This is a genomic window from Sphingobium lactosutens DS20 (genome assembly GCF_000445105.1).
GTDB lineage: Bacteria > Pseudomonadota > Alphaproteobacteria > Sphingomonadales > Sphingomonadaceae > Sphingobium > Sphingobium lactosutens.
The window spans coordinates 1-57,671 of sequence record NZ_ATDP01000081.1; the positions used below are offsets into that span (position 1 = coordinate 1).

50 protein-coding genes, 2 tRNA genes and 1 pseudogene (1 of these 53 running past the window's edge) are annotated in these 57,671 nt (G+C 61.0%); 28 read left to right on the forward strand and 25 right to left on the reverse strand.

Annotated elements, in window-relative coordinates; all coding sequences use genetic code 11:
• Positions 1-120: 120 nt before the first annotated feature.
• The 4 genes from istA (at position 121) to RLDS_RS37855 (ending at position 3,901) form a co-directional block, all read left to right on the forward strand.
• On the forward strand, positions 121-1,614 hold the full coding sequence (gene istA, locus RLDS_RS37840) for an IS21 family transposase (protein ID WP_011950768.1): 1,494 nt from the start codon (positions 121-123) through the stop codon (positions 1,612-1,614).
• The gene (istB, locus tag RLDS_RS37845) at positions 1,611-2,378 is read left to right on the forward strand and encodes an IS21-like element ISSsp5 family helper ATPase IstB (RefSeq protein WP_007686288.1); all 768 of its coding nucleotides are present in this window, start codon (positions 1,611-1,613) and stop codon (positions 2,376-2,378) included. Before istA ends, istB begins: the two co-directional genes overlap by 4 nt.
• Before the next feature lie 248 nt (positions 2,379-2,626).
• Positions 2,627-3,172, forward strand: a complete 546-nt coding sequence (gene styC, locus RLDS_RS37850) for a styrene-oxide isomerase StyC (RefSeq protein ID WP_021225621.1) — start codon at positions 2,627-2,629, stop codon at positions 3,170-3,172.
• Positions 3,173-3,238: 66 nt separating this feature from the next.
• Positions 3,239-3,901 (forward strand): OmpW/AlkL family protein, encoded by a 663-nt coding sequence (locus RLDS_RS37855; RefSeq protein ID WP_021225622.1) that lies wholly within the window; start codon positions 3,239-3,241, stop codon positions 3,899-3,901.
• Between the two features lie 776 nt (positions 3,902-4,677).
• Here the strand turns inward: RLDS_RS37855 and RLDS_RS37860 are convergent.
• The 4 genes from RLDS_RS37860 to RLDS_RS37875 all read right to left on the reverse strand — a co-directional run bounded on the left by RLDS_RS37860 (position 4,678) and on the right by RLDS_RS37875 (position 9,652).
• Positions 4,678-6,174 (reverse strand): efflux transporter outer membrane subunit, encoded by a 1,497-nt coding sequence (locus RLDS_RS37860; RefSeq protein WP_021225623.1) that lies wholly within the window; start codon positions 6,172-6,174, stop codon positions 4,678-4,680.
• A gap of 8 nt (positions 6,175-6,182) precedes the next feature.
• On the reverse strand, positions 6,183-7,742 hold the full coding sequence (locus RLDS_RS37865; protein WP_021225624.1) for a DHA2 family efflux MFS transporter permease subunit: 1,560 nt from the start codon (positions 7,740-7,742) through the stop codon (positions 6,183-6,185).
• A complete protein-coding gene (locus tag RLDS_RS37870; RefSeq protein WP_021225625.1) occupies positions 7,739-8,950 on the reverse strand; it encodes an HlyD family secretion protein in 1,212 nt (403 codons plus the stop codon). Before RLDS_RS37870 ends, RLDS_RS37865 begins: the two co-directional genes overlap by 4 nt.
• 267 nt (positions 8,951-9,217) lie before the next feature.
• Complete coding sequence (locus RLDS_RS37875; RefSeq protein WP_161626720.1) at positions 9,218-9,652, reverse strand: nuclear transport factor 2 family protein; 435 nt, start codon at positions 9,650-9,652, stop codon at positions 9,218-9,220.
• Between the two features lie 209 nt (positions 9,653-9,861).
• Here RLDS_RS37875 and RLDS_RS37880 point away from each other — a divergent pair, with 209 nt between their 5' ends.
• From RLDS_RS37880 to pyrF, 3 genes are all read left to right on the forward strand, one after another.
• On the forward strand, positions 9,862-10,308 hold the full coding sequence (locus RLDS_RS37880) for a MarR family winged helix-turn-helix transcriptional regulator (protein ID WP_021225627.1): 447 nt from the start codon (positions 9,862-9,864) through the stop codon (positions 10,306-10,308).
• A 77-nt stretch (positions 10,309-10,385) separates the two neighbouring features.
• A complete protein-coding gene (locus tag RLDS_RS37885) occupies positions 10,386-10,607 on the forward strand; it encodes a hypothetical protein (RefSeq protein WP_021225628.1) in 222 nt (73 codons plus the stop codon).
• Positions 10,588-11,586, forward strand: a complete 999-nt coding sequence (gene pyrF / locus RLDS_RS37890) for an orotidine-5'-phosphate decarboxylase (RefSeq protein WP_201767466.1) — start codon at positions 10,588-10,590, stop codon at positions 11,584-11,586. Before RLDS_RS37885 ends, pyrF begins: the two co-directional genes overlap by 20 nt.
• A 392-nt stretch (positions 11,587-11,978) precedes the next feature.
• Here the strand turns inward: pyrF and RLDS_RS37895 are convergent, their stop codons facing one another.
• Positions 11,979-12,767: a glucose 1-dehydrogenase gene (locus RLDS_RS37895; protein WP_021225630.1), complete on the reverse strand. Its 789-nt coding sequence runs from the start codon at positions 12,765-12,767 to the stop codon at positions 11,979-11,981.
• A gap of 210 nt (positions 12,768-12,977) precedes the next feature.
• On the opposite strand from RLDS_RS37895, the gene RLDS_RS55910 reads away from it, so the two are divergent.
• Together RLDS_RS55910 and RLDS_RS37900 are read left to right on the forward strand one after the other, a co-directional pair.
• Positions 12,978-13,232 (forward strand): hypothetical protein, encoded by a 255-nt coding sequence (locus tag RLDS_RS55910; protein ID WP_152528028.1) that lies wholly within the window; start codon positions 12,978-12,980, stop codon positions 13,230-13,232.
• On the forward strand, positions 13,229-13,768 hold the full coding sequence (locus RLDS_RS37900) for a hypothetical protein (RefSeq protein WP_021225631.1): 540 nt from the start codon (positions 13,229-13,231) through the stop codon (positions 13,766-13,768). The genes RLDS_RS55910 and RLDS_RS37900 overlap by 4 nt, the downstream gene beginning before the upstream one ends.
• 84 nt (positions 13,769-13,852) lie before the next feature.
• Here the strand turns inward: RLDS_RS37900 and RLDS_RS37905 are convergent, their stop codons facing one another.
• Complete coding sequence (locus RLDS_RS37905; protein WP_021225632.1) at positions 13,853-14,734, reverse strand: LysR substrate-binding domain-containing protein; 882 nt, start codon at positions 14,732-14,734, stop codon at positions 13,853-13,855.
• A gap of 181 nt (positions 14,735-14,915) precedes the next feature.
• On the opposite strand from RLDS_RS37905, the gene RLDS_RS37910 reads away from it, so the two are divergent.
• The 3 genes from RLDS_RS37910 to RLDS_RS37920 all read left to right on the forward strand — a co-directional run bounded on the left by RLDS_RS37910 (position 14,916) and on the right by RLDS_RS37920 (position 17,903).
• Positions 14,916-15,854, forward strand: coding sequence for a 3-hydroxyacyl-CoA dehydrogenase NAD-binding domain-containing protein (locus tag RLDS_RS37910; protein WP_021225633.1), 939 nt, complete (start codon positions 14,916-14,918; stop codon positions 15,852-15,854).
• A 33-nt stretch (positions 15,855-15,887) separates the two neighbouring features.
• Positions 15,888-17,384: a CoA transferase gene (locus RLDS_RS37915; RefSeq protein WP_021225634.1), complete on the forward strand. Its 1,497-nt coding sequence runs from the start codon at positions 15,888-15,890 to the stop codon at positions 17,382-17,384.
• Between the two features lie 69 nt (positions 17,385-17,453).
• Positions 17,454-17,903, forward strand: coding sequence for a lipocalin-like domain-containing protein (locus RLDS_RS37920; RefSeq protein WP_021225635.1), 450 nt, complete (start codon positions 17,454-17,456; stop codon positions 17,901-17,903).
• Between the two features lie 388 nt (positions 17,904-18,291).
• Here RLDS_RS37920 and RLDS_RS37925 read toward each other — a convergent pair whose 3' ends face one another.
• The 4 genes from RLDS_RS37925 to RLDS_RS37940 all read right to left on the reverse strand — a co-directional run bounded on the left by RLDS_RS37925 (position 18,292) and on the right by RLDS_RS37940 (position 24,062).
• Positions 18,292-19,653: an NAD(P)/FAD-dependent oxidoreductase gene (locus tag RLDS_RS37925; protein ID WP_021225636.1), complete on the reverse strand. Its 1,362-nt coding sequence runs from the start codon at positions 19,651-19,653 to the stop codon at positions 18,292-18,294.
• A gap of 244 nt (positions 19,654-19,897) precedes the next feature.
• Entirely contained in the window at positions 19,898-21,334 is a 1,437-nt protein-coding gene (locus tag RLDS_RS37930) for a coniferyl aldehyde dehydrogenase (RefSeq protein ID WP_021225637.1), read from the reverse strand.
• Between the two features lie 37 nt (positions 21,335-21,371).
• A complete protein-coding gene (locus tag RLDS_RS37935; protein WP_021225638.1) occupies positions 21,372-22,445 on the reverse strand; it encodes an alcohol dehydrogenase in 1,074 nt (357 codons plus the stop codon).
• 555 nt (positions 22,446-23,000) lie between these two features.
• Positions 23,001-24,062 (reverse strand): AraC family transcriptional regulator, encoded by a 1,062-nt coding sequence (locus tag RLDS_RS37940; RefSeq protein WP_021225639.1) that lies wholly within the window; start codon positions 24,060-24,062, stop codon positions 23,001-23,003.
• 231 nt (positions 24,063-24,293) lie between these two features.
• Here RLDS_RS37940 and RLDS_RS54495 point away from each other — a divergent pair, with 231 nt between their 5' ends.
• Entirely contained in the window at positions 24,294-24,881 is a 588-nt protein-coding gene (locus RLDS_RS54495; RefSeq protein WP_021225640.1) for a TetR/AcrR family transcriptional regulator, read from the forward strand.
• A 432-nt stretch (positions 24,882-25,313) separates the two neighbouring features.
• Here the strand turns inward: RLDS_RS54495 and RLDS_RS37945 are convergent, their stop codons facing one another.
• Positions 25,314-25,721: an acyl-CoA thioesterase gene (locus tag RLDS_RS37945; RefSeq protein ID WP_031297907.1), complete on the reverse strand. Its 408-nt coding sequence runs from the start codon at positions 25,719-25,721 to the stop codon at positions 25,314-25,316.
• Positions 25,722-26,305: 584 nt separating this feature from the next.
• On the opposite strand from RLDS_RS37945, the gene RLDS_RS0127995 reads away from it, so the two are divergent.
• Complete coding sequence (locus RLDS_RS0127995; protein ID WP_031297908.1) at positions 26,306-26,884, forward strand: RNA polymerase sigma factor; 579 nt, start codon at positions 26,306-26,308, stop codon at positions 26,882-26,884.
• 258 nt (positions 26,885-27,142) lie between these two features.
• Positions 27,143-27,604 carry a helix-turn-helix domain-containing protein gene (locus tag RLDS_RS0128000; protein ID WP_236616837.1) on the forward strand — a complete coding sequence of 154 codons (462 nt, stop codon included), beginning with the start codon at positions 27,143-27,145 and terminating at the stop codon, positions 27,602-27,604.
• Between the two features lie 238 nt (positions 27,605-27,842).
• Here RLDS_RS0128000 and RLDS_RS37950 read toward each other — a convergent pair whose 3' ends face one another.
• Genes RLDS_RS37950 through RLDS_RS37965 form a run of 4 tightly spaced genes read right to left on the reverse strand, consistent with a single transcriptional unit; the run spans position 27,843 to position 29,777 of the window.
• Positions 27,843-28,118, reverse strand: coding sequence for an HU family DNA-binding protein (locus RLDS_RS37950; protein WP_021225644.1), 276 nt, complete (start codon positions 28,116-28,118; stop codon positions 27,843-27,845).
• Positions 28,119-28,165: 47 nt separating this feature from the next.
• A complete protein-coding gene (locus tag RLDS_RS37955; protein ID WP_021225645.1) occupies positions 28,166-29,080 on the reverse strand; it encodes a HEPN domain-containing protein in 915 nt (304 codons plus the stop codon).
• Positions 29,077-29,538, reverse strand: a complete 462-nt coding sequence (locus tag RLDS_RS37960; RefSeq protein WP_021225646.1) for a PIN domain-containing protein — start codon at positions 29,536-29,538, stop codon at positions 29,077-29,079. The genes RLDS_RS37955 and RLDS_RS37960 overlap by 4 nt, the downstream gene beginning before the upstream one ends.
• Entirely contained in the window at positions 29,535-29,777 is a 243-nt protein-coding gene (locus RLDS_RS37965; RefSeq protein WP_021225647.1) for a type II toxin-antitoxin system Phd/YefM family antitoxin, read from the reverse strand. The genes RLDS_RS37960 and RLDS_RS37965 overlap by 4 nt, the downstream gene beginning before the upstream one ends.
• A 153-nt stretch (positions 29,778-29,930) precedes the next feature.
• On the opposite strand from RLDS_RS37965, the gene RLDS_RS37970 reads away from it, so the two are divergent.
• On the forward strand, positions 29,931-30,404 hold the full coding sequence (locus tag RLDS_RS37970) for a hypothetical protein (RefSeq protein WP_201767467.1): 474 nt from the start codon (positions 29,931-29,933) through the stop codon (positions 30,402-30,404).
• On the opposite strand, the gene RLDS_RS37975 is transcribed toward RLDS_RS37970, so the two are convergent.
• From RLDS_RS37975 to RLDS_RS56260, 3 genes and pseudogenes are all read right to left on the reverse strand, one after another.
• A complete protein-coding gene (locus RLDS_RS37975; RefSeq protein ID WP_021225649.1) occupies positions 30,401-34,168 on the reverse strand; it encodes a conjugal transfer protein TraG N-terminal domain-containing protein in 3,768 nt (1,255 codons plus the stop codon). The genes RLDS_RS37970 and RLDS_RS37975 overlap by 4 nt on opposite strands.
• Positions 34,169-34,179: 11 nt before the next feature.
• Positions 34,180-35,214 (reverse strand): annotated as a pseudogene (locus RLDS_RS37980) (conjugal transfer protein TraH); the annotation flags it as partial.
• A gap of 124 nt (positions 35,215-35,338) precedes the next feature.
• The gene (locus tag RLDS_RS56260; protein WP_161626721.1) at positions 35,339-35,659 is read right to left on the reverse strand and encodes a hypothetical protein; all 321 of its coding nucleotides are present in this window, start codon (positions 35,657-35,659) and stop codon (positions 35,339-35,341) included.
• 28 nt (positions 35,660-35,687) lie between these two features.
• Between RLDS_RS56260 and RLDS_RS55235 the strand changes: the two genes are divergently transcribed.
• Positions 35,688-36,236, forward strand: a complete 549-nt coding sequence (locus tag RLDS_RS55235) for a restriction endonuclease (RefSeq protein WP_084514747.1) — start codon at positions 35,688-35,690, stop codon at positions 36,234-36,236.
• Positions 36,233-36,769 (forward strand): lytic transglycosylase domain-containing protein, encoded by a 537-nt coding sequence (locus RLDS_RS0128005; protein ID WP_031297915.1) that lies wholly within the window; start codon positions 36,233-36,235, stop codon positions 36,767-36,769. The genes RLDS_RS55235 and RLDS_RS0128005 overlap by 4 nt, the downstream gene beginning before the upstream one ends.
• Here the strand turns inward: RLDS_RS0128005 and RLDS_RS54500 are convergent.
• Positions 36,766-37,068, reverse strand: a complete 303-nt coding sequence (locus RLDS_RS54500; RefSeq protein ID WP_021225654.1) for a helix-turn-helix domain-containing protein — start codon at positions 37,066-37,068, stop codon at positions 36,766-36,768. The two genes, RLDS_RS0128005 and RLDS_RS54500, sit on opposite strands and share 4 nt — an antisense overlap.
• Positions 37,061-38,332: a tyrosine-type recombinase/integrase gene (locus RLDS_RS37995; RefSeq protein WP_084514749.1), complete on the reverse strand. Its 1,272-nt coding sequence runs from the start codon at positions 38,330-38,332 to the stop codon at positions 37,061-37,063. The genes RLDS_RS54500 and RLDS_RS37995 overlap by 8 nt, the downstream gene beginning before the upstream one ends.
• Positions 38,333-38,799: 467 nt before the next feature.
• Between RLDS_RS37995 and RLDS_RS38000 the strand changes: the two genes are divergently transcribed.
• The 5 genes from RLDS_RS38000 (at position 38,800) to RLDS_RS57190 (ending at position 47,162) form a co-directional block, all read left to right on the forward strand.
• Entirely contained in the window at positions 38,800-40,209 is a 1,410-nt protein-coding gene (locus tag RLDS_RS38000) for a TolC family protein (RefSeq protein ID WP_021225656.1), read from the forward strand.
• Entirely contained in the window at positions 40,206-41,933 is a 1,728-nt protein-coding gene (locus RLDS_RS38005; protein ID WP_021225657.1) for an ATP-binding cassette domain-containing protein, read from the forward strand. The genes RLDS_RS38000 and RLDS_RS38005 overlap by 4 nt, the downstream gene beginning before the upstream one ends.
• Positions 41,930-43,231 carry an HlyD family type I secretion periplasmic adaptor subunit gene (locus RLDS_RS38010; RefSeq protein WP_021225658.1) on the forward strand — a complete coding sequence of 434 codons (1,302 nt, stop codon included), beginning with the start codon at positions 41,930-41,932 and terminating at the stop codon, positions 43,229-43,231. The genes RLDS_RS38005 and RLDS_RS38010 overlap by 4 nt, the downstream gene beginning before the upstream one ends.
• A 96-nt stretch (positions 43,232-43,327) precedes the next feature.
• Positions 43,328-43,609 carry a hypothetical protein gene (locus RLDS_RS38015; protein WP_152528029.1) on the forward strand — a complete coding sequence of 94 codons (282 nt, stop codon included), beginning with the start codon at positions 43,328-43,330 and terminating at the stop codon, positions 43,607-43,609.
• A gap of 997 nt (positions 43,610-44,606) precedes the next feature.
• Complete coding sequence (locus RLDS_RS57190; protein WP_330217096.1) at positions 44,607-47,162, forward strand: M10 family metallopeptidase C-terminal domain-containing protein; 2,556 nt, start codon at positions 44,607-44,609, stop codon at positions 47,160-47,162.
• Positions 47,163-47,213: 51 nt separating this feature from the next.
• Here RLDS_RS57190 and pth read toward each other — a convergent pair whose 3' ends face one another.
• The 4 genes from pth to RLDS_RS38040 all read right to left on the reverse strand — a co-directional run bounded on the left by pth (position 47,214) and on the right by RLDS_RS38040 (position 50,448).
• Positions 47,214-47,780, reverse strand: coding sequence for an aminoacyl-tRNA hydrolase (gene pth, locus RLDS_RS38025; RefSeq protein ID WP_031297922.1), 567 nt, complete (start codon positions 47,778-47,780; stop codon positions 47,214-47,216).
• Positions 47,781-47,861: 81 nt separating this feature from the next.
• Entirely contained in the window at positions 47,862-48,488 is a 627-nt protein-coding gene (locus RLDS_RS38030; protein WP_021225662.1) for a 50S ribosomal protein L25/general stress protein Ctc, read from the reverse strand.
• 174 nt (positions 48,489-48,662) lie between these two features.
• A complete protein-coding gene (locus tag RLDS_RS38035) occupies positions 48,663-49,550 on the reverse strand; it encodes a TraB/GumN family protein (RefSeq protein WP_021225663.1) in 888 nt (295 codons plus the stop codon).
• Positions 49,551-49,554: 4 nt separating this feature from the next.
• Positions 49,555-50,448 (reverse strand): TraB/GumN family protein, encoded by an 894-nt coding sequence (locus tag RLDS_RS38040; RefSeq protein ID WP_031297923.1) that lies wholly within the window; start codon positions 50,446-50,448, stop codon positions 49,555-49,557.
• Between the two features lie 128 nt (positions 50,449-50,576).
• Between RLDS_RS38040 and RLDS_RS38045 the strand changes: the two genes are divergently transcribed.
• The 3 genes from RLDS_RS38045 to ppdK all read left to right on the forward strand — a co-directional run bounded on the left by RLDS_RS38045 (position 50,577) and on the right by ppdK (position 56,788).
• A complete protein-coding gene (locus RLDS_RS38045; protein ID WP_021225665.1) occupies positions 50,577-51,449 on the forward strand; it encodes a glycine--tRNA ligase subunit alpha in 873 nt (290 codons plus the stop codon).
• Between the two features lie 154 nt (positions 51,450-51,603).
• Entirely contained in the window at positions 51,604-53,952 is a 2,349-nt protein-coding gene (gene glyS, locus RLDS_RS38050) for a glycine--tRNA ligase subunit beta (protein ID WP_021225666.1), read from the forward strand.
• Positions 53,953-54,091: 139 nt separating this feature from the next.
• Positions 54,092-56,788, forward strand: a complete 2,697-nt coding sequence (ppdK, locus tag RLDS_RS38055; RefSeq protein ID WP_031297924.1) for a pyruvate, phosphate dikinase — start codon at positions 54,092-54,094, stop codon at positions 56,786-56,788.
• Between the two features lie 56 nt (positions 56,789-56,844).
• Here the strand turns inward: ppdK and RLDS_RS38060 are convergent, their stop codons facing one another.
• Positions 56,845-57,357: a hypothetical protein gene (locus RLDS_RS38060; RefSeq protein ID WP_021225668.1), complete on the reverse strand. Its 513-nt coding sequence runs from the start codon at positions 57,355-57,357 to the stop codon at positions 56,845-56,847.
• A gap of 140 nt (positions 57,358-57,497) precedes the next feature.
• On the opposite strand from RLDS_RS38060, the gene RLDS_RS38065 reads away from it, so the two are divergent.
• Positions 57,498-57,574: transfer RNA gene (locus RLDS_RS38065), tRNA-Arg, on the forward strand.
• A gap of 44 nt (positions 57,575-57,618) precedes the next feature.
• Positions 57,619-57,671 (forward strand) — tRNA-Arg (locus RLDS_RS38070); it runs 24 nt beyond the window's last position.

Sequence of the window (57,671 nt, forward strand, 5' to 3'; positions counted from 1 at the left end):
TGAGAACGGCGGAGCAATATTCGACCACGGTAGCGGCGGGATAGTCCTGCTGCGGGCGGCGTAAAAGTCGTCCACCTTGAAGCCTTTCTGCCGAGTCAGGGAGGTGTGGGGATCTACAGCGTGGAACTTTATCTTCAGGTCCGTCTGGCTTGCGCGGATGGCATGAGCCAACGGGCGGCGGCGAAGCGTTTCAATGTGTCGCGCGAAACGGTACGCAAGATGCTGTCGTTTTCATCGCCGCCGGGTTACCGGCGCCAGTCCGTACCGCAGCGCCCGAAGCTGGACGGGTTTGTGGCGATCATTGATGGATGGCTTGAGGGTGACCGCAGTGTCCCGCGCAAGCAACGCCATACGGCGAAGCGGGTATTCGACCGTTTGCGCACCGAGCATGGTTTCACCGGCGGCTATACGATCATCAAGGATTACATCCGGGAGCGCGAACAGCGCAGCCGGGAGATGTTCGTGCCGCTGGCGCACCCTGCGGGAGATGCGCAGGCCGATTTCGGGGAAGCGCTGGTGGAGATCGGCGGGGTGGAGCAGAAGGCCTACTTCTTCGCGCTCGATCTGCCGCACAGTGATGCCTGCTATGTGCGGGCCTATCCGGCGGCGGTGGCGGAGGCCTGGGTGGACGGACACGTGCATGCCTTCGCGTTTTTCGGCGCGGTACCGCGCTCGATCGTCTATGACAACGATCGCTGCCTTGTGACGAAGATCCTGCCCGACGGCACGCGGCAGCGTGCCACGCTGTTCAGCGCTTTCCTGTCACATTACGTGATCCGCGACCGCTATGCTCGCCCGGGCAAGGGGAACGAGAAAGGCAATGTGGAGGGGCTGGTAGGCTATTGCCGGCGCAACTTCATGGTGCCGATCCCGAAGTTCCCGACCTGGGAGGCGTTCAACCTGTGGCTGGAGGAGCAATGCCGCAAGCGCCAGCAGGACAAGGTGCGCGGGCAGAGCGAGACGATCGGTGAGCGGCTGCAGCGCGATCTCGCGGCCATGCAGCCTCTGCCCGCTACACCCTTCGAGGCCTGCGATCAGAAAGGCGGGAGGGTCTCCTCGCAATCCCTGGTGCGCTACAGGACCAACGATTATTCGGTTCCGGTGGCCTGGGGCCATCAGGAGGTCTGGATCAGGGCCTATGTCGATGAGGTGGTGATCGGCTGCCGCAGCGAAGTCATCGCCCGTCATCCTCGTTGCTATGCCCGCGAGGAGGTTGTCTTCGACCCGCTCCATTATCTCCCGCTGATCGAGCAGAAGATCAACGCATTCGACCAGGCTGCGCCTTTGCAGGGCTGGGACCTGCCCGAAGCGTTCACGACACTGCAGCGGTTGATGGAAGGGCGCATGCACAAACATGGCAGGCGCGAATATGTGCAGGTACTGCGCCTGCTGGAAACGTTCACCCTCGCCGATCTCCAGGCGGCGGTCGAACAGGCCATCGATCTTGGCGCCATCGGCTTCGATGCCGTCAAGCACCTCGTCCTGTGCCGGATCGAACGCGTACCGCCCAGGCTGGACCTGGACGTCTATCCCTTCCTGCCACGCACCACGGTCGAGAAGACCTTTGCCAGAGCCTATCTGAGCCTGCTCTCCGACCGGCAGGAGGCCGCATGAGCGATCAGGCCCCGGAGATCCTTCTCGCTCACCATCTCAAGGCGCTCAAGCTGCCTACGTGCCTGCGTGAGCATCACAAGCTCGCGCGGCAATGTGCCGCTGAAGGCGTCGATCATATCCGCTTCCTCGCCCGCCTCGTCGAGATGGAAATGATCGACAGGGAGCGTCGCATGGTCGAGCGGCGCATCAAGGCCGCGCGCTTCCCCGCCGTCAAAAGCCTCGACAGCTTCGACTTCGCCGCCATCCCCAGGCTCAACAAGATGCAGGTGCTCGAGATGGCGCGCTGCGAGTGGATCGAGCGGCGTGAGAACGCCATCGCTCTGGGGCCATCAGGCACCGGAAAGACGCACGTAGCGTTGGGGCTCGGACTGGCAGCATGCCAGAAAGGACTGTCGGTGGGCTTCACCACCGCGGCAGCGCTGGTCAGCGAAATGATGGAGGCCCGCGACGAGCGCCGTCTTCTGCGCTTCCAGAAGCAGATGGCCGGATACAAGCTGCTCATCATCGACGAACTGGGCTTTGTGCCGCTCTCCAAGACCGGCGCCGAACTGTTGTTCGAGCTGATCTCCCAGCGTTACGAACGCGGCTCCACCTTCATCACCAGCAACCTGCCCTTCGACGAATGGACCGAAACCTTCGGATCTGAGCGTCTCACAGGCGCGCTCCTCGATCGCCTGACCCATCACGTCAGCATCCTCGAGATGAACGGCGAAAGCTATCGCCTCGCGCACAGCCGGGCCCGCAAGGCCAAAACCAGACCCTGAAAATTACACCAATGCCGGGGGGAGTGGCCCTCGGGCTACGCCCTCACGCCACTCCCCCCGGCATGTAACACGATGGCCTGGTTTTACGCCGCCGAATGGCCGACTTTTGCTCCGCCGTTGACAGTATCATCGAAAGTGCCTATTTCGACGAGAATCCACCGCTCATTTTTCACGGCGGCAAGTTCCACGTTCTGCCGATGGCGAACGCGGCCTGATCCAATCGCATAACGATAAATAGGAGAGATGTTATGGCAACTCTGGCGGCACAGCCCCCGGTTGGTGGGGTGGACGCTGCGCCCGACTTAGAGCGCGAGCGCGCGGCGCTTCGCAAGATGATGATCGGCAATGGCGTATTGATGATCTTCGCCGCGCTGGTCGGCGGCCTCGGCCTCTGGATGTATCTCATCGGCGGCTTCATTCCGATCTTCCCCGGCTTTCATTGGGATTTCCAGCTTCCCGGCACCGCTGAAGGGTGGGCGCGCGCGCATACTGGACCGGTGCTGAACGGTCTCATGGTGATCACCGTCGCCTTCTGCCTTCCCCTGCTTTCCTTCACGCCTAAATGGGCGCGGATCTGGGGCCTCATCGTCGTGCTCGACGGCTGGTCGAACACCGGCTTCTACTTCTTTGGCAACTTCGCACCCAATCGCGGGCTCAACTTTACGGCGAACCGCTTTGGCGAGGCGAACATCTTCAGTTTCCTGGCGCTGGCGCCGGCCTATCTGTTCGGTGTTCTCGTCATGATCGCACTGTTCGCGATCGGGATACAGGCGTTGCGGGACGCGCGCCGCTGAACTGACCCACGAACCCGACGTCAATCAACAAGAGCGCCCGTAATCCGTGCGCCATAGGGAGGATGTATGAAGAAGGAACTGATCATTTTCGGAGGTATCGCCGCAAGCTTCTTGCTGGCGAATCCGGCCCTCGCCGCCGACGGCGATGCGCCCGCGTTCAAACATTGGTTCGTTCGCGCCGGACCGGCCGGGGTCATCTATGATGAGGGCGCGAAGATCCGGCTTGGTGGCCAAACCGTGCCTGGCGCAAGCGTGACTGCCAAGAACAACTTCACCGGCGAGATCGAGGCGGGCTATTATTTCAATCCCAATGTCTCGATTTCCCTTACAGTCGGCGCCCCACCGACAGCCACTTTGGTCGGTACCGGTCCGCTTGCCGGCGTCAAACTCGGCAAGATCACCTACGGACCCGCGGTGGCAGCCATTCAGTATCACTTCACGAATTTCGGTCCGCGCTTCATCCCCTATATCGGGTCTGGCGTGAACTATACGATCATCCTTAGCGAAAAGGACGGGGCGGTCCAGAACCTGCGCGTCAAGAGCCCTGTTGGCGTGACCTTCCAGGCAGGTGCGGAAACCATGATCAATGACCGCTTTGGTCTGTTCGTCGACGCCAAGAAGATCATCCTCGATACGACGGCCCGTGGCAATGTCGGCGGTGTGCCTGCCGATGCCAAGATCAAGATCAATCCCCTGATCGTGACCGGTGGTATCAGCTTTCACTTCTGATTGCTTCGCCTCGGGCTGAAAAACCAGGTCCCTCCATAAATATAGCCCGAGGCAGCATGGAATGACGTCGATCACATGTCCCAAATGTCGCAAACGAGCTTCGTTGGCCACGAGCACTCATCGCGCTGCGAATGATGACGAGGATCATGTCTCGTTCGTCCCGCCTGAAGGCTTCCGGAAAGTTCAGATAGGCTGGCAATCCACAACGGTACATCTCTTCTGCACCGAATGCGGGGTCGCCGCGCTCACTCAGGAAGAGTAAACAGGTTGCGGCCACAATAGGCGGAGCTTGCATCATCGCACCAACTAGTCGTCTTGGACAGGTCTGACTCTTTCGCCTGCAGCGAAAGACTCACCTTCTGCGATACGACGCTCTGAGCCGGTCCGGCTTCTCGTTGGCAGACCGCTGCACAAGTTCGGGACTGTCGGCATAGCCTTCGCCTTCCTCCGCGAACAGTCGCTGCTGACGGTGCCGACCGCTTCGCGATGCGCCTCGATCCCGATGAACCGGAACAGTCGGCGCCTTGTCGTTACCTCGGCCTCGATCAACAGGCTGCGGACCACATGCGCGGTGCGGAATGTTTCAATATCCGGTCCTGACGCTTGTCATCGTCGGTGGCCCTGATAGGATCGCTGGGTTTCGTCAACGTGCTGTTGTTCCCCTTCGGTGAGCGACTGAAGTCGGTATGCCCACGACGTAACCGGAGTTTTCGCTGGAGACGGACGGCGGGGGAAGGCTCTTACGATGTTCGCGATCGATGCCGTCGGCGCGAGCATCAGCGATTCGGACGAGCCTCGTCAGCCGATGGGCTTGGTTTAAATATAGGAACGAACTGTAATCCGCTTGGCCCGGCAGCTTGCCAACCCAACCCCAATGCCTTCTGAAGAGCCACATAGTCGCCGGTAAAGTCCGCTGTTGCCGTGGCCAGGCTTTGTTCGGCCGCGACGCGCTGTCGTTCGGTGTCCAGCACATCAATCAGCCTGACCGTGCCCGCGTCATAGCGTTGCCGCATCATCGACGCGGCGCGATCGGCCGCCGTTCTGGCGCGGGCCAGGATCGACAGATTTTGACGTCCATTGCCAAAGCGACCAAGCGCGTCTTCCGCGTCGCGTAAGGCGGCCAAGACTGTCTGGCGATACGCGGCATCGGCTTCGTCGCGGAAACCTTTCGCCTGCTCGACACGAGCCGCTCCGCGTCCAAAATCGAGCACATTCCAGCTCAGCGAGGGCGCCGCCAGTGCGATCAGATTGTCGAGGTCCGCAACATCGGATGGATTGCTGCCGCCCAGTCCGATGAGGCCCTGGAAGGAGATGCGCGGAAAGCGCGCTGCCTCAGCCACACCGATGCGGGCGGTCGTCGCGGCGAGCTGGCGCTCGGCCGCGCGGATATCGGGCCTGCGCTGGAGCAGCGCAGTCGGATCGCCGATCGCCACCTTCGCGGGCGGTAGCGGCACCCGACCCGGCGCGGATAGCGAAGCATCGACGGCGCCAGGCTCGGCGCCCGTCAACACGGCAAGCGCATTGCGATAGGCATCGCGATCCGCGGCGAGCGGCAAGATTTGCGCTTCGGCCGTCTCGGCCTCCTTGCGCTGGCGCTCGACATCGAGATCGGATGACGCGCCCCGCCGGTATCGCTGTTCGATCAGTGCGAGCATCTGCCGTTGAACGGCGGCGGCATCGCGGGCCAGGACGATCTGTTGTTCACTGTTGCGGAAGTAGACGTAGGCGCGCGCCACCTCGGCCGTCAGGCTGACCTGCGCATCGGCCACATTGGCTTGGGCCGCACCGACCCCGGCACGCGCCGCCTCGATCGTGCGGCGTTGCCCGCCGAAAAGATCGATCTCCCAACTCGCGTCGAAACCGAGATTATAGATGTTCAGGCTGTCTCTTTGCCCGCCACCGTCGTCGCTGCTGCCCAGCGTCCCACTAGGCAACTCGGCCCGGATGTAGGTCGCGCTCGGACCAGCGCTCGGCAGGCTGTTGGCGCGCTCGAGCCGCACGGCTCCCCGCGCCGTGCGCAGCCGCGCCTGCGCGATCGCGATCGTCGGATTCGAGGCGATCGCGCGCCGCTCCAGTTCGTCGAGCGTCGGGTCGCCGAGCGACGTCCACCAGTGATCCAGCATCGGCGACACTTCGGCAATCGCCGGAGTGCTTCTCGCAAAACTGCGCGGCGTGCTGCCGCTTGAGCCGACCGTTGGAGGACCGGAATAGTCCGGGCCGAGCGTGCAGGCGCTCAGCGCGCCGGTGATGACAAGGGAAATGGGAATACGCATGACCAGCCTCAATGAGCCGCGGCGGCCGACATGCCCTTGGGCAAGGGTCGCAGAAAAAGGACGAGCGGGATGACCGCTGCAATGCCGACGGCCAGCAGCCAGAACAGGTCGCTGTACGTCATCACCAGCGCCTCACGCTGAATGGCCTGGTCAAAAATGCGCAGCGCAGCGGACGGGTCGCCCAGCGTCCTGCTCATACCGGCCAGATAATCCTGAACCGCGATCGAGTTGGCGTTCAAGAATTCCTCGAGCCGTCGATTGTGCAGCCAGTCGCGCTGGTCCTGCAGGACCGCGATCGCGGCGAGCGCCACCGAGCCGCCGATGTTGCGCATTGCGGTCGCCAGTCCCGACGCATCCCCCGCGTCCTCGGGCGCCACCGACGAGATGGCGGCCTGGTTGAGGAACACAAAGGCGAGGAGCGTGCCGAAGCCGCGCACCACCTGCCCGACGGTAAAATCGCTGCCGACGCTGTCCGCCGTAAGGCCGGTGTCCATCCAGCAACCCACTGCCAGGAAGCCAAGACCTGCCGCGACGCCGATTCGCATATCGACAGTCTTCATGACCCACGGAACGAGCGGCATGAACAGCAGCGAAGGGATGCCGGCGATCAACACGACATAGCCTGATTGCAGCGCATTATAGCCGGCAATGTTCGATAGGAATTGCGGGATGACATAGGCCGGGCCGTAGATGACGGTGCCAACCACGAAGGTCATGACGATGACGCTGCCGAACTGGCGATTGAACAGCAGGCTCAGCCTTATGACGGGCTTGGTGGCGATGAACTGGCCTGCGACCAGCAGGGCATAGCCGAAGATCGAGAACATCGTGAGCCGGACGATGGTGCCCGACTCGAACCACTGCTCACGCTGTCCCTCTTCGAGCACGGCCGTCATACAGCCCAGGCCCACCGCCATGCCAATGATTCCAAGCCAGTCGGCCTGGCGCAGTTCGCCGAGCCGAAGCTTCTGATGCGGTATGCTCGCGAACAGCAAGATAACGAGAATGATGCCGATCGGGACATTGATGAAGAAGGCGTAGTGCCAGCTATAATTTTCGGTCAGCCATCCACCCAGAAGCGGCCCCACCAGTGGGCCGAAAACGGCCGTCACAGAGAACAGCGCCATGCCGGCGGGCTGCTGGGGCGGCGGCAGCCGCGTAGCGATGATCATCATCGCGGTCGGGATCAGAGTCCCACCGAACAGCCCTTGGCCAACGCGGCCGACGACCATCATGTTGAGGGTGGTCGCCATACCGCACATCACGGAGAAGGCTGTAAAGCCTGTCACCGCAACGAGCAGCAAGGTGCGAAGCCCAAGCATCCGCACCAGCCAACCCGTCAGCGGAATGATGACGATCTCCGCGATGATGAACGCGCTGGCGATCCGCGTTCCCTCGGTCCCGCTTGCGCCTATCTCGCCCTGGATGGTCGGCAAAGCCGAATTGATGATGGAAATATCGAGCGAGGCCATAAGGGCGCCGATATTGCCTGCGATCGCCGCCATCCATGCGGCGGCATCGGCGCGCTGGGGTGGCGCGGCCGCGCCGACCGCGACGCTCGCGTTCATTCCCTTGCGCCCGACCGCTCGGCGTGGCGCGCCTGATCGCGCCGCGCGCGGTCAAACACGCTCTTGCCCGAGCGGGTATCGACGCTGGCTTCGACGGACATGCCGGGCACGAGCAGGCCCCGGACCTCCGGGCTCGCGTCGATGGCGAGCCGCACGGGGATCCGCTGCACGATCTTGGTGAAATTGCCGGTCGCATTGAGCGGCGGCAGGATCGAGAACTGGGCGCCGGTGCCGGGAGCGATGCTGTCGACTCGCCCGTGGATCTCGACGCCGGGAAGTGCATCGACTTCGAAGGTGACAGGTTGACCGGCACGCATCAGGCCCACCTGCGTCTCCTTGAAGTTGGCGACGATGTAGGCGTTCTGCTGCGGCACGACCGACATCATCCGCGTCCCCGGCTGCACGAACTGGCCGACACGGACGGTCTTGTCACCGACGCGCCCATCCACGCTCGCCCGAACCAACGTCGCCTGGACATTGACGTTGGCAGCGGCGAGCTGCGCGCGCGACGCTTTGCCTTGCGATTGCGCCTGCTTCACCTGGGCCTGGAGCGTCGCGATCCGTCGCTCGGCGCTCGACAGTGCCGCGCGAGCGCCCGACACCTGATCCCGGGCCTGTCGGCCCCGATCCTGCAACTCGGTCAGGCGCTCGCGGCTTTCCGCACCGGTCGCTGCAAGAGGCGCGTACCGTGAGACCTCGCCCTGTGCGAAGGCTGCGCTGCTCTGCGCTGCTGCAAGGTCGCTTCGGGCGCGATCGATGGCCGCCTGCTGCTCTCCAATTTGCGCATTGGCGGCGTCGATATTAGCCAGCGAAACATCGATTTGGGCGCTGATTTGTTCGGCCTGGGCGCTGTAGTCGCGCGCGGCAATCTGGAGGAGCGGTTGTCCCGCCTTGACCTGTTGGTTGTCGGTCACGAAGACCTTTTCGACGTAGCCCGCCACCCTTGGTGAGACGGTCACGACGTCCGCCTGAATATAGGCGTTATCGGTGTCCTGCTGGTAGCGGCCGACGGTCAGATATTCGATGATCCAAGCCGCACCGCCGATCAGGGCAAGCACCACCGTCACGCCCAGAGCGATTCTCAGCCAAGGTTTTTTGAGCGCGGACATCTTGCTCGATGTGTCGGTTTCGTGCCCCTCGCGATCTTTCGGGGAGCCGTCCTCTTGGGCTGATCCCGGAGCGTCGGCCCCGCTTTCATTATCTGCCATCTAATCAAGTCCTAGAAGCTGACGCGAAAGGAGAGCCGTTCGCAAAAACCCGCGAATACGCGTATTGAGGTAGCGCTCTATTTGGACGCGAAGCCGGTGGGAGAGGCCGATGCGACGCACCAACGCAGCGATTATGGGCTTCGAGTAGGCGAACGGGCCGACGCTGGAGCGTCCGATCCACGGATCGACTTTACAGGACAAGCCCTGCCTGGAACTCTCTCGCGGTCATTGGCGTCAAGCCGCATGGTCGCTCGCGAATCTCGCAGCTCAATTGGGCCCGTGTAGGGCAGGCGGACTCCCCGCGTCGCTGCGGCTGCCCACGATGCGCTGCACCTCGATCATGTTCCAATAGAAGGGGCGGACCTCCGCCATCAACCCATCCTCGAACCACCAGCACTCCGCGACCGGCATCGTCCACGGATTGCCGTCGCCGTCGGTGCCGTGGAGGTCGATCAGACCGATCACGCGATGCGGTCCGTCAGCGACGATTTCATGCACAGTGATGCTGCTGGTCCCAAGCGCGGCGAAACCCCGCCCTCCAACCGCAGTCGCTTCTTCGCCGATCCAGGTGCCGGCGGCAGGATGACCCGGCGCTTGCATCAAGCGATAGTCGGGTCGGCGCGTCGCCGCGAGGCCAGCGAAGTCCCCGTTGTTAACGCATTCATAAATCCAACGAACATGATCGCGATTACGCTGCGTCACATCCAACTCCTCCTGAGTCGGCAAATACGCGGCAGAGGCGGTCTGGACTGTGCTCATCATCTGCTCCTGAATGCGACTGCGCCTTCCTGCGGTGCGTAAACTTCGCAAACAGGCGCTTGAGAAATAGCGCTATCCCGCTTATTGAGGCTACGCGCTATTTATGCCGTCGCGGGAATTGGCGCAACCCCATAAAATGAGGTTACGCGGTAATGAAGTCCGTTGATACGGTTGCTACCGAATTTGGAGAGGTCGGGCGGAGGCTTCACCGTTTCCTCGATAACCGCATGGCGAAACAGGGCGCTTCGTTGGCTCAAACCAAGTTGCTGTGCTTTCTGGAAAAGGCCGAAGAGGACGCCTGTGCGACCGACATTGCCGAATATTACGGCCTCGCACCTCGCACTGTGACGCAGGCGCTCGACCTGCTTGAGCGCGACGGACTGGTTCGGCGCCGGCCCGATCCGGCGGATCGCAGGGTGAAGCTGGTCACGATCACCCATGCCGGACGCGATGCCATGCAGACCACCGAACCGATGCGACTCGCGCTGCTGGAGCAGGTTTTCGGCGCGCTCGATCAGGAGCGGATGAGCGACTTCACACAAGCGCTCGAACTCTTGTCCAAGGCCCTGACAGAGGCCGAACGGATCGAAGCGAACTGAGGAAACGGTTCCCTGCAAAGCCGGTTCGCGAGGGAGGCACTCCCGCTGGCTGGATCGATCGACATTTGGAGAAGCCCATGCGCGTCGATATTGTTGTTCCCAACCAGGGCGCGACTGGCCTTGAAGCGGTGCGCGCTGCCGCGCGCTTCGAAGACATGGGCTATCACGGTCTCTGGTTGACCGATCATGTCGTCGGCATCGATGCACTGGTCGACCATCTCTTCAAATTCGTGACCCACTGGAAAGTGGAGTCTGTGCGAGCGGCCAAAGATTCATGGTATGGATTTATGGCAGAATGACAAAATAGGGCTCGTCAGATTGGCAGATCGACCCGCTTTAACATTGCTCGTTTGCAGCCATCGCTATCAAATGGCAAATGCCGATTTGCTTAGATCACTGGGGACTAAAATGCACTGGGGCGACAGGGTAAAATCAAAGGTGGAAGAGGTTGGGCCGCTGGTGCTCGGGATCGACCCGCCAGCGGATCGCGTCCCCAAGCTGCTCCTGTCCGAACCAGACCGATTCCTTGAAGGCTACACCACCGTGCTCCTTGAAGGTGCGGCGGGAAAAATTGGGTTCGTGAAGTTCCAGTCAGCCCATTTCGAAGCATTTGGCAGTGTTGGCATAGCCAGCTTGGCGCGATGTATCGCCCTCGCTCGCGAACGAGGGTTTGCTATCATCCTGGATGCAAAGCGAGGTGACATCGGTTCGACTGCGGAGGCTTATGCGCACGCCTATCTTACGCCAAATGGCTCGGATCTTGAAGTAGACTGCCTAACGGTCAATCCTTTTCTCGGACCTGAAACGCTCGAGCCGTTCGTCACGCGTGCGCGTGAACACGGCAAGGGTTTGTTCGTTCTGGTCAAGACATCAAATCCCGGATCGGGCTGGATGCAAGATCAGATTGTCGATAGCAAATCCATATCTCAACGTGTTGCCGAAACTGTCGCAGCCTGGGCCTGCGAGACGCAGGGTAATAATGGCATTGGCGCCGTCGGAGCCGTCGTCGGCGCTACCTATCCTAAGCAAGGGCAGCAATTGCGTCTCGCAATGCCCCGTTCAGTTTTTCTGGCCCCAGGCCTCGGGGCGCAGGGAGGAGACCCGGATACGGTCTCGGCCCTCTCAACTCCAACCGGTCCCGTACTGATATCCGCTTCGCGCGGTATCGGGGCGGTTGATGATCCCGATATGCCGCTCGACGCTTTTCTCGCGTTGATCCGTCACAGGATTGACGGTTTTCGCGACGATCTTGGCCTGCGGCGAGCAATTTTCTCCTAAGTTTGGATGGCGAGGTAGCCAGCCTCTCGACGGGGCGTCAACCGCGAACCGCCACCGTATCTTGCACCCGCTCCGGCGAAGCTTCCCGAGGAACAGAACGGGGACGTCGACTGCGTTGCTATCTGGCAGGCCGGGCGATCACAGACTTGTTTGGCCACCCAATCGAAGTCGGTCATGCACCTCAATCCAAGGGTGCGCCGTCGCGAGTGCGGCCGGTCATCAGATACCATTGTTCAATTTGTCGGTGCACCGATCAGGCGCTCTATCGCCTCGCACAGACTCCACTTTCCAGTGGGTCACGAATTTGAAGAGATGGTCGACCAGTGCGTGAATGTTGAGGCGCCTCGCGCTATCAACCTAGACATACCGCGCCCGGAACCTCGTCTTTGGTCTCAGGTCGAAGGACTGAGCTTTGAATTGTAAGATTGTGCGTTGGATGTGGCGCCGCCATCGATCGACAGCGTCGCCCCGATGATGAACGCCGCCTTGTCGGAGGACAGGAAGATCACCGCCTCAGCCACTTCTTCCGGCGTACCAAAGCGATGCAGCGGCTGCGGATCCATCAGCACGTCCTGCGCTTCCTTGGGCAGGTCGAGCACCATCGGCGTGGCTATCGCCCCAGGCGCGATGGCGTTGATGCGGATCTTCATATTGGCGTATTCGCCCGCGGCTGTCTTGGTCAGCCCGACCACGGCGTGCTTGGCGGCGACATAGGCCCCGGCATTCGGCGTGCCGACCAGCCCCGCTTCTGATGCGGTGTTGACGATCACGCCGCCGCCGTGCGCTTTCATATGCAGAATAGCGTATTTCATGCACAGCCAGACACCTTTCACGTCGATCGCCATGATGCGGTCGAAGTCCCTTTCCTCGATGTCGGCGGTGAAGCCGGTGGCAAGGATGCCGGCGTTGTTGAAAGCGAAATCAAGCCGTCCGTAGGTTGAAACGACCGTGTCGACGAGTTGCTTGACCTGATCGGCCTTCGACACGTCGGTGGGCAGAAACAAGGCCTCTCCGCCCGCCGCCTTGATGATGGCCACGGTTTCCTCGCTGTTCGCGCGCGAGGCTTCGATGTCGGCGATGACGACCCTGGCTCCCTCGCGCGCATAAGCCACGGCGGTTGCACGCCCTATGCCACTCGCCGCGCCGGTGACAAAACCTGCTTTACCGTCAAAGAGTCTCATAATCTTCGTCCTTTCGATGAGAGTCCGCCGTCAACCGATACAGTGCCTTGAGACGAGAGGATTTGTTTCGCCGCAAGCATACGGGTCATGTGAAACCGGCTCCGTTCGATCGATGTCGCTCCACGTTTCCCACCCTGCGGCATTGACCTGCCAGCATCTCAAGGTTAAATCAACACATGATGATTTATGGCATGAATTGGAGTTGCAGGCGTGCCGCCGTTCGATCTCACATTTTCCACGGCTCCGGATGAAGTGCCGGTTATCATGTCTCTTGAGGCCTCGGACGAGGGGCATGCCAGGAAGGTCGCATCGATGGCCATCGCGGAAGCTTTAGGACGCCCTGGGATGCTCGTGCTCCTTGAACCAAGTGGCTGGTTTACGGCTGGTGTGGGTTTCTGGTCGCGGCGCGGTCACTATGTGCTGAGCGCACATCCGGCGCCGACTTCAACCGACGCTGGCAAATGAACTGGTTTCCCTTGCTTGATGCCTGCAAGCGCGCGGAATGTGCCTTCGGCAGTCGCTTTGAGGAGTTGAAGCAGGCGATATTGACGACCTATCGGACCTACGATGCTCATGCTAACGACCGCCTGGATTCAGAATGCGCGCTCTTCATTCTCTGGAGCATCGAGATCGGCCTGCTCAATGCGCCGACATGGTGGTTCGATCGCCATCGTGCGGAAAGGCGATTTGCTAACCTCCTGCGCCGTGGCCTTCGCGAGCAGGGCGTGGAATTTGCTGGGCGGAAAATGGAGGAGGTATATCGGGCCCGATTCCGAGATGCGTTACGCACGATCCGGAACATTCATGTCGAATGGGACACAATCGGATATCTCCAGCCTCCGCTAACGGTGCGCACGACCAAGCTATTCATAAGCTACACGACTGATATTTCTTATCCTCTTTCGTCCGAAGCGCGCGCAGATATGCATCATAGGCTGCACGCTGTTCTAACTGATGGGTGCCGCGCCTGTGTCCTTTCAATCCTGCCGCCTGCGGAATAGCGCATTCTGTCTAAGGCGTTGATCAATTGCGCCATCCGCCACTATGGACAGCGAGGTGACTGTCTGCGGCTCTCTTGATAGCCATCAGACGAAATTGGCGCTCCACCCAGTTCTCACAGCCTCCATAAGATCTTTTGATCTGTATGGATTTTTGGGCCTGTGTCCGATCATGAGAGGAATAGGAGTGGGGCCTCCGACAAGGGGACGTGTCACCACGCCGTTGAGCAGCAGGCGCGCTGCATATTCCGGCAGGAGTGAGAAGCCGCCCACCGAGAGGATGAGTGACAGGGCGGATGCAATATTGGCCGCAGCATGAACCGCGACAAGAGACAGATCCTTCTGCTGAGCCCATGCATCAATGGCTGACCGTAAAGCCGGTGCCGACCGTCGGCCAACAGAGACATATATTTCGTCGATCAGGTCGGCGTAGTCCAATTGCGCTTTTGCAGCGAGAGGGTGGTCCTCCCGGAGGAAGACCATGACGTGATGGTGACCGGCAATCTCGAAATGAATATCGGCCGCATCTTCATCCTGACGCATGAACGCCATATCAAGATTGCCCGTGCGCAGTTCATCTATGATGCGTGGAGACGACGCGCTCATGACCCGAATATCGGCATCAGCAGAGTAGCCGTGTGCCAGTTCCATCAGCCGGGGCAATATGGATAGTTCAAGCCCAGGAAGCACACCGAGGCGAAGGATGGCGGGCGTATTTTTAGCTGCCGCCGCTGCGTCCTCGACCTGTTTGAGAATGCGGCGGCCATGTTCAAGAAAGACCTGGCCAGCATCGGTCAGGACGATGCCACGCGATCGTCGATCGAAGAGCCGGATACCAAGCTCATCCTCCAGTTCGAGAAGCTGTCGGCTGAGCGAAGGCTGCGATGTGTGAAGCAGGGACCGCGCCGCCCCGCTCACGCTCCCTGCGTCCGCAACGGCCACAAAATACCGGATATGACGAAGCTCCATCCATGCCTCCTGAGCATGGCTAGTAGCGCTATCAAGTCTTGGTAAGTCTGGCAACCGCGACCTATCTCCTCCTTGCAATCAAGGCCTGAGCTCGATGGCAAGCAGCCGGGCTCATCGAGAAACAACGCACCGCTTATCGCCTAGTCCCGATGGAGCGGGTGCAATTTCATGGAGCAGACAGGTGAATATACCTCAGAAAATCGGCATTGTTGGATGCGGCGTCATAGGCGCCAGCTGGGCAGCCTATTATCTTGCACGCGGCTTCGATGTGGGCGCTACCGATCCTGCTCCCGGCGCCGAACAAAGGTTGCACGAACTTGTCGCCCAGTACTGGCCCGCCCTGGTCAAAATCGGTTTGGCGCCAGGCGCCTCCATGGATCGTCTGACGTTTGATCCCGATCCTTCCAAAGCGCTTTCGGGCGCCGGTTTCGTACAGGAAAATGGCCCTGAGCGGGTCGACATCAAAAGGACCCTCCTTGCCGAGATTTCGGCCGCGGTGGCGGATGATGTGATCATCGCCACCTCATCATCAGGCATCCTGATCTCGGAAATCCAGGGCGGCGCAAGCCATCCCGAACGCGTGGTGCTTGGGCACCCGTTCAATCCGCCGCATCTCATCCCGCTGGTCGAAGTTGTCGGCGGCAAAGACACCACGCCCGAAGTTATCGAGCGCACGCTCGCCTTTTACAGGGACATCGGCAAGAAGCCCATCCACATTCGCCGCGAAGTGAAGGGGCATGTGGCCAATCGGCTTCAGGCGGCTCTCTGGCGCGAAGCCTTCTATCTTGTGGATCAGGGAATTGCTTCGGTTTCCGACGTCGATACGGCGATCGCCCATGGACCGGGCCTGCGCTGGGCACTGCTGGGGCCGTTCCTCAATCTCCACCTCTCTGGCGGCAGCGGCGGCATCGGACATGTCATCGACCATCTCGGCCCCCCGATCGAATCCTGGTGGCGCGATCTGGGCGATCTTTCCTTCACCCCGCAAGTAAGGGCGCAGGCCGTTGCAGGCGTGGAAGAGGAATTGAGCGGCCGCGCGCTGGCCGCCCTTCAGGATGAGCGCGACGAGGTACTTATCCGGTTGCTCTCGCTCAAGGCTCAAGCCCCCGAACTGCCCTGAACCAGCAATCAATTTTTGAATAGGAATGATGTGATGAGCAATATCATCGAAGGTCGCATCAAGACGGCGCTGGCGGAGCCGCTGACGTCCGACGACAGGATCGATCCGGCAAAGGAACTACAGGAAGTCCTTTCCTCGGTCGGCCTGAATTCGCACGATGCCGGCGGTACTATCAGTTTCATTGGCAAGGACCCGGTGATTTCCAGCCCCTGGCCGCTCGCTACCATGGCCGGTGTATCGCTGATGGCCAAGGCGGTGGCCTTTGCCGGCATATGGAAGACGCGGACCGGGGAGGGGCAGGATCTGTCCGTAGACCTGCGGCAAGTCCTGCACCGCCTCTGCCCCTTCTACGATAAGAAATGGGAGATGCTGAACGGATATGCCCCGGGCACACCGTCCGATCCCACCAATCCATTCATGCCCAGCCACATGTATCAGACGCGTGACGGGCGCTGGATCCAGTTGCTCAATATCTACCCCCGGACCAAATCGGCGGCGCTGGCCCTGCTGGGTTGCAATGACAGCGTCAGCGCCATCTCCGCTGCCGTGCGCGGATATGATGGGCTCGATCTCGAACGGCGCTTTAACGAGGCGGGCTTGCAGGCGACACTTGTGCGAACCGCGGAGGAATTCGTGGCGACCGAGCAGTTCGGCTATCTCAAGGACATGCCGCTCGTCGAAATCACGAAGATCGGTGACAGCGATCCCGTTCCGTTTACCGCCGATCCTAAGACACCGCTCGACGGCATTCGCGCGCTCGGCCTCGGCCGGGTGATCGCGGGCGCCGGGCTCGGGCGCGCGCTTGCCTATCATGGGGCGGATGTTCTCAATATCTGGGGACCGAACGACTTCGAGATGGATCTGACCTATTACACGGCCAATGTCGGCATGCGGTCGGCCACCATGGACCTGAAGCGCGCCGACGAACTGGCGCGTTTCAAGGTGCTGGCGCAGGACGCCGACATCATGTTCTCCAACCGCCGTCCCGGCTTCCTTGGTCGCTACAACCTGGCCGCAGAGCAGATGGCGGAACTCAAGCCAGGGCTGATCCACGTCGACATGTCGCTCTACGGCTGGCATGGGCCTTGGGCGGACCGCATCGGCTTCGACCAGAATGCCGGCGGCGTCAGCGGCGTCTTCGCCCGCGAGGGGACGCCCGAGCGGCCGCAACTGACCGAGATCTTCGTCGTCAACGACTATGCCATGTCCTGGATTTCGAGTGTCGCCGTGGCGGCTGCGCTTCAACGGCGCGCGGTCGAAGGCGGCAGCTATCGCATCCGCATTTCGCTGGCGCGCCTGTCGATCTGGCTGCTGAAGATGGGCATATTCGACAAGTCCTATGCGGCCTCGATCGCGGGCACGCCCGGCGACCACGAGTATCTGGCGCCTGAAATGTTCGAAGCCGATACACCTTGTGGGCACTACCAGGGCGTTACCGATCAGGTGCAGATGTCCCGTACGCCGGGCTTCTACGCCACGCCGCTCGTGCCCCGCGGGTCGAGCAAGCCGGAATGGCTTCCCCGCTGCTGACGGGGCGACGCCCCGGGCCTGATCTTCCCTCGTCAGGCCCAGGTAACCAACAGAACAAGGAAAAGTGACATGAACAAGAGCTTGCGCGAAAGCCTTATCGGCGCCTGGAAACTGGTCTCCTATGTCGAAAAACCGGTCGATGGATCGCCAACCGTTCATCCTTTGGGCGAAGATGCAACGGGTATCATCATGTACACGCCGGACGGTTTCATGTCCGCCCAGTTGATGCGATCGGGCCGTCCGCAATTCGCGTCAGGAGACTGGTTCGGCGGTTCGGATGACGAGTATCGCCAGGCGGGGAACTACATAGCCTATTCCGGTCCCTTCCATGTGAATGAAGAGGATCAGACGCTGACGCACAGCATGTTCGTTTCGTACTTTCCCAACTGGCTCGGCCAGACCCAGCCTCGCGTCGTCAGGCAGGAAGGCGACCTGCTCCACCTCAGCACAGCGTCGCCAATCCAGTCTGGAGGGAAGACCGTCATGTCGTATCTGACATGGACGCGCGCCGGTAACTGACCAAGAGCAGCGCCAAGCGCGTGACCTGGTTTTGCGCGATCTGTTTATGATCGACCGGCCCGTGGATCGAAGGACTGCGGGCCGGTATATTTTTGCAGAAAGGTTCTGGCGACCGCTCCGCCGTGCCCATGCCCTCACTACCTGGGCACAAAAGCCTCACAACTCAACGAGGCGCATCAAATCACGCCAACCAACGGTCGATCGGTTTGGCGCCGGACTACGGGACATGGCTGCGGGTGCGGCAATGATCAACTCGAGACTCCCGCAGCGCCACTTCGGCTCCTTGGTGCCCTTGGTGAGTGGCCGATCAATGCGATCGTTCGCGCATCGCCATGCCGAGGGCGGGTGAGGTGCGCCGGCGCCACATCAAGAGAGGCGCATCAATGCGTCAATGCAGCTTGAGGCGCGGCCGTATGACCTGATTGACCTTGCCGACGGCCATCAACGCGAGACCCCGCAGCCAGCCATGGACTGCCAGAACATGCATCCGATAAAGTGATGTGTAGACGAATCTCGCCAATCGACCCTCGACCGCGAGGCGTCCGCCTATCAGATTGCCCATCAAGCTACCGACGGTCGAAAAGCGGCTGAGCGATACAAGCGATCCATGGTCGCGATAGACAAAATCGAGGAGGGGCTTATTGGCGGTGAGCCGCAAAAGATTTCGGTAGACCGTCGACGCCATTTGATGTGCGGCCTGAGCGCGCGGCGGTATCGGCCGCTCGGTACCTGGAAGGAGGCAGGAACAACAATCCCCCAACGCAAAAATCCGCTCGTCCTCTGTCGTCTGGAGGGTGGGACGCACAAGAAGTTGGGACGCGCGATTGACCTCGAGACCATCAAGATGGCTCAACAGGGCATGGCCCTTTACGCCAGCCGCCCATACCATGAGATCCGCGTCGATCCGTTCGCCCTCTTTGGTAATGATGGCGTGCTTTTCGGCACTCGTGACGGGCACGCCCGCGAGAACCCGGACACCTAAAGCTTCGAGTTCCGCCTGCGCGGCCTTGGCGAGACGCTCTGGCAGGGCTGGCAGTATGCGCGGCCCTGCTTCGACCAATGTGACCTTGAGCCTGCTCTCGTCGAAGACCTCAAGGCCGTAAAGACGAAGCGCCGATGCGGCATTGTACAACTCGGCACTCAGTTCGACGCCGGTAGCGCCTCCGCCAATGATCACTACCCGCACATATTCATCGACTGTGCCGTCAGCACTCATCCGTCGGGATACTCTGAGGCAATGATCGAGCAGCTTCGATCGGAAGCGGTCTGCCTGGGCGCGTTCATCAAGAAAGATACAATTTTCGCGAACGCCTGGCGTACCGAAGTCGTTGCTGACCGAGCCGATGGCAAGCACGAGATAATCATATCGTATCGCATGGCGGCCAACGATCTCGCTGCCATCCTCGTCACGGACCGGAGCAATGATGACCTGGCGCTTTGTCCGATCGATCGTCTCGAGCGTACCGTAATAGAAGCGGTAGCCCCAACGATGGCAATGACCGCGATATCCCACCTCATCAAGATTGGCATCGAGCGAGCCAGCCGCGACCTCATGCAGTAGCGGTTTCCAGACATGAGTGTGGTTCCGATCGATGAGGATTATGTCGTGATTCTTTCGCCCAAAGTGCGCACCAAGTTTTCTTACCAACTCGAGCCCGCCTGCACCGCCGCCCACCACGACGATCTGGGTTTTCTTCGTTTTGGCCACCTGTTGATTAGATCCAGGACGTGAGCTGGTATCGATCGTCATCGCGTACGCCTCTATACTAGGTTCATTGTGAGTCGTCAGGCTGCCAGATGAAAACTGCCTGCCGGGACATCCCAGGACCGGCGGCCGCGCCTGCGTTTGTCAAGTAGGGGCCAGCATCGCTGTCCAGGCACACGGTTCTGAGCCAAGTTGGGCGTATGGCCCGTGATCCAGGCGCCTTCCATGACGGCATGGGCTGCCACCGCACGGCGAAATCCGCCTGGACCTCGCCGTGCAGCGCGCCCTGTCACGCCGTGATCAAGCCGGCAATTACCTGTTCGGCGCCTTCGCTATAGGGCGCGCGCATCAGGAGGTTCGACTCGCCGCCTTCGCTCTGCACGAATACAGGCTTCGTATGGCTCAGCGCGCGGAAGCCATATTCGCCATGATAGTGGCCCATGCCCGATGCCCCGACGCCGCCAAATGGGAGCGTATCGAGAAATACATGGGTCATTGCATCGTTCACGATCAACGCGCCCGATGTGGTCCGCGCAGCAACCTGAGATTGGTCGTCCGCATTGCTGCTGAACAAATAGAGCGCCAATGGACGAGGACGGGCATTGATGTAAGTGATCGCATCATCAAACGTCTCGTAGGTGACGACGGGCAGCAGCGGCCCAAAAATCTCCTCCTGCGCAACGCGCATCTCGTCGGTCGCACCCAACACTAATGTCGGCGCAACCTTGCGATTGCCAAGGTCGGACAAATCTTCGTTTGCCGGGTTGAGAGAGACCAGGGTCGCACCCTTGATCCTGGCATCTTCGATAAGGGCCTGCTGCCGCGCGAATCCACCCGCATTGAGCATGGAGGTATAGTCATCATTATCGCGCAGGCTGGGGTACATTGCGGCCACCGCCGCTTTGGCCTCCTCGACAAAAGCCTCCACGCGATCGGCCTGGATCAGGATATAGTCGGGAGACAGGCAAATCTGCCCGGCATTGAAGGTCTTTACCGTAAGAATCCGCTCGGCCATTTGCCGCAAGTCGGCGTCGGCACAGACGAGTACGGGCGATTTGCCGCCCAGTTCAAGGGTTACGGGAACCAGATTTTCGGACGCGGATCGCATTACATGATGCGCAACCTGTGTACTGCCGGTGAAGATCAGATGGTCGAACGGCTGCGCAGAGAAAGCCGATCCCGTGGCGGGGCCTCCGAGCACCGTGGTCAGTTCATCCTGCTCGAAATATTCGTCGATCAGGTCCGCCAGCAGCTGGGACGTCGCCGGCGTCAGTTCCGATGGCTTCAGCATAGCACGATTGCCTGCCGCGAAGCAGTTTGCCAGCGGGCCAAAGGCCAGCACAACAGGAAAATTCCAGGGGCTGATAATACCGGTCACGCCCAGCGGCTGATACTCGACCCAGGCTCGGGTGCCTGGGAATGGTTCCAGTTGCGGCTGGGGTCGCATCCATTCGTCGATATGGTTGAGATTGTAACGCAGCCCTTCCACGGATGCGAGGATGTCGGCGAGCAAGGTTTCCTGTCGGCTTCGCGTTCCGAAGTCGGACGAGACGACATCGATAATCGCCTCCTGATGCGTCCGCAACAGATCGATTGCCCTGCTGATGCGGTCCTTGCGCAAGGCAGATGAGGGCGGCCCTGCTTCGAACTGAGCCTGTTTCATTCGATCGAGCTGCTCACGGATTTGGTCTGCCGAGGGATCGTCGGGAAGTCGCAAATTGGGCATGTTGTGTGTCCGTTGTTAAGAAGGGGGGGGGCGCGTGTCAATCGTGCGTGAGAACGAGACGACCATTGACCTTTCCGGCGCGAAGCAGCTGGATCGCTTCGTTGACCTCACCGATTGGAACTTCCTGCACGGGAATAGGCTTGATGGCGCCGGCGCGGACATAGGTCATCAATTCGACCATCTCATCGAGGCTGCCGACGAACGAACCGGCAATGCTGACCTGACGAATTGCAAGCAGCGGAAGTGACACATGGGCCTCGCCGCCGAACAATCCGACAATCACGAGTTTGCCGCTTGTCTTGAGTTGATCCAGTGCGAATTCCGCGGTGGCGGGCGCCCCTACAAAATCCACGACACCAGCCAGCCCGCCGGTGGCTTCACGCAGTCGGTTTGCGGCATCAGGCGTTGAACTGTTGATCGTGAGGTCGGCGCCATACTGGTCGGCGGCCACCTTCAATCTCTCGTCATTGACATCGACCACGGCGACCTTCTGAAATCCCGAGCCCTTGGCGATGGCGAGCGCCATCATGCCGACCCCGCCGGCACCAATGATCGCGATCCACTGATCCTGTCGTCCGTCGAGTTTTTTCAGGGCCGAAAAGGAGGTGAGCCCGGAGCATGCATAGGGACCTGCCAGTAGAGGATCGACGCCCCTCGCTTCGATCAGGAATTTGGGCTCGCGTACCAGGAGATGGTCTGCCTGTCCGCCCGGCTGCTGCATTCCGATAACCTGCGGACTGCCGCACTGGTGATCCAGTCCTCGGTTGCAATATTCGCAGTCACCGCAGCCGATCCACGGATAGACGATGACCGGACGGCCTCGGTCAGCTTCGACCAATCCCGCTTCGGGGCCGAAATCGACAATGACCCCGAAGGGCTCGTGCCCGAGAACGAAAGGCAGGTTCACGCCGAGTGCCGCCAATGGCAAGCTATTGCCGCCACCTAGATTGAGATGGCCCTCGTGAAAATGCAGATCGGAATGACAAAGACCACAGGAATGCACTCGAACCAGCACTTGCTTTCCGGTCGGCCTGTGCAGTTCGGAAATACGTTCCTCCAGCGGTTCGCCAAATGCGACCACCGTCTGCGCTTTTACGGTTTGATTTTCCAAGGGTGAGTGCCTCTCTTATTTGACATACAAATTGTAATCGATGGAATCATTTCAGCCTGGGTTCTTGAATATTCCCGTCATCGTCAAATCGGGCGAAAGGATTTTGAGCGTTAATAAGCGTACACCGACTTGTCTGCGCGCCGTTGCGTGCAGTGTTCATGCCATTTTGTGCAAAGTTGGCTTCAAATTGAGGCTCCGACGCGCTAGCCGGTCTTCAATGGTCAGAAGCCAATCTCCATCGTCGATATGGTATCTGCCAGTCGCGTTGAAATTGGAGGTCAGGCTCTAACCCGCACCTGGTTGCGGCCCGAGACGCATCGAGTCCGGAAACTTTTGTTCGGCGGTCCGCCGCCCCGTGCCTGTCTCGGCAGACCAGCAATTTGCCGCACATTCCGCGGCTATGTGTCGCCTCTGTGCCTTGGGGGTACGCTGGCAAGACCTTGCTACTTTTCCGCCGATTGGGAGACGGGCTGGCGCGCATATTGGCCGCTAGAGTGCGGCCCCGATGACACCGATCGTGTCAGACCACAGGCTGATACTGGTCAACGAAGGGTATTAGGCGGATCGGCGAGCGAATTCCCCGGCGAGTGAACTCAAGCCAGGCTCTCTTGGCACCTTTGTCGTCGATCTCGCGTGCCGATATTCCGTCGGCGTCATACCCAGTTGTTGTTTGAAAAGCCTCGCGAAGTGGGTCGCATCGGGAAACCCTGCGTCCAGAGCAATATCAGTGACGTTTCTGTGGGACTGGCCGGGATCAGAGAGGATGGCGCAGCTCAAATCGATCCGATACTGCTGGATGGCCTTGTACGGCGTCTGCCCGTTCCGCTTCAATACGTTGTACAGGGTACGCCTGGAAACATGCAGGACGTCCGCCAGACCCTCCACCGAGAATTCGGGATCGGCGCCGTATGCGCGGATCGCCTGGTGCGCCTGGGCGAGAAGAAGGGTTTCGCGTGACATATCGAGGAAAGCACCGTCATTGTCCATCGATCGACGTATGCCCGCCTCGATAAGCGTCGCGATCGCATGAGCCGTTGCCGCAACGTCGTCGCGCCCTGCCTCGACCTTACCGTCCAGGCACGCGCTGATGGTTTCGAACGCAATCGCCATGTTACCGGCGATTGAATAGGTTTGCTCGGCCCGGTTTGCATCAGCAAGAAATCTTTGAATCGATATCGCTCCAACCGGCATCGCTACCGCTACGCAATCATAAGGTTCGTCAGAATCGAGCCGGTAGGGGCAGGCTGGATCATAGATGGTCCACATGCCTTCCTTCAGAATATGGGCGCTTCCGTTGCGCCATAGTCTGGTCTGACCCCTGGTGATAAAAATCAGCTTCACATAATTGCCAATGTCGGCGGCTTTCCTGTTCCAGTGCGCGCCGACACCACTGATCGACAGTCGGGCAAATCGAAGCGCCGAAAGGCTCGCAAACTGTCCCAGAAGCTCGGGCTCGCCATTTGGCATAGCGTCGTCGCTGACCAGAGAGAGCGGAAGCAATGCGCTCGTGACCGCGAGTTCGAGATCCGCAAGCCTGGTCCTATAGGGGCTTGTCGCCTCGTCGGCAAAGCCCGGTGGTGCCATCTCGGGACGTGTTGGTGCGGTGCGTATGAACATGTCGGCTCCAGCCTGCGCTTTTCTCGTCTGTTGCTGCGATCAGATCACTTGCGGCCGTCCTGCCTCTGTCCGTATGAAGAACCAGACTGTATCGCGGCATGCTTGCAAACTCCGGGCGAATGCCATAAATCATCATATGTTGATTAAATCAGAGGATGGCTGGCGTCAATGCCATTGGGTCGCACCAGGGTTGAAAATGACAGGCGTGGTCGCGGGAGGCCGCGGCAAGGGTTGGAGGCAGACTCCAAGGAGGTCGCGCGGATCGCCTTCGCCGCGTTTGCGGCTTCGGGCTATGAAGGCGCGAGCCTGCGTGAGATCGCATCTGCGGCCAATGTCGATCCTGCCCTGGTTTCTCGCAGATATGGATCAAAGCTGGGGCTGTGGAAATCCACTGTAGATGAGCTTGCCCGACGCATGGCTGCTGTCCACACGCCGATCGCGGAACTGTGCGAAGACGGTTCGTCCTATCCCGCTCGACTGAGCATCGCGCTGCGAAAATTCGTCGCTTTCAGCACCGAGGTCCCAGAACTCGGGCGTTTCTTTGCCGATGAAGTGGCAAAGCCGGGCGAGAGGCGGGACTATATACTCGAACATATTTGGCGTCCGCATTTTGATACGGTCCAGCCGCTGATGCGCGAGGCCTGCGATACCGGTCTTGTAGAAGTAGACGATCCGGATTTTCTCGTTTTTCTCCTCATTGGCATGGTTGCCATGCCCTTGATGATGAACTCCGTCATCAAGGATGAGCTGGGTATCGACGACACCCAGCTTGCAGAACGGCTCAGTCGCTCCGTCGAGCGGCTGTTTCTTGGCGGATGAAGGGGCTTGGTCAGAACGGCTGAGCGATGCGCCTTAATCCGGCGCATCATCAGGGGCGCTACGTCGGCCACGCGATGGGAGCATGCTATTACCCGAAGACGCCATTTCTTTCGAAACTCGGCACAAAGAACGGCGTGTCCCGCCTCAGGCTTGTTTTTCCCTAGAAGAGCGGCGCGCTCTTTGGCTGGGAACGATCGACCCCGTTCGATCGTGCGAACAGCAGACCGGGAGGTGGGGACGACTCAACAGGCTATGGAAAGCTCGTTGACCTGGGTTTGAGGGCGCGGCCGGATCATCCAAGGATCGCGATTGATCGCGGCGGTGCGGCAACCGCACCGACGAGTTGCGGAATTCTGATCGATCCGCAATTAAGCGAATGCGCCTGCAGGAACTATTGCCTGACAAGCGACCTGCTCATTCGAATTCTCATGATCAGGGCGCTGACCTTGGCAGAAAACGTTCGACAATATCGCGCGCAAGGCGGGCAGGGCGATGCGTTCTCGCATCGATGCAGCACCAACTCGATCGGACCTCGGCAAGCACTTCCTCGCCTCGTCTGATGATTGTTTCGTAGAACGCCCTGGCCCCCTGAACCTTTTCAAGCAACACGGTGGCAACCACTTCGTCGTCCAGAAAAGCGGGCCTGCGATATGTGATCTCATGCTTCAAGGCGACCCAAAGACGGCTCCTCACGGCATCTGCTGGAGCCAGCCGCTGCCAGTGGTTCAACACGGCGGCCTGAACCCATTTGAGATAGCTGGCATTATTTACATGCCCCATGAAGTCGATGTCATCCTCGTCGATAACGATAGCGTAGCAATAGAGATTGGCATAGGACATGGCTCGATCATAGCATGAATGCTGCAGCGCAGCGAGCTGCAACTCGCCAATTGCGTCGTCGGACCCGAACTGTTTTCCGTGCAGCCGCTCTATGAGTCGTTTCGATGGATCTGTAGGAGGGCGGCAATATACACGCTACCCAACCGCAGCGCTTTTCTCGACCAATTCGGAGAGAAAAGGGAGGTCGGCGCGGTGCCGACCTCAATTGGGAGAGGATGCCTGAAAGGCACCCCCACCTTCTACGAATTGCTGCACTGCGCAACCCCTCAGATTCGAATGTCTGTTATGTTATTCGGAATGAGTAGATGCCACAAACCACGAGGATGAGATCCCGGCAGACGAGCAATGCTGGAAAAAGCTAGTTTGTTGGAAGCTCTCGCGGGGCTGGCGGCTTTGGGAGCCTTGCCGAGGAGGGGTTTGCTCCGGCTGCATTCGCAGAGATGAAGCCCCCGACCGTGTCGACCGAACTCTAAAAATACCGGCGAGCATTTACCTCTTGCGACGTTCCGTCAGGCTAAGAATATTGCAACTGTGGCGGTGCAGTGCGTGGGAAACGCCTTGAGCGCTCAGGACCCAAAGAGCGAATGACAGACGGATCAGAGAACAGCCAGACCACGATCGCGAAAAATGATGAGCGCCTAGGAACTGGCAACTCGTCTGACCCAGCTGTCAGGTTGCTCGCTGTCCTGGAACAGGAATATCCCACACTGCTTCCCAGACTGTCGGCCCACTTGCGATCTCAAGAGGCGGCTGCGGACGCGCTGCATGACACCTACCTCAAACTGCGATCTGGACCTGCCGTGTCTGACGTTCGACAACCGAGGGCCTATCTCTATCGCATGGCTATAAACCTGGCCCTTAACAGCATGCGACGGGCTGCTCGCACAGCCTCCGTCGACAAGGCCGAACTCGAAGCCGTGCCGGACGCCGCGCCGGATCCGGAAAGGGCAGCACTGGCTTCCCGTGAAATGGAACATGCGATTGCCGCGCTTCACCAATTGCCGCCGAAGAGCCGTGCGATATTCCTGGCGCGATGGCGCGACGAGAAGGCCAACGAGGAGATCGCCGTCGCGTTCGGAATGCACAAGCGATCTGTCCAGAAGGATCTCGCGCGCACGGAACTGCACCTGCGCAGGCTGCTCGGCCGCATGAGGCATGAGTGATTCTCAAGTTCAAGGTTTGGCTGGCGCTCGCAGTTTGAAGGCAGACCATTTTGCGATCGAGAAATTTCTTCTGAAGCAGGGCGTCTTTGCGCCTTCCCAGGTGTCACAGCCTTGGGAATGACAGGGCCTCCTCCCAAAACGAGGCGTGGGCGCTAGTGCGCGCATCGTCATGCAGGTGGTGGTCGATGAGGTAGAGCGCCTGAATCCCACGGCGCGCAAGCCTGCCTCGCAACCCATGGGGGTCGCCATGGCGACAGAATGCGTATGACGTCGAGCGCATATGCGCTCCGGTCTCCGGCGCACTTGCAGGCGCCGGACGGACATCGAGGGCAAGACCACCGAAGCCGCGCCGACCACCGGCCCTTGCTTGCACCTTGGCAGGTCAGCATCGCGAAACGCTTCATGCTCGATCATCTCGCCGAAACTCTGCATGTTGCTGAACTCGCGCGCCTGTGTCGGCTTTCTTCAACCTATTTCGTACGGGCCTTTGCCAATACTGTCGGCATTGCTCCCTATGCCTGGTTCCTCGGTAGACGGGTCGCGAAAGCGCAGTTTCTCCTCACCAACAGCGCAATGTCACTTGCCCAAGTGGCATTGGAATGTGGCTTCTCCGATCAGGCGCACTTCACCAACACCTTTGGGAAGGCCACAGGAACAACTCCGGCGCGATGGCGAAAAACCCCGCCTCGGCCGCCGGATGACTGGACGCAATCGCCCTGAAAGAAGAACCGGGAGCCGCATCCCGACTTGGGCTCAGGGGAGCGCCTTGATCCTGCTCCGCCGCGATAGTTGCGATGCCCCGTTCACTCGCTCCCCGGCGCTGTGTGACCGTGCGCGACTGCGCGGCGCTGGGCAGTCCTCAGCGAGCCGTCGTCATGTGCGGGACGGTTCCACCGCATTGACGACCGGAGTGCGACGAGACCGGCAGCGGGCGTCCGCGCGTCGCCGGTCCACGTCTTCACGCGTTCAGCTTGTCCTTCACCGCCTTGGCGGGTGCGAAGGTCAATTTCTTGGACGCAGCGATCTGAATGGTTTCGCCAGTCGCCGGATTGCGACCTTCGCGAGCCGCGGTTTCCTTGACCTTGAACTTGCCGAAACCGTTGAGGGAAATCTCTTCGCCGCCTGCTGCGGCTTGGGCGATCGCGACGAACACGGCATCGACCGTTTTGCGCGCATCGGCCTTGCTCAGGCCGGATTCGGCGGCCAGCTTGTCGGCCAGATCACTATTATTCATTCAAAAACTCCCATTGTGTTGCAATTGTTCGATGCGGGCGAGGCCGTCTATATCTTTGCCTGCAACTCAGCCAGCTTCTCTTGGCATAGCTCGTTGACGACGTTGCCCAGCAGTTCAATTCGCTCCGAGAGATACGAAAATTCCTCGTCGGTCATCTGGAACCAGTCGGAGTGGCGCGCCTTCACATATGCGTCCTTGAGCTTCAGGAAACGTGCCTCAAGCTTCCGTTTGTCGCGTGGCCAGACATCTATGAGCTTGGGCGACAACCTCTCTGCCAACTGCCGCAGAAATTTGATGTTGTGACTGTATGGTGTGTAGAAAGTGAAGACGAGCAAGATGCAATAATAGAGCCGCTCGCACGCCTGCTGCAGGTTGTAGGCAGCGTCCGGATACTGCTTGTTCGAGTAACAGAACTGATATGTCATCCGCGAGGATACGGCCAGCCCAAACCACTGGTCATAATAGCCTTTGGCCATGTCGTACGCCTGCTGCGGCGTCTTCGGCCTGGGCTTGTGCAGCTCGCTGTCGTCGGCCTGATAAAGGGCGATGCCCTCGCGGGCGACATCCATGAAGAAATAACGGCCATGCGCCAGCCCGTCATTCACCTCCTGCAGGGTGTGAACGATGAAATTGACCGGTGTCCGCAGGCGGTTGAGGATCATGGTCTCGCGGTCGAGGCGTTCAGCCGCCTTTTCCCAATATTCGAGCCGGTCGGTCAATTCTTTCTGGTTGACGATGATGAGCAGGTCGAAATCCGATCGATAGCCGCGCTCGGTGTGCGGCTCATGGACCCAACGCCCGGTCGCGTATGAACCGTAGAGGATGATCTTCAGGATGCGGCCCAGCTTGCGGGGGCCGGTGGGCTGGCCATGCGCGTCCTCGAATTCCTCAAACAGGATCTGGATGACCCGATCAAGTTCGCGTCGCTTGTTAGCCGGCAGATGGTCAAGTTCGGTCTTCACGGCTCTTCCGCTGCTCCGCTCAATAGGGCCTCCAGGAGGGGATGGCGTTCCTTCGCGAATGGATTGGCCACGGTGACGCCCCCCCAAGTGAATCCATCCTGCAAATCCTCGGATAGCAGCAGGCGACAGCCAGAATGGGAAGCGGCGGCGAGAATGACGGCGTCCGAGGTAGGCAGTCGATGATCGGTCGCCAGATCGAGTGCTGTCATCATCACGTCGGCAGAGGTGTCGACGGTCGGAAAGGTGTCGCGCCAAGCTAGCAGCGCATCCCGAGCCTGGGCGCGGGGACGCTCCGCCTTGCGCACCAGGACATTGAACAATTCGCCCAGCACTTGCACGGGAATAACCGCGCCATCGGTCGGAATCCGGCGCACGAGAGCAAGCGCGGTTGCACGCTTTTCGCTGTCGTTCACGCCCTCGGCATAGGCGAGAATGTTGGTGTCGAACGCGACCTTCATCGTCCGTCGTAAAGCTCGTCGCGCGTCCAGCGCCCGGCCTGGACAATATCCTGTCGCTCAAGCCGCGCAAGCAAGGCAGCCCGGGCTCCAGAGGCAGTTTCATCTTCACGATAGGCGGGAATTATCCGCGCGACGGGGCGGCCGTGGCTCGTTACAACATAGCTGTTGCCCTCACGGACACCCCGCAGGATCGTGGAGAATTTGCGGTTGGCGTCAGCGGCTGAGACTGCCTGTTCCATTGACTCATCCAGAAAATAGTTATATTGCCTACTCTAGTGCCTGCGGCGCGTTTGGCAAGCGTTTTCGAAGGCGTTTGCTGATCCTCCGCAATGGTTGCAGTGACATGCTTTGGACTCTATTATTAAGCGGTCCAGTTTTGCGATAATATCGATATGCAGAATTTCCAAAATCAGAGCGCAGGATCGACCAACCCGCTCCCCTTGATGTGGGGGCGATGGCTATGGGCGCCTTGGTATGCCAAGCTCTGGTGGACTGTTATTCCCGTCTGGTGGCTTGGGATGGTTGCATCTACGCGTATTGACGCGCTGGAAACATTTTATCGCGGAGCGCTCGCGGGCTACCTGAATATCCTCTTCTTTCCGACGACCGCCCTTATGGTACTGGGTGTGGGTTATGTCCGGGAGCGTCTCGACAACTTCGTGAGACAGGGTGAGGGAAGGCCGCTGTCCGATGCGGGCGCCGAAACCGAGAGACAGCGTGTTTGGGAAGAGCATGATCGGGCGATGGAAGACCTTGCCGCCACGACAGATATGTTCGACCCTCGGTCAGGGGCGCTCTGGATCGGCAACCCTTTAAACTCGCTCAATCCAGGCTACATCGATCCCCATACCGGAAAGCACCGCTAGCGTTTCTTGAAGCTACTGTCCCCGTCACCAGGACTACCGGCGATATCCGTCGAAAAGCTGCCTTTTGCCAATACCGAGTTTTGCTCAAGGGAGGTTAGCGGCCCTGTGATATCAAATGTGGCGCGCCCATTGTCCGCATCCTGAAGGTAGCGATTGCGCACGCCTTCGCTTCCCAGGATGCGGTTCGACAACTCACGGGAGAAAGTTGTCGCGGGATCGCTTGAACGCGCTGCGGAACGCTCAGCGGCAGCAATCGACTCCCGCACGTCATAGTTGACGATATCCAGCGTTGATCCGGCAGTCTCACTCGTGGATCCAGTATCCCTGCTGTTAAATCCGACGCCCGCGCCAACTCGCCCCGACGTTGATTGTACCTTCTGTGGCCCTTGAGCCTGCCGACCCTGCGTTCTTCTGCCTGCCCCAGGGATACCTCCACCAACATCCTCATTTTCGGTCACTCCGACCGAACGACCGAGTTCTAGATTTACGCTTGTACCCATCGTCGTCTGATCTTGGGCCGATCGTGACAATGTTCTCTGCCATCCAGTTTGCGCCATTATTGCCTGCACATCGCGCTGGAGCGTGTCGGCGACCTGTGGCTTGAGCCGCCACTCGCCCTTGCGGTCCATTTCGAACCCGCCCCGCAGCCAGTTTGAGAGCATGGCCTGACCTTCGGCGCCGCCGCCCATGAAGTGCTCGATCGTGTCCGGCCCAGCTTGCTTGCCGGCCTCAAATCGCGTGCTGGTGTCGCTGCGAGCCGAGCGGCTGAAATCCGTCCCGCTGGAAACGAGCAGATCATTATGCGAGAAACTGAAACGTGCGTGGCCGCCATTCGCGATCGCGCCGAGCTGGCTTTCGTTGATGAGGCCAGCCTTCCACATGGCGGCGGCGGTTTGCGGCGTCAGGTTCAGGCTGAGATCGCCATTCTGGTCCATGGCAATCTGGCGCTTGCCGAGGTTGATGCCGTGCTCGGCGAGCAAACCTTGCATGCGAGTCAGGCGTTCACGATCGACAATCGATGTAAGTCGCTCGTTGCGCGCGCGATCGGCGATTCCGGCCGCACCGCCCTCCGCCAGATCGACCTGGTTGCCAGCCGTGCGGCTGAGGGCCTCGATGAAGCTGTCGAGCCGTGCTGCCTCTCGCGTGGAAACTCCTGCCGCAGCCGCGCCCTCGGCAAAGCCGAAATTCTCCGACTGCCGGCGTTGCTCGCCGATCCGCGCCGCGTCGCGCGTGCCGGAGGTTCCGACCTCGCGCTGCGCGTCGAGCTTGCCCGAGCGCTCGGCGAAATCGTAGCCGGCCGCCTCACGCGTCCGGCCGTAGACGCTCGTGCCTTCGCGGCTCGCCTCGGCAGTCGCGCCATCCGCGGTGCCGAGGTGCGTCGCCGCACTGTAACGCTCCAACGCAGCCTCAACCTGTGCCTCGTTACGACCGGTGGCGCGGGAAAGTTGACTGATCGCCGTGCTGCGCGCTTCGCCGGACAGCGCATTGATGAACCCGATGCGGCGGGATGTCTCGTCCACCGACAGGCCCAGCATCGACGCGGCTTCGCGCTGGCCCTGATTGCTGCCGGTGCGCCAACCTTGCTCGGTTGCGACATTGGCGCGTTCGATGCCCGCGACATTGTCGCCAGCATGATCCCGGCGGCCTTCCATCGCACCCACCTGGACTTGCGCGGACGTGAGGTCGTTCCTGAACATCTGTTCCTGGTCGAAAGCATTGGCAGTCAGCTTGGCGAAGGTGGGATCGGCCTGAGCCTCGCCGATCACACCCGACGCCTTGAGCTGTGCGTCCGCGGGAGAATAGCCGGCGCGTTCAAAATGGCGCGTCGCCCCCTGCATCATCATGCCGTAAGCGCGCTGGTCGCCGAATGCCCGCCACTGGACAAGATTCTGGCTGAAGGCGGCAAACGCCTTCTCACCGGCTTCACCTTGCCCGAAATAGCTGGTCCCAAGACTCCTCAACGCATCCTTCTCGGCGAACTGATGGATGGCGGTGGTCGCGGCATTGGCCTGGACGGCGCGCGCGACGGCTGGATCGGCAAGATCGCGGCCACCCAGCGCGGGCGCGAGGCTCCCCAACTGGCGCGAGCCCTCGATGCCGCCGAGCGCGAAAGCCGTGCCGCCAGGTGTTCCGGGGCGTTCGCCCAGGATGTGGCCAGCCTCGCCATAGGTTCGGTTCGCGCTGAAAGCGGAGCGCTCCCCGAAATCCCCAAAGCTCGAAGCGGCCGCCGCGCGGGAGCGGGTTCCGATGGCCGATGCCTGGGCCTCGAGCGCGGAAGCCTGCCCTTCCGCTGTGCCCATTGGTGCCGCCGCGGCAATCCCTTGGCTCGCGACCCCAAGCGATCCCGAGGTGAAGGAGGTGAACACATTGCCGCTGAAACGGAAAACGGTGAACACGAAGGCGCCGGCAAGCCCGGCGGCGGCCGTGCGGAAACTGCCGAAGATTGCAAGCGCCTTCATTGCGGCAGAGGGCGCAAGAAGCCAGGCGTTCGCCGCGAGAGCATTGGATCGCAATTCGGCAAGCGTCGCGGTCGCTCGGCCGAGCGTGAGCTGATAGATGCCCGCGTCGATCACACCCCAGAGCGCCACGAAGACGAACATGCCGAGCGCGAAGCTCGCCACGCGCAGGTTGATCGGCGTCAGAATGAACAGCAGCGCGATCGGGATCATGAAGAGCATGATCCCGAACACCGTGGCACGGATCGTCGGCATCCACTCGTTCGCGACCGACATGGTGGCGAGGCCGTTCGAGATAACCGCGCGATTGGCCATGACCCTGGCCGCGCTGGCCGGTGAATCCTCGAACAGCACGTCGCCGACCGTGTTGCCGAGCAGAATGTGGGTCAGGAAGGCCTGCGCGGTCAGTGGGCGGCCGAGCATCATCTGGCCCATTTCGCCTAGCTGCTCCCGGCAGCGGGCCATCTGCTGGGCATTGCCAGTGTCATAGCCCGTGCGTGCGCAAATCTGACTGGTGTAATTGTCGAACAGCACGGGATCGGACAGGCGATCCGAGATGTGCGTCCAGGCATCGGTGCAACTCACGGTCGTGCCGCCCTTGTCGGCCTCGGTATAGATCGTCGAGAAGGTAGCGGGTCCCGCCATCGCCGCGAACGAGGCCGGCAAATCGGTCGATGTCCGGAACAGCTGATCGTCGTCGACGCCATAGGCAGCCGACACGCGCGCGACCGGATAGCATTGGCGGACATAGTCCTTGATGGTGGCATCGAGAAACACATCGGTCATCGGCCCGCGCGGGCTGACCGCGTTGAGGAACAGGTCGAAACTGTGCCCGCCCGCTCCGAATTCGATCTTGGCATTGGGATCGAGCGTGTTGTCGTCGATCGTCTCGACCATCGCCCGTTCCATCATGTTGGTTGCGCCGGCGACGAGGACGAGAAGGTTGGGAACGCCGCCCACCGGCTGGTAGGCGTTGCGCACCCGGTCATAGACGTGAACCGTGCCGGTCGTAGCGATAAGCCCGACGAAGAGCCCCACGCCGACCAGGATCTGAAAACCGAAAGCGACCAGGCCCATGCCCGTCCCGCGAACGCTGGCGATGATCGCGCCAAGACCGATGCCGACAGTCGCGACGATCATCACGAGTGTCTCGTAGCGCGGATCGCCGAAGATCATCGAAACGAGGCGGAAGGCGTCGACCGTCTCGGCGAACCCGTCATAGGTGTGGAAGCTCGTATCGACCGCAAGCGCGGGCGAAGCGAGCAAAAAAGCGGGGAGGGCGGCAATCAGCCTCGCAAGCCTGCGCATGACATTCGTTCCTATTGGTTGCGGGCGGCAGCGCCGGCGGCGTCGCGAGCGTCGCGGTCGCGTGTCCGCAGGAGCCCGGCGTAATTGGCGGAAAGGTTGGCCTGGTTGAGGGCAGCCATGTAGCTCTGGCGCATCTGCGCGCGCTGGCGTAGCACCTCGTCCCTCAGATCGCGCAGTTGCTCGATACCCTTGGACAGGATCCGCGTCTGGCAGACATTTTTGTTATTGCCATCGGCTGAGCCCGCCACCGTCGCCCCGCGATCGGCATTCGTTACCGTGTAATCGATGGTACGCGTAAGGTCGTTGAGCATCTGATAGGCGAGAGTAAGCGCGACAAGCTCGTCTGTGTCGGCGATCACGGAGTCGACGACGCCCTGCCGCACACCCCATTCGAGCATGCGATAGACCGGCAGCGTTCGGACATTGGCCACGAACTGCCGTTCTTCGGCTGACAGGGCGGCACGGGTACGAATCTTGGTCGCGATCGACTGCATACGCTCGCGGGCCAGGACGAGCGCGCCGCGCCCCGCCCCGTCCTGCGAGCAGTCGGCGCCGGTCGGCGGGAAATTGAGCGAGCGGGTCTGGACCTTTCCTGTCAGGAAGTCCTGCGCACTCTCCGTGTCCTGTGCGGGACATTGCGGAATGGCCGTGAACAAGGGCACGCGATCGCCATCGTCCCAGCGCATATAGACGTCGCCGACCCGGGCGCGCATGACGCTCGCCCAGTCCTCCGCGCCGACGCGCGAGGCGGCATGAGACAGCAGCGAGCCGGTGCGAAAGATATCGGTCACTTCCGCCGGGCAGTTGGCGAGCGCGTCCTTCAGATCCTCAGTAGGGTTGTTGTTGTTGGCCTCGATCTTCTCACGGCTTTGCTGGTAGCTCTTCGCGAATCCCTGCTTGACCGAACGATAGCCGGTCATCTCCTCGATGATCCCCGACATATTGTCGTCGCCCTTCGCGATCTGCACCATCCGGTTAGCGAGACGACAGTCGTTGACCTGAATGGAATTCAGGAAGTTGGTGGCTGCCTCCATCTTACTGATTATGCAAAATTACTACACCGCGATCACTCGCGCCCGGTTCGGAGCCAGACTTTGGACCGAGAACCGGGAAAAGCTGGTCGATAAGCTGAAGCTGCGGTCAGGTGAGAAGACGTCCTCGCTTCAGGGACTAGGCCGTATCGAACGGGACAGCGTCAAGGGGCGGAGCGCCCAGCATGGTGACCGCTGGGATCGTCTTCGCGATGAGCAACGTGCGGAACGTGAGGCGCACAAGGAACGTCAGCGCGCGGCACAAGAGGAACGAGCGAAGCCGCAGCCGGACAGTCTGGCCGCTTATTTCGCGGCCCGAGTGCAGGCGGCAGCCCGATCGTTGGATCAGTGGCTCACCACCCTCCTGGAGCGGGCTCGTGGTGGTGGGGATCAGGCAATAGGACGGGCCGATGGGCACCAGCCACAGTCGCCGTCGCCGCAGGCTCCCGAACCTGCCCACGCTCCCTCCCAAGATCACGGAGGCGGTCATGATCGTTGAAGTTGGCTTATGGCTTGTCGTTGTCGCGATTGTGCTCCTTGCCTGGTTCCTTCGTGGTTCCCGCGCTCCGCTGACACATCGATGGCGGCGTCGGCAGGCACGGGCCATGAGCCGCCAATTGCAAGGCCGCGATCGTTCTCAGCCGGCGGTGATGGCTTTTGCCCGGTTGCGCCGAATGGATCCCTTGGCTTTCGAAGAACTGCTGCTGGAGTGTTTTGAGCGGCGCGCGATCAAAGTGACCCGAAACCGGCGATACACCGGTGATGGTGGCGTTGATGGAAGGATAAGGATCTGCGGTGAGGTCTGGCTTATCCAAGCCAAGCGCTACGCAGATACGATACGGCCCGAACATGTTGAAGCGTTCGCACAGCTATGTGCGGTGAAGCATATACCGGGCCTGTTCATTCACACTGGCCGAACCGGACCATCGACTCGAAAGCTGCTCAATCGGTATCCTTACATACAGATCATATCGGGAGATCAGCTTCTTGCTCTAATCCGCGGTGAACCCGTCTTCGTCAGGGGGGAGCGCATATGAGCGCCCCCATTGCTCGCCCTCGTCGGCGGTCGGGGTTCTATGCGTTGCCGACGCTCGTAGCCGGCCTCATCCTCCAACCCGGTTCAGTCGCAGCGGCGACTGGTCCGATAAGATCTGCCGCCGCAGAACGTGAGATCGCCCGATGCATTCAATCTGCATCGGCGGGAAAACCATGGCTTGAAAAAACGCTCTGGGGACTGCGCGATCAGGAAGCTGGATGGATCGGTGCGGAGGTGCTCAATGCGAATGGCACTCATGACCTCGGCCCACTTCAGGTCAACAGTTCCTGGGTTCCGAAGTTCGCGGCGTTGACCGGCCGACCGGCACTTACCGTCCGATACTGGTTGATCAACGACCCCTGCTTCAATGTGCAGGCCGCGCGATGGCTGTTCCTCGCGGCCTTGCAAACCACTGGCGACTACTGGAAAGCCGTAGGGGTCTATCATAGCCCCACGGGTTGGCGGCAGCATCGTTACGTCGGTTCCGTCGCGACGAAGCTGCGCGAACGATATGGCCGCGCTATCTTCGATTAGGGCTCCTCAACCCGATTTTTAGCGGATCTCACTTTTCGAGGCATCGAGCCACCCGGCTGCCGCTGAAAATTGGCCCATTCATCGAGATCATCGACTGAATATCGTATCCAACGGCCGAATTTGTAATAGGCCGGGCCGCCGCCGAGGTTTCGATAGCAGGCAAGCGAATGACGGGTAATGGTCAGATATTTTGCGGCAAGGGTAGGGGTGATGAGGCGGAGCGGCTTCACATCGTTGAGATGAATCGCCCCGTTCAGCTGATCCGGTGTCAGAAACCGCCGGTCTGGTCCTTCAGCCATGGAAGCCCACCTCCGTCTGCGCGGAAGCGTCAAGCATTCCCCCAGCGATAACGGCGTCTTCGTCGATCGTTGGCGTCTTCGCCGTGTTGTTGCCCTTGATGATCGCGGCACGCCGCTTCGAGACTTTCTCCGCAGCCAATCTCACCTGATCATCTTCGATGTGTACGTAGCGCATGAAGGTGGTGACCGTCTTGTGTGCAGTGAGCGCCATGCCGACTCGCAACGGAACGCCCGAGTTTGCGATATCGGTGGCAGCGCGGTGGCGAATGCCATGGGTTCCGACGTGCGCGAGACCGGCGGCTTCGATGATACGCTTCCAAGCACACCAGTAGCTATGATGGCTCAGATGTCGGTCATGCGTGTGGATCGCAGGGCACACGAAACGCGATCCTTCCCTGCGTGGGACTCGGGCCAGCAGGGTGATGGCTTCCTCGGTCAAAGGCTTCGAGATACCGCCTGTCTTGCTGTCGGGCCAAACCACCCTGCGCTCGTGGAAATCGATCCACTCCCACTGCATGGAGATGATCTCTGACATTCGGGCCGCAAAGGCGAACTGCAGCCTGATCCCAAAAGTGAATGAGGGGTGCTCCAGTCCCTCCGCATCGGCCCGATCGAGATAGGCAAACAGGCTCTCCAGCTCCCGGTTCTTGATGAGCCGGGTACGCTTGCGCTCAGGGTAGCGCGGTATGAGTCGACACGGATTGGTGCCGTCGGCACGGTAGCCCCAGAGTTCCGCGCAGTTAAACATCTTCTTGAGACAGGCGAGGGTCGTGTTGGCGGCGCCAGGCGTGTGAGCGAGTTGCATCATCAAGGCAGACACGTCCGGGCGCGTGAGGTCGGCGACCTTGATCTTCCCCAAAACCGGAATGATGTGATTCTTGATGTTCTGACGGTTGCGCCTGACCGTGCCAGGCTTGTTATGCGGAATGGAGTGCTGCTCGATGAACTGCTCGCAAAACTCCCGGATCGTCGGGTTGGCGCGCGCGCGGGTTTTGTCGAGTGATGGGTCTCCGCCGGCGCGAACCAGCGCTTGCCAATCCTGAGCAAGCGAGCGCGCCTGCTCGACGGTCAGCTCGCCAAACTGACCGATGGCCGGTTTACGGCGATTGCCGCCGACAGTGCGATAGGAAAGCATGAAAACCTTGCGTCCGCTGGGCGTAACCTTGCATAGGAAACCCGGAACGACGGTGTCGCGGAGTTCGTAGTCTGATTTTTCGGGCCGGGCGCTTTCGATGGCGGTCTTGGTGAATTTGAGCGTGGGCATTTCGGTCTCCGGGCTGCCCATTTTCCAGGAGCCACATAGGAGCCACGGGAAAGCGAAGCATGGCGTAGTTGGTCGAGCCTGGGAGCATCATAATGCCGGATAAGTATCTGATAAAGAGAGACTATTCCAACTACAGCGCAACCTGGCGTAGTCGGTCGTAGCACCGATTCGAGAACTCAAAATCCGGTTCCGAAAGGAGTGTCGGTTCGAGCCCGACCACCCGCACCATCCGGTCCGTTTGTGACCATTTTCCTGTTGATGACAAAGTTTGTTCATGCTCTCGGCCCGCATTGCGCTGGCTTTTGAACTAGGGCATATCCGCGTCGGTCGCACTTACACAGAGTCACCATGCAATAAGGGGCTTGTGGAAGCGGGGAATAGTTGCGGCTTTTGGGGTGCCAGGCATTTTGTTCAGGAAGTTTCGGCCTTGGGGAAGGCCGGCCGTCCATGCCGGTTGGGCGCAGCGGGTGACCGCGACGCTCGCCCTCCTTCTGTTGCCTGACGTCAGCGCCATGGCCGCGGGGGAGCAGAGCCTTCTCCTGCCACCCAATCCCGAGCCCTTTTCGCAGCCGGTGCAATCCGACCCCCTGCTGCAAATGTCGCAGAAGACCGGCCCGATGGCGTTGTTCCGCAGCGAAGTGGAAGCGGCCGTTCAAACCAATATGTTGACGCAGGAAGCGCGCGCCGGCGAGCGGGAGGCTGAAGCCGCGCGCGTCCAATCGCGCGCTGCGCTCTTTCCCTCATTGGATCTGACGGTCGACGCCAATCGGTCGCTCGCGCGGAATTTCTCGAACGATCCCGGTAACATTATCGAACGATCGCGACCCGAAGGCCGCACCGACGCGACCGCATCGGTACGCCAGCGTCTGCTGGATTTTGGCGCGACGTCGAGCCGGATCAATGCTGGCAATGCGCGCGTGGGCGCAGCGCGCGCCGCCACTTTCGCGTCCGGGACCGATGTGGCGTTGCGCCTCGTAACGGCCTGGTACAGCATCCTGGCGCAGCGCCTGATGGAGCAGGCGGCGGTCGACTATGGAGCGCGGCAGGCTGAACTGCGATCTGCGGTCGAACGGCGCATCGCACAGGGATTTTCCGCAACAGGCGACCTTCCGCGCGTTGACAGCGCCATTGCCAATGTCCGCACCCGGCTGGCGATGTTCCGGCGCGACCGGGCCAGCGCGGAGGCGCAATATCGCGCGCTTTCCGGGCATGATGCGCCGGACATTGTCTATCGTGTTCCGCTGGCGCTGACCGATCAGATCAGTCAGGACGTTGTGGAGGCCATGGCCCTGCGCGCGCCGATCGTCCAGAAGGCCGAGTCCGAAGCCCGCGCCGCCCGGCAGGATGCCCGCGCCGCCCGGTCCGAACGGCTCCCCACCATTGCCGCCGGAGTCGATGCAGGGCGCTACGGCGTCTTTGAAAATTCGGGCGACTATGACGTGCGCGGGCGTGTGATCGTACGCGCGCAGATCGGCGCCGGCTTCAATGCGCGCGCAGACCAAGCGTCCGCGCGCGCGGACGCAGCGGACGCCTACGCATCGCGCATCCGGCAGGAGGCGCTGCGGGACGTGCAAATGGCATGGAGCGATGTGAAGGGACTGGAGGCGCAGTTGGCGGCCGCCGAGGCCGCTTATCTGGCCAGCCGAAACAATCGCGACGTCTATGCCACGCGGTTCGAAACATCGGGGGGTACCCTGTTCGACCTCGTGACGTCCGAAGACAATTATTTCTACTCGATCGCTACCTATGTGCAGACGCTGGCCGAGCGCGACCTGTCCCGCTTCGTGCTGCTTGCCAAGGCAGGCGCCTTGCTGGACGCGATGCATATTCAGGTGGATCCGGCGGACGAGCGGCAGGACGAAAGGCGCATGCCATGAGGGAAGACAGCTTGCTCGCGGCGCATAAGGCGCGTTTCGCCCCCTGGCTGGTCGAACCGATGCTGCGCAATCGCGCGACCTATATGAAGGTCGCGGTGGCAGCGGCGCTGATCAATATTTTCGCGCTCGTCTCCTCGCTATTCACGATGACGGTCTATGACCGGATCGTGCCGAACGAAGGATCATCTTCGCTCATCGGCCTCAGCATCGGGCTCGTCTTCGTCATCATTTTCGATTTTGTCCTGCGCCTGTTGCGCGTCTATTTCGTCGATATCGCCGGCGCCAATATCGACCATGATGTCGGCGAAACCTTGTTCTCGCAATTGCTGGCGCTGCGGCTGGACCAGAAGCGCGGCTCCACCGGGACATTGACCGGACTGATGCGGGAACTGGAAACGCTGCGAGACTTTTTCGCGTCGGTCACGCTGACGGCCATCATCGACGTGCCGTTCATCATCGTCACATTGGCGGTGATTGCGATGCTGGGCGGCGTTCTGGTTGTGCTGCCATTGGCGATGATCCCGGTCGTCATTGGCGCCGGGCTGCTGGCCACCCCATCGCTTGATCGCCTGTCGTCGCGCAGCCTGGGCGATGGCCTCGTCAAGCAATCGGTGCTGGTCGAAGCAATCGGCAGCCTTGAAACGGTCAAGGCGATCGGCGCTGGCCCGATGCTCAGCCGTCGCTGGCAATCGGCGTTGGTCAGCCATTCGGAAAGTTCGCTGGGCCAGCGCCTTGCCGCCGCCATCCCCATGACGGTTGCTAACAGCGCGTCGACCATCGCCTATTGCGGCATCATCATCGTGGGTGTCGGCCTGTTGCGCAGCAACACGATCACCACTGGCGCGTTGCTGGCCTGCTCGATCCTGTGTGGGCGGGCATTGGCGCCGCTTGCGCAGATCGCCACCTTGCTCTCTCGCCTGTCCGCTACGCGCGTGGCCTACCGGCAGATCAGCGCGCTGATGGAGACGCCGACGGAAGGGCCAGAGGGCGATGCGCTGCATCCCGCACGCCTTGAAGGCGCCATCGAGCTGCGCAATGTCGGGTTTCGCTATCCTGGCGCCCCCGAACGCGCGCTCGATAGCGTCACTCTTGGCATCAAGCCTGGTGAGCGGGTCGGCTTTCTTGGCCGGGTCGGCTCTGGCAAGTCGACGCTCGCTCGTCTCGTGCTTGGCCTCTACGAACCCGAAGAAGGCGTGGTCATGATCGACGGGATCGACGTACGCCAATATGCACCGGCACAGCTTCGCGCGCTGATCGGATCGGCGATGCAGGATAATGTCCTGATTGCCGGATCAGTGCGACAGAATATCTGCCTGGACCGGGCGGCCGTCGACCAGGACGAGATGATACGCGCCGCCGAAATCAGCGGCACGCATCGCTTCATGGGGCAGATCGCCAATGGCTATGATCTGCGCCTGGCCGACAGGGGCGACGGCTTGTCTGGGGGACAGCGTCAGTCGATCGCGATCGCGCGCGCATTGGCAGGCGGCCCGCAGGTGCTGATCTTTGACGAACCCAGCAGCGCCATGGACGCGCAGACCGAAGCGGACCTGATCGCCCGGCTCAAGCCGGAAGTCGCCGGCAAGACGATGATCCTGATCACGCATCGCACCTCTTTGCTCGCGCTGGTGGATCGCATCGTCATCCTGGATGGCGGGAAGATCGTGGCGGACGGACCACGCGATGCGGTCCTGCAACGCCTTGCACGGGGGAAGGCGGCATGACCGCACAGATCGGCTTTCGCCATCCCATGACCATCAAGCCGAAGGTGCCGGCGAACATCATCCTGTGGATCATCCTGGCGTTCGTGGTGGTCGCGATAGGGTGGGCCGCGTTGACGGAAATCGACCGCACGGTGCGCGCCAACGGCCGCGTCATTCCCAGTTCGCAATTGCAGGTCGTGTCGAACCTGGAAGGCGGCGTGGTCGATCAGATCATGGTGAAGGTGGGGCAGGACGTAAAGGCAGGGACGCCGCTTATCCGGCTCAGCCCGGTTCAGCCGGGCGCCGAACTGGAAAGCAATCTTGCCAGCAGCGATGCGCTGAATTTCAAGATCATCCGCCTGACAGCCGAGATTGCCGGCAAGGCGCCTGTCTTTCCGCAATCCCGCAACGCTCTGATGGCCGGCCAGATCGCCGTCGAGCAAGGTCTGTACCGTTCGCGAATGGCCGAACTGGCCAGCATCTCCAATGTCGCGTCGGCCCGCGTCGACCAGGCCCGACGCGCTATAGCCGAAGCGAGCGCGGCCGAGGAGGCGCGTATTGCCGCGCGCGATGCCGCCAAAGCCGATCTCGCCCTCCTTCAGCCTCTAGTCCAGGAGGGCATTGAGCCACGCCGTTCCCTTCTCCAGGCGCAAAGCGCCTATGCCGTGTCGGCGAGCGAGGCAGCGGGCGCGGCGGCGGCGCTCGGCCGGGCGCGATCGGTATTGGCCGAAGCACAGGCGAGCGCACAACAGCAGAAGCGGGACTGGCTCGCCCGCGCGGCGGATGAGCTTACGGCCGCGCGTGCCGAGTTGTCCGTGCGGCAGGCGACGATGCCGGCCTATGAATATAAGCTGCGGCGAACGGTCGTGCGCGCGCCGCTCGACGGCCGGATCAATCGGGTTTTCGTGACCACGGTCGGTGGCAGCGTCCGTCCTGGTGATCCCTTGCTGGAAATGGTCGCGGTAAACGACACTTTGTTGATCGAAGCCGCCGTGGCGGCAAAGGATATCGCGTCGGTCAAGCTGGGTCAGCAGGCCAAGGTTCAGATCTCGGCCTATGACAGCGCCGTCTACGGGTCGATGAAGGGCAGGGTGGTCGCTGTGTCGCCTGACGCGGTGCTCAACGAACGGACCGGGGAAAGCCATTATCTGGTCAGGGTCCGCACCAATGCGAACGCCATCACGGATGACGCCGGGCGTCGGCTGCCGATCGGCCCCGGCATGGGCGCCGAAGTCAATCTTCTGGGCGACAAACGGACCGTGCTGGCCTATATTTTGACACCGTTGACGCGCCTCAGCGAAACGGCATTCCGCGAATAAAGCCAGCGGCCTGCTTGAGTAGAGTTGCGCGCATCAGCGCTCATATGATCAAGTGGAGAGGGACGCGCCATGCCTGTCCATAATGCCATTCCGGTCTTGATGATCCTCGCCGCGGTGAGCGGTTGTGCTGGCAATGCCGCCAACGCGGCCTCCGCCCATGATGCCGTTCCTGCTACCATGCTGCACGCACCCCCGGGAACAGGCGGCGTGATGCCGCCCCCAGGCGATGCTGAAAAGGCGATCCGCGATCAATATGCAGAGGCGGTGAGGCAAAACACAGCGCCCGCCTACCGGCTATTCATGTCCCGCTATCCCGACCATCCGCTGGCGCGGGATGCCGCAAAGAGAATCGACTCATTGGTCAATTCGCAGCGCTGATAGAGGGGGAACTTCATGCTCGTCACAACGATGGCGATCGCCACGACAGTCAAACGCTAACCAATTGAAATATTGTCAAACTTTAGTTGTCGGCAAAGACAAAAATAAGTCAAGACATTTCAATATCTTGGTTTTTACTACATGCTATGATAATGATAAACCACTAAAAACTTATGTTTGGCAATAAACCTAAATAGAGATTATACCCGCTTGGGTAAGGGGTCGCCAACGGGCACAGTGAACGTGTCATCCAACTCATCTTGCAGGAGGATGTATGCTCAAGCTCTCGGGGGCCGGGCCGGCCAAGGTCATATTCAACGAAGACGACAATAGCGCGTCTGTTTCTCCTACGTCCTATTCCATCAGCAGCACCGCCGACCTTTGGTCGATGATGGGCAACGAAACCGTCCGCAGCGATATTCTGTTGCTATATCCCCAGGATGTCATGGAAGACCCTGGCGATCCTGTCGGACAACCAGGCAGTCTGGACGATCCGCAATTCAACGGGAACGGCAATACCACGCTGGCGCAGGCGGCTACCGGCAATCAATTGATCGATGGCATTTTGAGCGGGATCAAATGGGACCCGTCGCAAACCGTCTATTATAGCGACACGGATTCAGCAGCGGATTATCAGTCCGGCTATGTTTCGGATTCCGATGGCGACGGCATCAGCGCGCAGAATGAGGGCTTTTTCCGGTTCACTGCGATGCAGATGGTGGCCTTCCATACGGCGCTCAATTCAGTCGCCTATACCCAGACGAGCGCAGCTACTGCTTTCGGGGTTGAATCCTTCACGGGATTGAGCCTGTCCTACGATGGCGCAGGTTCATCGATCGCGACGATCCGCGGCGCAAATTCCAGCGATCCGGGCACGGCCTATGCCTATTATCCCAGCAGCAGCATCTATGGCGGGGATACATTTTTCGGCAATGGCTATGATGGGACCATCAATTCCTACAAGACGCCCGTCGCCGGTAATTATGCCTGGCACACGATGTTCCATGAATTGGGCCATTCACTGGGCCTGGCGCATGGTCAGACGGGCGGCGCCTATGGCGCATTGCCGACCGCATGGGATTCGATCGAATTCACGGTCATGACCTATCGCAGTTATGTAGGTGCGCCGCTCAGCGGCTATTCCTACGAGCAATGGGGGGCGCCGCAGACCTATATGATGCTCGACATTGCCGCATTGCAGGCGATGTACGGCGCGGACTTCACCGTCAACTCGGGCAACACCACCTATTCCTGGAACCCGACAACCGGCGAAACCTATATCAACGGGGAAGTCGCGATCGATCCGGGTGGCAATCGCATCTTCGCGACCATCTGGGACGGCGGCGGCATCGATACCTATGACCTGTCCAATTACTCCAGCAACCTGACGCTGGACCTCAATCCCGGCGGCTATTCCGTGTTCAGCCAGGCGCAGCTTGCTTATCTCGGCAATAATGGCAGCAGCGTCTATGCGCGCGGCAATATCTTCAATGCGATGCTCTATCAGGGCAATACCGCATCGATGATCGAAAATGCCAATGGCGGGTTGGGCAATGACGTCATCAGCGGCAACAGCATCGACAATGTGCTGCGCGGCAATGGCGGTAATGACAGCCTCTACGGCAATGACGGCAACGACACGCTGTATGGCGATGCCGGCAATGATTATCTGGCCGGAGGCGAGGGCGACGATACGCTCTATGGCGGCGATGGCGACGACATATTGGATGGCGGGGGCGGTTCCGACGTCATTTACGGCGGCGCCGGTAACGATTTCATCTATGGCGGTTTCGTCACTGACACCGTCTATGGTGAAGCCGGGAACGACTGGTTCATCCAGCGCCAGATCGGCGGGGTCGCGGAATTTGGCGACACGCTTGATGGCGGTGGCGGCACCGACACGCTCGATCTCAGCCAAATCGATCTATATGGCGCCATCGTCAATCTTGCCAACAAGACGTGGCAGTATAACCCTTTATATGGCGGACCATGGTCAATAACCGGTGTCGAAAATGTCTATGGCACGCAGTTGGCGGACGTCATCACGGGCGGCGATGCTGCAAATGCATTGTACGGGCAGGATGGCGACGACCAGATAGACGGCGGCAACGGCAACGACGTCGTTGATGGCGGTAGCGGGAATGATCTGCTCATCGGCGGCGCTGGGAATGACACAATTTACGGCGGTTCTGGCAATGATCAGCTTCGTGGCGGGTCGGGCAATGACGTTTTTGACGGGGGCAGCGGCCAGGACATTTTCTATGGTGAAGACGGCAATGACCGCCTGATCATTTTCAATGGTTGGAACGGCGGCTTCGGCGAAGTTTTCTTGGGTGGGGCCGGAACCGACATATTCGACTTTTCCGGAACGTCTGGCTTGAATGCCTATGTCAATTTGACAGACGGCATATTTGAAGATTCCGTATTCCCTGGCTACGGAATTGCGCTTTCCAGCGTCGAAACTGTCATCGGCGGTGGTGGTAATGACGAAATTATCGGCTCGGCCGAAACCAATCGTCTGGAAGGCGGCGCTGGCAACGACATATTGAGGGGGTTGGACGGCGTCGATTTTCTGCTTGGACAAGCAGGGGATGATATCCTCGACGGAGGCTCCGGCGCCGATACGATGACAGGCGGCGACGGGAATGACACCTATTACGTTGATGCCAGCGGCGACAACGTGGTCGAAAGCTCAGCCGCAGGCGGAACTCAGGATGTGGTCGTCTCTTCAGTCAGCTATTCTTTGACAGGCCGATTTATAGAGACCCTGAATCTCACGGGGGGCGGCAATATTAACGGGACCGGCAACGATGCCGATCAGACCATCAACGGAAACAGCGGAGCCAACACCATTGCTGGTCTTGGGGGTAATGATATTCTCAACGGCGGAAACGGTAATGACCTTCTAGAAGGGGGCGAAGGCGACGATGTCATAAATGGCGGTGGCGGGACCGACATGGCGCGCTATGCCAGTGCTGCGGCTGGCGTTACTGTCAGTTTGGCAATCAGCGGCGCGCAATCGACTGTTGGTGCGGGTACCGACACTTTGACAGGGATCGAAAACCTGGGTGGATCCGCGTTCAACGACGTGTTGACCGGTAACACGGCAGCAAATCTCCTGCGCGGTGGAAGCGGCAATGATAAACTTTATGGAGGTGCCGGGAATGATACGCTCGACGGCGGATCGGAGATTGATTTTCTTGATGGCGAGTTGGGTGCTGATACGCTAACCGGCGGTGGCGGATCTGACTATTTTTACTTCACCTTTGCGCTTGGTGGCGGAAATATCGACAAAATCACTGACTATTCGGTTGCTGATGATCAGATCAGGATCGACAATGCCGTATTCACGGGATTGGCTAACGGTACGCTGGCCGCAAATGCGTTTGTCGTTGGGGCGGCAGCGGCCGACGCCAATGATCGGATCATCTACAACAGTGCGACAGGCGCGCTCTTGTTCGATGCCGATGGGACGGGTGCGATTGCTGCCGTGCAATTCGCCACGATCAGTACCGGATTGGCGATGACGGCGAGCGAATTCGGCGTGATCTGACCGCTTGTCGTTGTCATGAGCGAACAGCGCCCGGGCGACCGGGCGCTGTTTTCATGGCTGGCGCAATGCGACTTCGTTCATGAAACGCGCGTCGTCGCCGGCTGCGAGCCAGGGCGCTTCCGCGCCGATCGCGCCCAGCATGTCGGCCAGCGCGTCCATCTCGCTCTTGGCGTAATTGCCCAGCACATAGCCATGGACCTTGTCCTTGTGTCCCGGATGGCCGATGCCTATGCGCACGCGGCGGAAATCATTGCCGATATGCGCGTCGGTCGACCGCAGGCCATTATGCCCGGCATTGCCTCCGCCGCGCTTCACCTTCACATTCATCGGCGCCAGATCCAGTTCGTCGTGAAAGACCGTAACGTCCTGGGGCGTCAGCTTGTAGAAGCGCATCGCCTCACCGATGGACCGGCCGCTTTCGTTCATGAAGGTCGCCGGTTTCAGCAACAGGACTTTCTCGTCGCCGATCCTGCCCTCCTGAACCCAGCCCTGAAACTGCTTCTTCGGCGCTGAAAAGCGGTGCATGTCGGCGATCAGGTCGATGGCCATGAAACCGACATTATGCCGGTGCATCGCATATTGCGTGCCCGGATTGCCGAGGCCCACCCAAAGCTGCATATCGCGCGCTCCCATGAAAAATCCCGCCCGCCGGGTAGGCGGACGGGATGATCTTTTCCAGCCGAAAGGCCGGCAACGGCCTTATTCGGCCTCTGCCTCGCCTTCGCCTTCCTTGGTCGTGTCGCCTTCCGAGCTCTTGAGAGCGGACGGCGCGACGATGGTGGCGATGGTGAAATCGCGGTCGTCGATCGCGGTCTTCGCGCCCTTGGGCAGCGTCACCGAACTGATGTGGATCGAATCGCCCACTTCAAAGCCCTTGAGGTCGACGACGACGTCTTCGGGGATGTTGGCGGCATCGACGATCAGTTCGACGTCATGACGCACGACGTTGAGCACGCCGCCCTTCTTGAGGCCGGGCGCCGCGTCTTCATTCTCGAAGCGCACCGGCACGTTCACATTGACGGTGGCATGTTCCGAAACGCGCAGGAAGTCGGCGTGCAGCGGCCGGTCGGTCACGGGATGGAAAGCGACATCCTTGGGCAGGGTGCGCACGGCCTTGCCGTTGACCTCGACCATGACGACCGAATTGAAGAAGTGCCCGGTGCCGAGCAGCTTGCTCAGCAGCTTTTCCTCGACATGGATGGACTGGGGTTCTTCATTGTTACCATAGATGACGGCGGGTACGCGGCCCTCACGGCGGAGAGCGCGGGAGGCTCCCTTGCCTGCCCGATCGCGTGCCTCGGCCGACAGCGTAAGCTGCTCGCTCATTGCGTGTCTCCAAAAGCTTGATTGCACAAATTCCCGCCACGCCTCCAGGGATGACCATCGCGGGAAGGCGCGCCATTAGCAGAATATGGGCAGAAAGCAAGCATGCGACGCTGCCTGTAGGGTGACGCAGGCTGACGACGAAAGTGACAGCCAAACGCCGTCACGGTTTCGGCGTCATTGGACGCGCGTCACCGTGAACCCGCGGTCCTTCAGCAGGTCGATCAGATTGTCCTTGCCAGTCAGATGTCCCGCGCCCACCGCGATGAAGGGGCGGCCGGTCATCGGCTCGATGGCTTTGACCCAGTCGCGGTTGCGCGCGGTCAGGATCGCTTCCTCGACGACCGGATCGGGCTGCTCGCCAATCTGGTCCTCCTTCGCGATCGCTTCCATGTCGCCCTTCAGCCAGGCAGCCAGGATACGGTCGTAGAGCGCCTTCATGCCCTTGGCCTCGTTCACGGTCTGCACCAGCAATTTGGATTGCGCGTCCGGGGGCAATGTGTCGAAAGCCTGGAACTGGCGCTCGACGGTTTCCAGGCCGCCGATCGGCTTGCCAGCGTTTTTGAAGGCAGCGATCAGGACAGGTTCGACGCCATTGTCCTGACTGACATGAAGCGCCTGCTGGCTGGCAGCAGACAGCAGCATCGCGGCGGCCCAGCTTTCATAGCCCGACAAAAGCTGGGAGGATGTGCCGCCATCGCTGATGGCTTTGAGCAGCGCAGGCCTTTCCTTCGTGGGCACCCGCTGCTCCAGCGGCGGCAGGTTCGGGCTGCGGCCCATATCCTCGAATATGCCGAGCGTCTTTTGTTCGTCTTGCAGGTCGGCCGCTTCCAGCACCAGCCGGTCGGCCTTCGCCATGGCGTCGCGGATCGGCGGCGTGTCCCATGCCACGTCCTTTGGAAGGACATGGATAGTGCCAAACAGCCAGCCTTTGAGCGCACCGCGCTCCACCTGCCACAAGGCCGGTCCGCCCTGCTCTTGCGTGGGGGACGGCGGCGCCTTGTCGCAGGCGACAGCGAGCGTCAGCGAAAAGAGCGCGAGGAAGCGGAGGAAAAGGCTGGTCATGTTCTCAATCCTTCACCCGGCTGACCTTGATGTCGAGCGTGCCCAGTTGCTCCTGCACGCTGCCCTTGCCGGCCAGATGACCAGCACCGACCGCGACGAAGACCGTGCCGGGACGGTCGAGGCGCGCCTTGATCCAGCGCGCCCAATTGGCGTTGCGGTCGGTCAGCAACACGCGGGCCAATTCCGGCGTTGCCTCCAGCGATTCATTCATCTCCCGCGCCAGCTTGTCCGGCTGTCCGGCCTTCCAGTAGCGCAGCAGGGAATCGAAACTCTTGTCCAGATCCGGCAGGCCGTCGACGGTGGCGTTGAGGAAACTGACCTGCTGGTCCATCGGCAGGCCCGCGAAGAAGCCGATCTGCTGCTCGATCGTTTCGAGTGCGTCGACTCGCTTGCCTGCGTCGGTGGCGGCCGCGCGCAAAATCTTTTCCGCGCCAAGGTCGGTGCGGAAGCCTGCGCGGGCCAGGGGTGCGACCGACAGGGCCATGCCGGGCATCCACGGATTGAAAATCTCGAAGCTCTGCCAGGGCATGCCATTGGCCTCCATCGCGGCCTGATAGGCAGTGCGCGCGGGCGGCGACAGGCGATCGGACAGTTTCACTCCATCCTTGGCCAGCGCCATGCCGGCCATGGTCGTGCCCAGCGCGCGGGGATCGTCCGGTTCGATGATCTCCAGCACCAGCTCGTCCGATGCGTCGAAGGCGCGCTTCACCTTGCCGTCGAACCAGCTGACGCCCGGCTTCATCACATGCACCGTTCCGAACAGATAGATGCTCGTGTCCGCGTCGCTGACGCGCCAGAGGGCGGGGGTGGCCACATCATCGGAGCGGGCCTGCGCATGTCCGCCAGCCAGCAGGAAGGCAACGGCCGCTGCGCGCAGCAGGGTGGAGAAAATCGTCATGCGCCATCCATGCGCAGCACGGGCGCGCAGGGCAAGCGCCTTAACCCTGTTTGCCGCCGCTTCCCCTTGACCCTGTTCCTGCCATGCGCCAAGGCGCGAGGCCAAGTTTCGAGCGAAAAGGACCATCGGTGGCGACGACCAAGGCGCTTTCCTTTCAGGACCTGATCCTGACCCTCCATGCCTATTGGGGGAAGCAGGGCTGCGTCATCCTGCAACCCTATGACATGGAAGTGGGCGCGGGCACATTCCACCCGGCCACCACGCTGCGCAGCCTGGGGCCGGACGCCTGGAACGCCGCCTATGTGCAGCCCAGCCGTCGCCCGACCGATGGCCGCTACGGGGAAAATCCCAACCGGCTCCAGCATTACTACCAATATCAGGTCATCATGAAGCCTAGTCCTGCAAATTTGCAGGAGCTGTATCTGGGAAGCCTGGTCGAAATCGGCATCGATCCGCTGGTCCACGACATACGCTTTGTCGAGGATGACTGGGAAAGCCCGACGCTGGGCGCCTGGGGCCTGGGCTGGGAAGTCTGGTGCGATGGCATGGAGGTGACGCAGTTCACCTATTTCCAGCAGATGGGCGGCTTTGACTGCAAGCCGGTCGCGGGGGAACTGACCTACGGGCTTGAGCGGCTGGCCATGTATATTCAGGGGGTGGACAGCGTCTACGACCTCAAATTCAACGACGCCGGCGTCACCTATGGCGACGTGTTCCTTGAAAATGAGCGGCAGATGTCGAAATGGAATTTCGAGGTCGCCGACACCGACAAGCTGCTGCGCTGGTTCAAGGACTGCCGCGCGGAATATGACCAGTGCATCGACAGCGGTGTGCCGCTCGCAGCCTTCGAACAGGCGATCAAGGCCAGCCACACCTTCAACCTGTTGCAGGCGCGCGGCGTCATTTCGGTGCAGGAACGCGCCAGCTATATGGGGCAGGTGCGCGACATGGCGCGCGGCAGCTGCGAAGCCTGGATGAAGCATAATGGGTGGGCGGCGTGACTTGTCTTTCTATAATCCTCCCCTCGCAGGGGAGGTGGCATCGCAAGGCGATGACGGAGGGGTGTGACCCTCTCGATAGCGGGACACCCCTCCGTCTGGCTGCGCCAGACACCTCCCCTTCAAGGGGAGGATGCGTTTTATATGGGTTTGATTCATGACTGACTTCCTCCTCGAACTGCGCTGCGAGGAAATTCCCGCGCGCATGCAAGTGAAGGCATCGGACGATCTGGCGCGCCTGTTCGCGGACGAGCTGGCCAAGGCGGGATTGAAGCCGTCCGCCATCGACAGTTTCGTGACGCCTCGCCGCCTCGCCCTCATCGCCCGCGACCTGCCGCTCGAAACCGCCGCCGTCAGCGAGGAATTTAAAGGCCCCCGCACCAGCGCGCCGCCGCAGGCGCTGGAGGGATTTCTGCGCAAGACGGGGCTGACGCAGGATCAGCTGGAGGATCGCGACGGCGTCTGGTTTGCCATCGTGAATAAGCCCGGCCGCGCCACCGCCGACGTGCTGGCGCAAGCAGTTCCGGCGGTGATCCGCGCCTTTCCCTGGCCCAAATCGATGCGTTGGGGCGCGGCAAGCCAGACGACCGAAAGCCTGCGCTGGGTGCGGCCGTTGAAGGGCATCGTCGCGATTCTGGGCGAGGCTCTGGTCGATATCGAAATTGAAGGGCTGCGATCAGGCTATGCGACGCTCGGCCACCGTTTCCATCACCCCGGCGAAATCACCATCGGCGGGGCGCATGACTATGTGGAAAAGCTGCGCGCCTGCCATGTGATCGCCAGCCATCAGGAACGGCAGGCGATCATCGAGGCAAAAGCCGCGCAAGCCGCCGCCGCGCACGGCTATAGCGTCATCGAGGACAAGGGGCTGGTCGCGGAGAATGCGGGCCTCACCGAATGGCCGGTGCCGCTGCTCGGCGATTTCGACCCGGCCTTCCTGGAAGTGCCGCCCGAGGTCATCCAGCTGACCCTGCGCATCAACCAGAAATATTTCGTCTTGCGTGATGGCGAGGGCAATCTCGCCCCCGCCTTCATCTGCACCGCCAATATCGATGCGAAGGAAGGCGGCGCGGCGATCATCGCGGGCAACCGCAAGGTGCTGGCCGCTCGCCTCTCCGACGCTCGCTTTTTCTGGGAGCAGGACCGCAAGACACGGCTGGAGGACCACGCGAAGAAGCTGGAGCGCATCACCTTCCACGAGAAACTCGGTACCGTCGCCGACAAGGTCGAACGCGTCGCGAAGCTGGCGCGATGGCTGGTGGAGGAGGGGATTGTCACCCCCACCAATACCGTCACCCCAGCGAAGGCTGGGGTCTCAGGCGACAGCGCGCCTACGCCTGAGATGTCGGCGGGAGTCACGCGCCTCCCGCCGACCTTCGCTGGCATGACGACGGAGGAACTCGCCACCCTCGCCGAACAGGCCGCCCGCCTGTGCAAGGCCGATCTCGTCACCGAAATGGTCGGCGAGTTCCCCGAACTGCAAGGCATCATGGGCGGCTACTACGCCCGCGCCGAGGGCCTGCCCGACGCCGTGGCCGACGCCATCCGCGACCATTACAAGCCGGTCGCGCAGGGCGATGAGGTTCCAACCGCGCCGGTGACGGTAGCGGTGAGTTTGGCGGACAAGTTAGATACGATTGTTTGCTTTTTCTGTATCGATCAGGAACCAACGGGATCGAAAGATCCATTCGCGCTGCGCCGAGCCGCTCTTGGGGCGCTTCGTATCATCCAATTGAATGGGCTACGATCGGCTTCGCTTTCGTTCATCGAGCTCGCCATTGTAACCGTAACCGAATTAGCTGTCGGCACGGCGGGTAGCGCGTTTGACGGACTTCGTGCCCGCCGTTCTGCTGATCTCATTAAGTCGGAGCTAGGGCTTACGGGAACCGCCGAAGTCCTTGAATATATGGTGCGCGTTGAAGCGGAAGCCATATTCAGTTTCATCATCGATCGCCTCAAGGTCCAGCAGAAGGAAGCTGGCGTTCGTCACGACCTGATCGACGCGGTGTTTGCGCTTGGTGGCGAGGATGATCTCGTCCGCCTGCTCGCCCGCGTGAAGGCGCTCCAGTCCTTCGTCGCGACCGACGACGGCACGAATTTGCTCGCGGGTTACAAGCGCGCGTCGAACATCCTCAAGAAAGAGGTGCCGGACCCCACTAGTGCTCCGGCGAAGGCAGGAGCCCAGGGCGACGACGCGCGATCTGGCCCTGGGTTCCTGCCTTCTCAGGAGCACGGCGCTCTGCCCTACACCCCCGAACCCGCCGAAGCCGTTCTCATCACCGCGCTCGACGCCGCCGAACCGCGTGCGGCCCAGGCGGTGGCGGACGAGCGGTTCGAGGATGCGATGGCGGCACTGGCGACGCTGCGCGCGCCGATCGACGCCTTTTTCGACAGCGTAACCGTCAACGATCCCGATCCAGCCAAGAGGGCGAATCGCCTTGCGCTGCTGGCGCGGGTGCGTGACGCAGTGCACAATGTCGCCGACTTTTCGAAGATTGCCGGCTGAGGACCGAAGATTCCAACGCCAGCATAATTTTCGAGAAGATCGGCGGGATATTCCTATCCCATCGTGCATTGAGCCGCTAATTGCGGTCACATTATTGCAACGCACAAAACTCGGCAATCAGTGCAGGGAGAGCCGGAACATGGTGAAGACACAAGAGGCCCAGATGAACAGCATGACCCGCTATGTCTATCGGTTTGGCGGCGGCGTGAATGACGGGGGCAAGGGCGACAAGAATCTGCTGGGCGGCAAGGGCGCCAATCTGGATGGCATGGCCGCGATCGGCCTGCCGGTGCCGCCGGGCTTCACCATCACGACCGAAATGTGCACCCGCTATTATCAGGATGGCGGCACCTATCCCGACAGCCTGCGCGATGAAGTGGCGAACGGCATCGCCCATATCGAAGGCGTGACCGGCAAGCGTTTCGGCGATGCGGCCGATCCGCTGCTGGTGTCGGTGCGGTCCGGCGCGCGCATCTCCATGCCCGGCATGATGGACACTGTCCTCAACCTCGGCCTCAACGATGAAACCGTGGTGGGGCTGGCCACTGTCAGCGGCGACGAGCGTTTCGCATGGGATAGCTATCGCCGCTTCATCCAGATGTATTCGGACGTGGTGCTCGAACTCGATCATGGCGCGTTCGAGGAAGCCCTCGAAATCGCCAAGGAAGATCAGGGCTATACGCTCGACACCGAAATGAGCGCCGACGACTGGAAGGCGCTCGTCACCGAATATAAGGCACTCGTTCAGAAGCTCTGGAACAAGCCCTTCCCGCAAGACGTCCACGACCAGCTTTGGGGCGCGATCAGCGCGGTGTTCGGATCGTGGCAGGCCGACCGCGCGAAGGTCTATCGCCGCCTGAACTCCATCCCCGGCGACTGGGGCACGGCGGTCAATGTGCAGGCGATGGTGTTCGGCAATATGGGCGACACGTCGGCCACCGGCGTCGCTTTCACCCGCGATCCGGCCACCGGCGAAAATGCCTATTATGGCGAATATCTCATCAACGCGCAGGGTGAGGACGTGGTGGCGGGCATCCGCACGCCGCAATATCTGACGAAGGCGGCACGGGAACGGGCAGGGGCCAAGCCGCTGTCGATGGAAGAGGCAATGCCCGAAACCTATGCCGAACTGGCGCGGGTGTTCCAGATCCTCGAAACCCACTATCGCGACATGCAGGACATCGAATTCACGGTGCAGCAGGGCAAGCTGTGGATGCTCCAGACGCGTTCGGGCAAGCGCACCGCCAAGGCCGCGCTCAAGATCGCGGTTGACATGGCGCATGAGGGGCTGATTTCCGAGGAGGAAGCCGTCGCGCGCGTCGATCCCGCCGCGCTCGACCAGTTGCTGCACCCCACGCTCGATCCCGACGCCCCGCGCGACGTGCTGACCAAGGGGTTGCCCGCCTCACCGGGCGCGGCAAGCGGCCTTATCGTGTTCGATGCCGACACCGCCGAGCGGCGCAACGAACTGGGCGACGCGGTCATTCTGGTGCGCGTCGAAACCAGCCCGGAGGATATTCACGGCATGCACGCGGCCAAGGGCATCCTGACCGCGCGTGGCGGCATGACCAGCCATGCCGCAGTCGTTGCGCGCGGGATGGGGCGTCCATGCGTATCGGGCGCGGGCGGCCTGTCGATCGACAATGCCAGCAAGATCTTGCGCATCGGCAGCCGCGAGCTGAAGGAAGGCGACGTCCTCACCATCGACGGCGCGACCGGCGAAGTGATGGCCGGCGAAGTGCCGACCGTTCAGCCGGAACTGGCCGGCGATTTCGGCACGCTGATGATCTGGGCCGACAAGGTCCGCCGGCTCAGGGTGCGCGCCAATGCCGAAACCCCGCTCGATTGCCAGACCGCCCGCGATTTCGGGGCGGAGGGCGTCGGCCTGTGCCGTACCGAACATATGTTCTTCGACGCCGCCCGCATCACCGCCGTGCGAGAGATGATCCTGGCCGACAGCGAAAAGGGCCGCAGGGCCGCGCTAGACAAGTTGCTGCCCGAACAGCGGGACGATTTCGCCCAGATTTTCATGGTGATGGCGGGCCTGCCCGTCACCATCCGCTTGCTCGACCCGCCGCTGCACGAATTCCTGCCTCATGGCGAGGCGGAGTTCGAGGAAGTGGCGAAGGCCGCGGGCGTCGGTGTCGAGGCATTGAAGCGCCGCGCAACCGAGCTGCATGAATTCAACCCGATGCTCGGCCATCGCGGCTGCCGCTTGGGCGTGACCTATCCCGAAATCTACGAGATGCAGGCCCGCGCCATTTTCGAAGCGGCCTTGCTGGTGAAGCAGCGCAGCGGCGACGCGCCGATCCCCGAAATCATGATCCCGCTGGTTGCCACCCGCAAGGAGCTGGAACTGATGAAGGCGATCGTCGATCAGGTCGCAAAAGATGTGTTCGCCGAACAGAACGCCTCGGTCGACTATCTCGTCGGCACGATGATCGAACTGCCGCGCGCCGCGCTCAAGGCTGGGGAAATTGCCGAAGTCGGCGAATTCTTCTCCTTCGGCACCAATGACCTGACGCAAACCACCATCGGCATCAGCCGCGACGACGCCGGCCGTTTCCTCACCCAATATGTCGACAAGGGCATTTTCGCTCGCGATCCCTTCGTCAGCATCGATGTGGAAGGGGTGGGCGAACTGATCGAACTCGCGGCGGAACGCGGCCGCGCGACCCGTAGCGGCATCAAGCTCGGCATTTGCGGCGAACATGGCGGCGATCCTGCCTCGATCGCCTTCTGTGAGAAGACCGGACTCGATTATGTCTCGGCCTCGCCCTATCGCGTGCCGATCGCCCGACTGGCCGCCGCACAGGCGGCGCTGGCCTGCAAATAAGAAAGGGCGGGAGTGGATGCTCCCGCCCTTTTTCGTGAAAAGACAGCGCGGCCCGATCAGGCCGACCCGGTAAGGCGACCCAGCAGGCCCGGCTTGTCGCCCCGCTCAAGCGCGCGCGCCTGTCCGCGCCAGTCTTCGTGCGCGATGGTGCCGGGCTTCAGGCCAAGCCGCGCCTCCAGCGTCGCTTCCTGTTCGGCGCTGAGAGCCGCAATCTGGCCATAGCGGTGATAGCCCGCTTCGTTCAGCGCCACTTCCTGCGCCTGGCTCAGCCCCTTGATCCGGCTGAGGTCATCGCGGCCATGCACTGCGCCGCCGACGGCCGCTGCGGTGCCGGGACCAATCGGCCCGTTATGGCGTTCCAGCTCGGCGATCCGCGCATTGGCGGCTTCGATGCGGGCGTCGCGATCCCGGAAGGCGCCGTCCCGCTCCTGCAAGACAGTGCGGTGCGCGATCTGCTCATCGCGCCACAATCGCTTATATTTGCCGCGCCCGCTCATCATCAGCCCCAATATCCAGCCTATGATCAGGGCAATCAGCAACAGCGCCAGGTCATTCATGGTGAAGCTCATGATGGCCTCCTTTCCTGCGGCTTGAACGGCGGACCGGGACAAAGGTTGCTCCATCGCCGTCAGGCGGGATCAGGGCGCAGGAAAAGTGTAAAAAAGGCTTGCCCAATCGGCCGGGCGCTTCTATCTGCGCCTCTCCAAACGCACCCGTAGCTCAGCTGGATAGAGCATCAGACTACGAATCTGAGGGTCGGACGTTCGAATCGTTCCGGGTGCGCCATTTGGACACAGGCAGTGCGGCTTTCAGCCGGCTGCCGGAAATCGGCACCCGTAGCTCAGCTGGATAGAGCATCAGACTACGAATCTGAGGGTCGGAC

Bases quoted from the DNA above. Each gene is read 5' to 3' on its own strand.
- istB (WP_007686288.1), top strand. From the start codon at position 1,611: ATGAGCGATCAGGCCCCGGAGATCCTTCTCGCTCACCATCTCAAGGCG.
- styC (WP_021225621.1), top strand. From the start codon at position 2,627: ATGGCAACTCTGGCGGCACAGCCCCCGGTTGGTGGGGTGGACGCTGCG.
- RLDS_RS37855 (WP_021225622.1), top strand. From the start codon at position 3,239: ATGAAGAAGGAACTGATCATTTTCGGAGGTATCGCCGCAAGCTTCTTG.
- RLDS_RS37860 (WP_021225623.1), bottom strand. From the start codon at position 6,174: ATGCGTATTCCCATTTCCCTTGTCATCACCGGCGCGCTGAGCGCCTGC.
- RLDS_RS37865 (WP_021225624.1), bottom strand. From the start codon at position 7,742: ATGAACGCGAGCGTCGCGGTCGGCGCGGCCGCGCCACCCCAGCGCGCC.
- RLDS_RS37870 (WP_021225625.1), bottom strand. From the start codon at position 8,950: ATGGCAGATAATGAAAGCGGGGCCGACGCTCCGGGATCAGCCCAAGAG.
- RLDS_RS37880 (WP_021225627.1), top strand. From the start codon at position 9,862: ATGAAGTCCGTTGATACGGTTGCTACCGAATTTGGAGAGGTCGGGCGG.
- RLDS_RS37885 (WP_021225628.1), top strand. From the start codon at position 10,386: ATGCGCGTCGATATTGTTGTTCCCAACCAGGGCGCGACTGGCCTTGAA.
- pyrF (WP_201767466.1), top strand. From the start codon at position 10,588: ATGGATTTATGGCAGAATGACAAAATAGGGCTCGTCAGATTGGCAGAT.
- RLDS_RS37895 (WP_021225630.1), bottom strand. From the start codon at position 12,767: ATGAGACTCTTTGACGGTAAAGCAGGTTTTGTCACCGGCGCGGCGAGT.
- RLDS_RS37900 (WP_021225631.1), top strand. From the start codon at position 13,229: ATGAACTGGTTTCCCTTGCTTGATGCCTGCAAGCGCGCGGAATGTGCC.
- RLDS_RS37905 (WP_021225632.1), bottom strand. From the start codon at position 14,734: ATGGAGCTTCGTCATATCCGGTATTTTGTGGCCGTTGCGGACGCAGGG.
- RLDS_RS37915 (WP_021225634.1), top strand. From the start codon at position 15,888: ATGAGCAATATCATCGAAGGTCGCATCAAGACGGCGCTGGCGGAGCCG.
- RLDS_RS37920 (WP_021225635.1), top strand. From the start codon at position 17,454: ATGAACAAGAGCTTGCGCGAAAGCCTTATCGGCGCCTGGAAACTGGTC.
- RLDS_RS37925 (WP_021225636.1), bottom strand. From the start codon at position 19,653: ATGACGATCGATACCAGCTCACGTCCTGGATCTAATCAACAGGTGGCC.
- RLDS_RS37930 (WP_021225637.1), bottom strand. From the start codon at position 21,334: ATGCCCAATTTGCGACTTCCCGACGATCCCTCGGCAGACCAAATCCGT.
- RLDS_RS37940 (WP_021225639.1), bottom strand. From the start codon at position 24,062: ATGTTCATACGCACCGCACCAACACGTCCCGAGATGGCACCACCGGGC.
- RLDS_RS37945 (WP_031297907.1), bottom strand. From the start codon at position 25,721: ATGTCCTATGCCAATCTCTATTGCTACGCTATCGTTATCGACGAGGAT.
- RLDS_RS0127995 (WP_031297908.1), top strand. From the start codon at position 26,306: ATGACAGACGGATCAGAGAACAGCCAGACCACGATCGCGAAAAATGAT.
- RLDS_RS0128000 (WP_236616837.1), top strand. From the start codon at position 27,143: ATGCGTATGACGTCGAGCGCATATGCGCTCCGGTCTCCGGCGCACTTG.
- RLDS_RS37950 (WP_021225644.1), bottom strand. From the start codon at position 28,118: ATGAATAATAGTGATCTGGCCGACAAGCTGGCCGCCGAATCCGGCCTG.
- RLDS_RS37960 (WP_021225646.1), bottom strand. From the start codon at position 29,538: ATGAAGGTCGCGTTCGACACCAACATTCTCGCCTATGCCGAGGGCGTG.
- RLDS_RS37965 (WP_021225647.1), bottom strand. From the start codon at position 29,777: ATGGAACAGGCAGTCTCAGCCGCTGACGCCAACCGCAAATTCTCCACG.
- RLDS_RS37970 (WP_201767467.1), top strand. From the start codon at position 29,931: ATGCAGAATTTCCAAAATCAGAGCGCAGGATCGACCAACCCGCTCCCC.
- RLDS_RS37975 (WP_021225649.1), bottom strand. From the start codon at position 34,168: ATGCGCAGGCTTGCGAGGCTGATTGCCGCCCTCCCCGCTTTTTTGCTC.
- RLDS_RS55235 (WP_084514747.1), top strand. From the start codon at position 35,688: ATGATCGTTGAAGTTGGCTTATGGCTTGTCGTTGTCGCGATTGTGCTC.
- RLDS_RS0128005 (WP_031297915.1), top strand. From the start codon at position 36,233: ATGAGCGCCCCCATTGCTCGCCCTCGTCGGCGGTCGGGGTTCTATGCG.
- RLDS_RS54500 (WP_021225654.1), bottom strand. From the start codon at position 37,068: ATGGCTGAAGGACCAGACCGGCGGTTTCTGACACCGGATCAGCTGAAC.
- RLDS_RS37995 (WP_084514749.1), bottom strand. From the start codon at position 38,332: ATGCCCACGCTCAAATTCACCAAGACCGCCATCGAAAGCGCCCGGCCC.
- RLDS_RS38005 (WP_021225657.1), top strand. From the start codon at position 40,206: ATGAGGGAAGACAGCTTGCTCGCGGCGCATAAGGCGCGTTTCGCCCCC.
- RLDS_RS38010 (WP_021225658.1), top strand. From the start codon at position 41,930: ATGACCGCACAGATCGGCTTTCGCCATCCCATGACCATCAAGCCGAAG.
- RLDS_RS57190 (WP_330217096.1), top strand. From the start codon at position 44,607: ATGTTCCATGAATTGGGCCATTCACTGGGCCTGGCGCATGGTCAGACG.
- pth (WP_031297922.1), bottom strand. From the start codon at position 47,780: ATGCAGCTTTGGGTGGGCCTCGGCAATCCGGGCACGCAATATGCGATG.
- RLDS_RS38030 (WP_021225662.1), bottom strand. From the start codon at position 48,488: ATGAGCGAGCAGCTTACGCTGTCGGCCGAGGCACGCGATCGGGCAGGC.
- RLDS_RS38035 (WP_021225663.1), bottom strand. From the start codon at position 49,550: ATGACCAGCCTTTTCCTCCGCTTCCTCGCGCTCTTTTCGCTGACGCTC.
- RLDS_RS38040 (WP_031297923.1), bottom strand. From the start codon at position 50,448: ATGACGATTTTCTCCACCCTGCTGCGCGCAGCGGCCGTTGCCTTCCTG.
- glyS (WP_021225666.1), top strand. From the start codon at position 51,604: ATGACTGACTTCCTCCTCGAACTGCGCTGCGAGGAAATTCCCGCGCGC.
- ppdK (WP_031297924.1), top strand. From the start codon at position 54,092: ATGGTGAAGACACAAGAGGCCCAGATGAACAGCATGACCCGCTATGTC.
- RLDS_RS38060 (WP_021225668.1), bottom strand. From the start codon at position 57,357: ATGAGCTTCACCATGAATGACCTGGCGCTGTTGCTGATTGCCCTGATC.